Here is a 56,555-nt window from a genome sequence, read left to right as displayed (position 1 = left end):
TCCCGACGACGAGGCGGCTCGGGGCGTCTGCGGCGGACCGCGCCGCGGACCTCAACGCGGCCTTCGCCGACCCGGAGATCCGCGCGGTGCTCGCGACCGTCGGCGGGGACGACCAGATCACGGTGATCGGGCACCTCGACCCCGCGCTCGTGCGCGCCGACCCCAAGCCGTTCCTCGGCTACAGCGACAACACCAACCTGCTGGCGTGGCTCTGGAACCAGGGGGTCTCCGGCTTCTACGGCGGGTCCACCCAGGTGCACCTGGGCGCCGGACCTGAGGTGGACGACGTGCACCTGCGGTCCCTGCGCGCGGCGCTGCTCACCGGTGAGCGGCTCGAGATCACCGAGCCCGGCGAGTCGGAGGACTTCGGCAAGGACTGGAAGGACCCCGCCGCCCTCACCGAGCACGGTGAGCGCGAGGCGACCGAGCCGTGGACGTGGGCGGGGCCGTCCCGCGCCGTCACCGGCCGGACCTGGGGCGGGTGCGCGGAGGTCGTCCAGTGGATCCTCACCGCCGGGCGTTTCGCCACGGACCCCGCCGTCGTCGAGGGCGGCGTGCTGCTCCTCGAGACGTCTGAGGAGCTGATCCCCGCTCTGGAGCTGGGTCGCATCATCCGGTCCCTCGGGGAGCGTGGCGTGCTGGCCGCGGTCGACGCCGTCGTCGTCGCCCGACCGCCCACGACGAGCTTCGAGGTGAGCCGCACGGCCGCCGAGCGCGCGGCCAAGCGCGCTGAGCAGTGCGACGCCGCGATCGACATGGTGCAGCGGTACAACCCCGACGCCGTCATGGTGGTGGGCGTGCCGTTCGGGCACACTCGGCCGCAGTGGATCCTGCCCTACGGCGGGACGGTCACGGTCGACGGCGCCCGGCGGAAGGTGTGGGCCGACTACTCCTGAGCGGCCGCCAGGCCCACCACGGTCGCTCGCGGGGGGACACGACGGTTGAGGCGCTCGGACAGCAGGAGGCCGAGCCCGGCGAGCGCGCCGACGAACAGCGGGAAGAGCCACATCCCGGCCCAGGTCGCGAGCACCCCGAACAGCGGCGGCGCGAGGGTCGAGCCCGTGTAGGCCGCGGCCATCTGGATGCCGATGATCGCCTGCGAGTTCTGGCGCCCGAAGTTCGCGGGCGTGGAGTGGATGATCGCGGGGTAGATGGGCGCGGCGCCCAGCCCGGCGATCACGAGCCCGGCGAGGGCCAGCACGTCGGTCTCCAGCGGGAGCACGAGCATGACGGCGCCGACCGCGACGGCGACGAAGCCGCCGCGGATCAGCCGGCGGTCGCCGACGCGGTCGGCGAAGAACCCGGCGAGGAAGCGTCCGCCGGTCATGCCCAGCAGAAACAGCGAGGCGAACGCTGCTGCCGTGGCCGGGTCGACCCCGCGCTCGGTGACCAAGAACGTCGAGGCCCACAGGAACGAGGTGGTCTCGAGCGCGCAGTAGGCGAAGAAGGCCCCGAGGACGAGCTCGACGCCGGGGATCCGCAGCGCGCGGGCGATCGGGACGTGCGTGCTGCCCTGTCCTGACGGCGAGCCCTCAGCGTCGTCGGCCGCGTCGTCGGCGTCCTGCGCCGCTCGCCTGACGGGGTTGACCTTGCCCCACAGCGGCACGCTGACGAGCAGGACGAACGTGAGCACGACCTGGATCAGCCCGACGACGCGATAGGCGCTCGTCCACCCGAGGTCGGCGGTCAGGGCGTAGCTCATGATGAACGGGCTGATCGACGCACCGACGCCCCAGAAGCTGTGCAGCCAGTTCATGTGCCGGGCTGCGTAGTGCAGGGCGACGTAGTTGTTCAGGGCCGCGTCGACTGCGCCGGCGCCGAGGCCATAAGGGATGGCCCACAGGCACAGCATCCAGAAGGAGCCGGAGAACGAGAAGCCCACCATCGCGATCGCGGTCAGCGCGACGCTGACCGCGGTGACGGTGCCGACGCCGAACCGGCGGGTGATCCGCTCGGACGCGAGGCTCGAGGCGATCGTGCCGCTGGCGATGATCATCGTCACGATCCCGGCGAAGGCGACGGGGACGCCGAGGTCCTGGTGCATGACCGGCCATCCGGCGCCGACGAGGGCGTCGGGGAGCCCGAGGCTGACGAAGGCGACGTAGATGATCGCCAGGAGGAGCGAGTACACGGCGGGGAGGTCTCCGAGGTGGCAGGGGCACGTGGGTGAGGTCGACTCGATCATCGCCGACGACGCAGCGTCGTCCACATCTTCGCGCGCTGAACGGTCGTCCACCGATCCGGGCGGGCCGGCGCCATGGCGTGGCCCGATGGCGGCAGCGTGTGCGCACCAGCCCTCGTCCGAGGGTGCGACACGAAGGAGCCGACCATGACGACACGACTGATCCGGTCCGAACGAGCGCGGTCTGCGAGGCCGGGCGTGCCGGAGCTCCAGGGCGCCCCGGGAGCCCGCGGCGCCTGTGCCCGGCTGCACGCCTGGGCCGGAGCGCGAGCCGCTGCCGTCCGGGTCCGCGGCGACGCCGGCCTCGCCACCGCCGAGTACGCGATCGCGACCGTCGCCGCGTGCGGTTTCGCGGGGCTGCTGGTGGCGATCATGAAGAGCAGCGAGGTGCGCGGCATGCTGCTGTCCATCATCAAGAGCGCGCTCTCGCTCGGCTGAGGCGGCGGGTGATGAGACGGCTGCGGGGAGACCGCGGGGCTGTGACCGCCGAGATCGCGCTCGCGCTCCCCGCAGTCGTCCTCGTCCTGCTGGTGGTGCTCTCGGTCGGGGCGGCGGGGATCGCGCAGCTGCGCGCGACGGACGGGGCGCGCGTCGCGGCGCGGGCGGTCACAGCGGGGTACGACGACGCCGAGGCAGCCGCGCAGGCACGTGCGGTCGCGGGGGAGGGGGCGAGCGTCGCTGTCGTGCGCGACGGGGAGTGGGTGCGCGTGACCGTGCGGCGTCCGCTGGGAGCGAGCTGGACCCCGGCGGCGGGCCTGCGGGCGAGGGCCACGGCGGTGGCGCGGGTAGAGCCGTGAGGGATGGGGTGTCTCGCGCTGGCGATCGCGGCTCTGGCTCGGTGCTCGTGCTGGCCGTGATCGCGGTCGCGCTCGCCCTGGCGCTCGGGCTCGGCCTGGTCGCCCGCGCGCACGTCGCGCGGGTCGGTGCGGAGTCCGCGGCCGACCTCGCGGCGCTCGCGGCCGCGACCGCGCTGGCACGCGGCGGCGACGCGTGCGCGACGGCGCGGGACGTCGCCACGAGCAACGGTGCGGAGATCGTCCGCTGCGACACCGAGGGCACGGGTGCGGTGCAGGTCGAGGTCAGCCGCGACGTGCCGATGCTCGGCCGGGCGACCGCTCAGGCGCGCGCAGGCCCGTCCTGGCTGCGGGAGGACGGGTGAACAGCGCCCTCGCCAGCCGGCGCGAGCGCGAGCACGGCATCGAGCAACCGCACCGCGGCGTCCTTCTCGAGGGGGGAGTTCTGGGTGCCGCACTTGGGGGACTGGACGCACGCCGGGCAGCCGGCCGCGCACGGGCAGGAGGCGATCGCGTCCCGGGTCGCCCGCAGCCATGTCTCGGCCAGCTCGTAGCCGCGCTCAGCAAAGCCCGCGCCGCCCGGGTAGGCGTCGTAGACGAACACCGTCGCCGCGCCCGTGTCGATGTGCAGCGCCGTCGAGACCCCGCCGAGGTCCCAGCGGTCGCACGTCGCGAGCAGCGGGAGCAGGCCGATCGCGGCGTGCTCGGCCGCGTGCAGGGCGCCCGGCGCGAGGTCGCCGGTGACGCCCGCAGCCTCGAGCAGCGCAGCGTCGGCGGTCCACCACACGGCCGTCGTGGTCAACGAGCGCTCGGGCAGGTCGAGCTCGAACGAACCCAGCACCTCCATGCCCGGCAGCCGTCGCTTCTGATAGCTGACGACCTGCGTGGTCACGTCGACCTCACCCAGCCCCCACCCCACCTGGCCGCGACCGTCCGGCGTGGGGACGCCGTCGTCGGCTCCCCACGTGCGCTCCTGGGCGACGTGCTGCACGGCGATCGACGTGACGTCGTGCGACCACGTGCCGTAGTCGACGTCCTTGCGGTGCACGAGCGCGACGTGGTCGGCGAGGTCGAGCTCGTCCACGACGAAGCTCGCACCCTGGTGCACGTACACCGCCCCGGGGTGCACGGCGCCGTCGGCCCCGCCCGCGTCGACCGTCCCGAGCAGGCGGCCGGTCGCGCCCTCGACCACGCGCACCGGCTCGCCGCCGGAGCCGCGCAGGTCAGTCATGCCCGCGGCGTTGCCCGGATGGGTCCAGAACCAGCCCGCCGGCCGACGCCGCAGCGCGCCCTTGGCGACGAGCACGTCGAGGACCTCCGCGGCGCGCGGGCCGAAGCTCGTGACCTCGTCGGGCCGGATCGGCACCTCGGCGGCGGCCGCGCAGAGGTGCGGCGCGAGGACGTACGGGTTGCCTGGGTCGAAGACCGTCGCCTCGAGCGGGGCGTCGAACACGGCCTCGGGGTGGTGCACGAGATAGGTGTCGAGGGGGTCCTCGCGGGCGATGAGCGCGACGAGGCCGTCGGCGCCCGCGCGCCCGGCACGCCCGGCCTGCTGCCAGATCGACATGCGCGTGCCCGGCCACCCGACGATCAGCACCGCGTCGAGCCCGGAGATGTCGACGCCGAGCTCGAGCGCGTTCGTCGTCGCGAGCGCCCGCAGCGCACCGGTGCGGATGGCCTGCTCGAGCGCCCGGCGCTCCTCGGGGAGATACCCGCCGCGGTAGGCCGCTACGGCGTTCGCCAGCGCCGGGGTGTTGGCGGACAGGACGCGGCCGGCGTGCAGGGCGACGGACTCCGCCCCTCGCCTGGACCGCGTGAACGCGAGGGTCCGCGCCCCGGCGGCCGTGAGGTCGGCGAGCAGGTCCGCGGCCTCGGCGGTCGCGCTGCGGCGGGGACGCTCGACCACCTCGTCGGGCGGGGTCTCGACCCACCACTCGTCGGCGTCCCGGCCGGGCGCGGCGGCCACGAACCCGTCCATCCCGTCGACGTCGGGCAGGACCGGGGGCTCCCAGAGCGCGAACGTCTTGCGCCCGGCCGGGGAGGTGTCGCCGACGACGGCGCGCACCTTGCCCGGGGCGACGCCGATCAGGCGGGCGGCGCTGACATCCGGCTCGGCCGTGGTCGCCGACGCGACGACGAACACCGGATCCGGCGCGCCGTAGTACGCGGCCAGGCGCCGCAGCCGTCGCAGCACCAGGGCGACGTGCGCCCCGAACACCCCGCGGAACGCGTGCCCCTCGTCGACGACGACGTAGCGCAGCGACCGCAGGAACCGGACCCACCGGCCGTGGTTGCTCAGCAGCGAGAAGTGCAGGAAGTCGGGGTTGGTCAGCACGACGTCGGCGTGGTCCTGGACCCACACGCGCTCCGCGAAGGGAGTGTCTCCGTCGCACGTGGCGACCCGGACGTCCCGGGTGCCCGCTGCGTCGAGCAGGCGGGTCAGCGCGGCGGACTGGTCGGCCGCGAGCGCCTTGGTGGGGCACAGGTACAGGACGCTCGGGCGGCGTCGGACGTTCTCGATCCGGCCGTGGTCGCGCTGCTCGGCGCGCACGGCCGTGAGCGCGGGAAGCCAGAACGCCATCGACTTGCCGGACCCCGTGCTCGTGCCGAGGGCGACGTGCGAGCCGCACCATGCGGCGTCGGCGGCCTCCACCTGGTGCTGCCAGGGGCGCGTGACGCCGAGCGCGGTGTAGCCAGCGACGAGGTCGGGGTCGGCCCACTCGGGCCACGGCGCGGTCGTCCCCGCGCGCGCGGGCAGGTGCCGCAGGTGCGTGAGGCTCTCCGCCCGCCGGCCCCCGGCCAGCAGCACGTCGAGCAGATCCTCAGGCCCAGGCACGCCGCCCATCCTCCCACCCGTCCACGCGTGTCCGGGATTCGGACGCATGGTGCGAATCGTTGACACCTTCCCGCGCGGGCGCTTACGGTCGCGGCACGTCAACGATCAAGGAGCGCCCCATGCTGCACGCCACGAGGACACGCACCAACGCGTTCATCCCTCGCGCGGCGATGTGCATGCCCGCTCCTGCGATGTGCTGTATGTCCGCCGGCCTCACGTCCGGCTGTCAGCTCTGAGCCTCCTCCTCACCTGACTCTTCGCGGCGCTCCACGCGCCCCTCGACGGCTCTGACCGTCCTTCCGGCACCACGGCGCCACCCGGCGCCCGCGCACTGACGCGCACCTGTGCACAGGTCTCCCGCACCGGGGGACCGCGTCCGACGACGTCCGCCCAGGTCCCGGTCCCGGCTCACCCCCACGTGACGGCGCCCGAGCGCGCCCACCCCCGAGAGCGAGCACACCCGCATGTCGATCGACGCCCCCCTCAGCCCTGCCGCCCACGCCACCCGAACCCGTGCCGCCCGCACCGCTGGCGCCCGCAGCACCGCACCTCGCCCGTCCCGCAGCCGCACGGCGCGCTCCGACGCCGACGACGCCCAGGTCGCCCGCGAGCTGCTCGCCGCCCTGACGACCCCGGAGTCCGCCGTGCCCACCCCGGTCCACACGGGTGCGCCCGTCCGCATCGCCCTCGACCTCAGCGCCTCCGGTGCTCGGCGGTCGCCCACCCGTCCCGGCGGCGCGCGCGGCCTCGCCACCGAGCTCGACTCCGAGCGGCTCGTCGACGTCGTGCGCTCGGCGGTGCGCGGCGGCATCGACCTGGTCGCCTTCGACGACGACTTCCGCCTCCAGCACCAGACGGTCGGGGACGTCCGCGGCCGACTCGACGCCGCCGTCGTCGCCTCCCGCCTGGCCAAGGTGACCCAGGGCGTCGGCCTGGCGGCCACGATCTCGACGGCCACGACCGAGGTCGACCACGTGATCACCGCGCTCGAGACCATCGCGCGCACCTCCGGGGACCGTGCCGCCTGGCAGACGCGCCCCGTCGCCCCCGCGATCGCCGCCGCCGTGCGCGGCGCGACCGGCGTGACGATCGTTGTGCGCACCCGCACCGCCGAGGAGGCCGAGGAAGCCGCCACCTACGCCGACGTCGTCCGGGTCGCCGCGAAGGACATCGCCACAGCGGCCGACACCCGTCGTCGGGTGCGCGCCGCGGCCGAGGCTGCCGGGCGGGCGGGCGACGACGTCGTCGTGCTCGTGGACCTCTACGCCGTGACCGGGCCTGACCGGGCGAGCGCGGAGGCGCGCCTGAGCCTGCTCGACGACTTCGAGGGTGAGCCCGTCGTCGCCAAGCACGCGCACTCGATCACGCACGTCGGCACGCCCGTCGACCTCGCCCATCTCATCCGCACCTGGGTCGACGCGGGCGCGGCGGACGGCTTCGCGATCACGCCCAGCTCGCTGCTCGCGGACGTGACCGGGCTCGTCGACGGCGCCCTGCCGGTGCTGCGCGAGATTGGCGCCCTGCGCGGGGAGTACCGCGCGGACCTGCGTCGCACGCTGGGACTGCCGGCGGCCGTGCGGGCCTGAGGTCGAGGGGTCCGCAGCCGCCCGCTGGCCCCTGCTCGCGTTTGGTCAACCCGTTGACAACCTAGGTGTCAACGGGTTGACTCAACCCATGAGCTCTCGCCTGACCTACTCGATCAACCACCTCGCCACCGCCCTCAACGCGTACGCCGACGCGATCCTCACCGCGCGATGGGGCATCACGATCAGCCAGTTCACCTTCCTCGCCGTGCTCGAGGAGGGGCAGCCCATCGACATCACGGGTCTTGCCGAATGCCTCGGCGTGACGAAGGCCGCCGTCAGCAAACGGGTGCCCGGCCTCGAGGCGCGGGGGCTCATCCGGACCGCGGCGGACCCGGCGAACGCGCGCCGCGTCGTCCTCACGCTCACCGACGAAGGGCTGCGCCTCGCCCGCGAGGCAGGCGACCTGCTCGAGGCCGAGTTCGCCCAGATGTTCGTCGGCCGCCCCGACCTCGACCTCGAGCGCACGCACGCCGACGTGCAGGCGATGCTCGAGACCGTCCTCGCCAAGGAGGCCGCATCATGAGCTCGTCTCCGCGTCCCTCGATCCTGGTCGTCCTCGGTCACCCGCGCAGCGAAAGCCTGTGCGGCGCCCTCGCAGACGCCTATGCCGACGGAGCTCGAGACGCAGGTGCCGACGTCACCGTGCTGCGCCTCGGCGACGTCGGCTTCGACCTCGCCTCGCGCGAGCCCAGCCTGCAGAAGTGGCTCGGCCCGGACCAGGAGCCCGCCCGGGAGCCGGAGGTCGAGCAGATGATCGCTGCGGTCCATGCCGCCGACCACATCGTCCTCGTCTTCCCCCAGTGGTGGGGCACCTACCCGGCGCTGCTCAAGGGCTGGATCGACCGCGTGATCCTCGCCCGGTCCGCGTTCGCCTACCGCGCGGGCACGCCGCTGTGGGACAAGCTGCTCACGGGCCGCACCGCTCGCCTGATCATGACCATGGACAGCCCCGCGTGGTGGGACTCGCTGTATTTGCGCCGGACCGCCACGAGGTCGCTCACCCGCGCGACGCTCGGCTACTGCGGGGTGCGGACGATCGGGACGACGCGTCTGGCACGAGTGCGATTCGCCTCGGCCGAGACTCGCCAGCGCTGGTTGGCGAGGGCCGAGCGGCAGGGGCGCGCCGACGCCGCGCGCACGGATCGTCGCCGTGCCGGGACCAAGGTCCTCCCCAGAGAGGCGCCCCGCGGAGAAGGATCTACATCTAGTGACACCTTTGTAGTTTGACCACTAGATGTTGGGGAGATCGAGCAGATGACCGACGGGACGCAGAACCACGGCAAGAACCTGGTGGACGTGGGATCGACGATGCGCGAGTATCTCGACCGCACCGACTGGCGCGTCAACGCCAACGCCAACCAGGGCTACTCGCTCGGGGGTCTGATCCTCAACACGGCCGGCAAAGTCACCGCCAACTACTGGCTGTCGGAGATCTACCCGGCCGCCGTGGGAGAGGCCCACCGCTCGGGCGACATGCACATCCACGACCTCGACGTCTTCGGCGGCTACTGCGCCGGCTGGTCGCTGCGCATGCTCCTGACGCAGGGCTTCAACGGCGTCCCGGGCAAGGTCGAGTCCAACCCGCCCAAGCACCTCGGCTCCGCCGTCGGGCAGGTCGTCAACTTCCTCGGCACCATGCAGAACGAGTGGGCCGGCGCGCAGGCCTTCAGCTCGTTCGACACCTACATGGCACCGTTCGTCCGCAAGGACGCGATGAGCTACACGGACGTCAAGCAGTGCATCCAGGAGCTCATCTACAACCTCAACGTCCCCTCGCGCTGGGGCACGCAGACGCCGTTCACCAACCTCACGTTCGACTGGACGTGCCCCGACGACATCGCCGGCGACGTCCCGCTCATCGATGACACCCCGATGGACTTCACGTACGGCGACCTTCAGGTCGAGATGGACATGATCAACCGCGCGTACATCGAGGTCATGACGGAGGGCGACGCCTCGGGGCGGGTCTTCACGTTCCCGATCCCGACCTACAACATCACCGAGGACTTCCCGTGGGAGTCCGAGAACGCCATGCGTCTGTTCGAGATGACCGCGAAGTACGGGCTGCCGTACTTCCAGAACTTCCTGAACTCCGAGCTCGAGCCCGGCATGGTGCGCTCGATGTGCTGCCGCCTGCAGCTGGACCTGCGCGAGCTGCTCAAGCGCGGCAACGGCCTGTTCGGCTCCGCGGAGCAGACCGGCTCGATCGGTGTCGTCACTGTGAACTGCGCGCGCCTGGGCTACCTGTACCGCGGCGACGAGGCCGCTTTGCTCGGCCGCCTCGACGAGCTCATGGAGCTGGCCAAGCAGTCGCTCGAGATCAAGCGCGAGGTCGTCCAGCACTACATCGACGAGGGCCTGTTCCCCTACACGCGCCGCTACCTGGGCAACCTCGACAACCACTTCTCGACGATCGGCGTCAACGGCCTCAACGAGATGATCCGCAACTTCACCGCGGACCCGTGCGACGCGACGTGCGACCACGCCGAGCACGACATCACCTCCGAGGAGGGCCACGCGATGGCCGTGCGGGTGCTCGACCACGTGCGCGCCCGCATGGTCGAGTTCCAAGAGGAGACCGGGCACCTGTACAACCTCGAGGCCACGCCGGCCGAGGGCACGACGTACCGGTTCGCCAAGGAGGACCGCGCCCGCTACGCCGACATCATCCAGGCCGGCACGGACGACAACCCGTACTACACGAACTCCTCGCAGCTGCCCGTGGGCTTCACCGCCGACCCCTTCGAGGCGCTCGAGCGCCAGGAGGAGCTGCAGGGCAAGTACACCGGCGGGACCGTGCTGCACCTGTACATGAGCGAGAAGATGAGCTCCGCCGAGGCCTGCCGCGAGCTCGTGCGCCGGTCGCTGAGCAACTTCCGCCTCCCGTACATCACCGTGACGCCGACGTTCTCGATCTGCCCGCGCCACGGCTACCTGGCCGGCGAGCACCCCACGTGCCCCCGCTGCGCCGAGGCCCGGCCCGACGCCGAGCCGCAGGTGTGCGAGGTGTGGACCCGCGTCATGGGCTACCACCGCCCCGTGAGCTCGTTCAACATCGGCAAGAAGGGCGAGCACGCCGAGCGGCAGTTCTTCACGGAGAAGCAGACGCAGCGCCGCCTGCAGACGGCATGAGCCTCGCGGCCGGGGCGGACACGCTCACGGTCGCCGGTCTCGAGCCGTTCTCGTCGTGCGACTGGCCCGGCCATCTCGTGGCGACCGTGTTCCTGCAGGGTTGCCCGTGGCAGTGCGGGTACTGCCACAACGTGTCGATCATCGATCCTCGCGCGCCAGGGGAGATGAGCTGGGCGGAGGTCCGCGCCGTGCTGGAACGGCGGCGCGGGCTGCTCGACGGCGTCGTGTTCTCCGGCGGCGAGCCCACGCGGCAGGCGGGGCTCGCGGCCGCGATGCGCGAGGTCCGCGAGCTCGGGTACGGCGTCGCCCTGCACACGGGGGGCGCCTACCCGCGGCGCCTGGCCGAGGTGCTGCCGCTCGTCGACTGGGTGGGTCTCGACATCAAGGCGCCCGAGGCGAAGTTCGCGGCCGTCACAGGCGTCGCGAACAGTGCGAAACCGGCGTTCGAGTCGCTGCGGATCGTGCTCGATTCGGGCGTTCCGCTGCAGGTGCGCACGACCCTCGACCCGACGATCCTGGACGACGGCGACGTCCTGGCCCTGCGCGCGCAGCTCACCGAGGCGGGGGTCCGGGACTACGTCGTGCAGTCGGTGCGGACCGAGGGCGCGAGCGAGGAGTTCGCGGAGCGCCTGACGACCTACCGCCGCGAACAGGCCCTCGCCTGACCGGCGCGACTCACTTCACCGCACAGAGCACACTTTCGTCCGGGTTGCCCGGCCGGGAGTGTGCTCTGTGGATGGGTGCGGGGGCGGGCTCGCCGTCGTCCACAGGTTTCGGAGCGCTCCTGGCCGTGGGGTGCAGCGCGTCCGTAGCGTCCTGCGCATGCATCCCGAGAGCGACAAGTTCACTGGCCGAATCGTCCTCCGCCGCGACGACGGCCACATGGCCAGGCCGGCCGACCACGATTCCGGGGCCGTCGTCGCCGAGGAAGAGGACGCACATGCTCACGGCGCGCACGTCGACGATGACCGCGACCTCGGGCCGTACGAGATCGCCGGCGTCGTGCTGCACCTGTGCGGCATGACGCTGTTCCTTGCGGTGGGCTCAGCCATGGCCGGGGGTGGGGTGTCCTCGGTGCCAGCGTGGGTGGTGATCGCCGCGGTGCTCATGATCGGCACCGCGAGCGCGGGCTTGCCGGTGGTGCGCCGTGCGAACCGGTTCATGCGCGAGCGGCCCCGGTGGAGCGGCGTGATCGCCACCGCCCTCGTCTCGGCTGCCCTCGGCTTCGGCTACGGGGCGCAGGAGCTGTTCGGTCTTCCCGCGGTCTCGTTCGCGGCGGGGTGGTCCGCAGGGACCGGGCTGGTGGCGCTCGGGGTCGGCACCGCCCTCGTCCAGGTCGAGCGGCCGCTCGCGGAGGCGTTCCGCCCGTGGATCGGTGCCGTGGTGGCGATGGTGGCGGGCTTTCTGCGGTTGTGACCGGTGCGACGACCTGTCCGGTAGGTAGACAGGCTGACTAGATAGGCATACTGTCTAGTCATGACCAGCGACCCAGCACCGTGGCCCAGCGAGTGGCTGCGTGGCGTTCTCGACCTGTGCGTCCTGCGCGTGCTGGCCGACGGCGCCACGTACGGCTACGCCATCTCGGCGCGCCTGGTCGAGCACGGACTGGGCGTCGTCAAGGGCGGGACCCTGTACCCGCTGCTGGCTCGGCTCGAGGCGAGCGGCGACGTCGTCGTCGAGTGGCGCGCGGGCGACGGCGGGCCCGGACGCAAGTACTACGAGCTCACCGAGGCCGGGCGCGCGCAGCTGCGGGAGCGCAGCGAGCGCTGGACCACGTTCACCGAGACCACCGCCGGCCTGCTGGCGCACACCCCCGTGGAGGAAGCATGACCACCGACCCCACACGCCGTGGCACCGCCGCCCACGCACCCCACGTCGAGGAGGACTGGGCCGACGCGTTCGTCCTCGAGCTCCGGCTCCTCGACGTCCACGGCACCGTGATCGGCGACGCGCTCGCCGAGGTCGACAGCCACTGCGCCGACAGCGGCGAGGGCGCGCGCGAGACGTTCGGTGACCCCGTCGAGTACGCCCGCAGCCTCGACCTGCCACGTATGCCCGACACCGGGTGGCGTGGCATGGTCCCGGTGCTCGTCCCGGTCGGGGTGCAGCTTGCGGGGATGTTCGCGGTGAGCGCCTCGGCCGGGCCGCTGCGCCAAGGTGAGGCAGTCGCGGTCACGGGAGGCCAGGCCGTCGGTGCGCTCGTGCTCGCCCTGGCCCTGACGGCGCTCGCGGTGTGGGCGGAAGCGATCCTGCGGTTGTTCATCGAGCGCCCCGTGCTCGGCTTCCTCGGCTTCAGCGCCGTCATCGTCGCCGTCGTGCTGCCCGGCGCGGCTGTGGTGATGCCGAGCGCGATGGCCGGTCTCGCCGGCCCCTTCACGTCGGTGCCCGCCGTGGTCGCTCTGGGCGGCGGCGTCCTGCTGCTCGCCGTCGGCTGCTTCCTCGAGATCAGGCGCCGGGACGCCGACGCCGATCCTGTCGTCGACCCCCGCAGCGCGCCCGAGCCGGAGCCGACGGGGTGGGACCGGTGGCAGCGCTGGAGCGTCGCGATCATCCCGTTCTGGTCGGTGGTGCTGTTCGCGCTCGGATGGTTCCTGCCGGGTCGCTGACGAGCGGCGTCGGTCGGCGATGGACGGGCTCGGACACCCTGCCTCACCACCAGTAGGCTCGGCAGCGACGTAGCCGTCGACGAGAGGTCTCCTCATGCCTGACCAGTCAGCCCCGCGCCCGATCTCCGCCCTGAGCGCCGACGAGCTCGCCGCCGAGCACGAGCGCCTGCGCGCCGCCTACGCCGACCTCCAGGCCCGCGGCCTGAAGCTCGACCTCACGCGCGGCAAGCCCGCCCCGGAGCAGCTCGACCTCGCCAACGCGCTGCTGTCCCTCCCGGGCGGCGACGACGTCCGCGACGCGTCCGGCACGGACACCCGCAACTACGGCGGCACCCAGGGGCTGCCCGAGATTCGTGCGATCTTCTCAGAGCTCTTGAGCATCCCGGCGGAAAACTTGATCGCGGGGAACAACGCGAGCCTCGAGATCATGCACGACCTGATCGTGTTCGCGCTGCTGCACGGGACGCCGGACTCCGCGCGGCCGTGGGTGCGCGAGGAGACCATCAAGTTCCTCGCGCCGGTCCCGGGGTACGACCGCCACTTCGCGATCACCGAGTCCTACGGCATCGAGATGATCCCGGTCCCGCTGCACGACGACGGCCCGGACATGGACGTAGTCCGCGAGCTCGTCGCCGCGGACCCGACGATCAAGGGCATCTGGACGGTCCCGACGTACGCCAACCCCACCGGCGCGGTGTACAGCGAGGAGGTCACGCGCGCGCTGGTCTCCATGCCGACCGCCGCGCCCGACTTCCGGATCATCTGGGACAACGCCTACGCCGTGCACACGCTCGTGGAGGAGTGTGCGCCCGCGCTCGACGTCCTCGGCATGGCGGCCGAGGCCGGCAACCCCAACCGCGTGCTCACGGTCGCCTCGACGTCGAAGATCACCTTCGCGGGCGCCGGGGTGAGCTTCTTCGGCGCCTCGGCCGAGAACCTCGCCTGGTACTCCAAGCACTACGCCAAGAAGAGCATCGGGCCGGACAAGGTCAACCAGCTGCGCCACGTCCGGTTCTTCGGCGACGCCGACGGCGTCCGCGCCCACATGGCCCAGCACCGCGAGATCCTCGCGCCCAAGTTCGCCCGGGTCCTGGAGATCCTCGAGTCTCGGCTCGGTGGCCGCGACGTCGCGACCTGGACGCGTCCCGAGGGCGGTTACTTCGTCAGCCTCGACGTCGTGCCCGGGACCGCGCGGCGCGTGGTGGAGCTGGCCAAGGACGCCGGCATCGCCCTGACGGGCGCCGGCTCGGCCTTCCCGTACGGGAAGGACCCGCAGGACACGAACATCCGGCTCGCCCCCAGCTTCCCGTCGCTCGACGACGTCGCGACCTCCATGGACGGCGTGGCCACCTGCGTGCTGCTCGCCGCCGTCGAGGCGCGCCTGGGCTGAGCGCGCCCCGCCCGACGCGCCGCGCGATTCTGCGCGGATCGACAATGGAGCTGTCGATCCGCGCAGAATCGTCGGGCGCCGGACGACGAACGGCGGTGGTGCTTGCGCACCACCGCCGTTCGTGCCCCCGCAGCCCCCTGCGGTTGCCCCCTGCTACCCCCTGCAGCGCCCCCTGCTGCCCCCTGCTCCTGACAGGTCCCACCGGCCGTGGCCGGTACCCCCGGGACCTGTCAGTGGTTGATGGTCACCTCGCCGAGTCGCGCAACGGCGTGGTGCTTCTCGTTCACGGAGGTCGCGGAGCCGCTGGCGTTCTGCCGCTCCTTGACGTAGGTGTCCAGGTAGCCCCACACCTCGTAGGTTCCGGGGGGGAGCGCCTCGATTGCCGACCGGCCGCAGTGCACGGTCGTGGCCGTGACCTCCAGCTCGAAGCTCTCCCTTGGCGCGACCGAGAAGTCCTTCGCGTCGGCCTCGACGTAGGGCTCGATGCTCACGACGCGCCCGTCCTGGACGAGCACCGCGGGGACCGACGTCGAGCTGTTCCCCAGCAGGGTGTCGCGGGTCGTGTTCGTCACCATCCCGGCCGCCGTGATCCAGTCCGGCTTGGTGGGATCAGCGACCTTGACCCCGGGGATCTCGAGGACCGTCTCGATCCCGAAGGTGTCCTCGGCCTCGTCTGGCACGGCCGCCCCGCACATCGGGAACTCGGCATCCGGGTCGAGCTCCGGCAGCGCCGCGTTGCTCACGCCCTCGCCTGACGCGTCGCCGGCGATCGTGATCTCGTGCGGCCCGCTGATCGCCTGGGTCTGCGTCCCGGCGATCAACGTGGTCGCCGGGTCCGCGAACTCCGTGATGATGTACAGCGAGTAGTCACCCGGGGCGACCGGGTCGCCCGCGCAGTCCGCAGACGGCAGTCCCGGGAAGTGACCGTCGCCGTAGGCCTGGCCACCAGGGATCTCGACGACGTAGGGCATCACCGCGACCTCGGTCGAGGCCACGACCTTGCCGCCACGCACCAGGTACGTCTCGATCCCGTCGATCGCGAAGTTCGCCGGGGAGTCCGTGGCGTTGAACAGGTCGACGCGCAGCGCCCGGGAGTCACCAGCCACGGCCGGCCCCTGCGGCAGGGTCACGTCCAGGTGGATGGGGTCGACCCAGCGCGGGACCTCGGACACCTCGTCGTCGCACTGCAGCGCCATCATGCTGCCCGGGGTCTCGGAGGCGCCGACCTCGAGGAGCCACGGCCCGCCGACGACCTGGGTCGCTGCCGGCTCGCCGCCGGTCGCGCCGACCTGCGCGTCGAGGATCGCGTAGGCCTCGTACTGACCGTCCGCGATCGGCTCGCCGTCGCACGGGTCCGGCAGCGTCGCCGTCACGGGGACGGCCCCGCCGGGCTCGACTGTCGGCTCGGTGTACGGCTCGGGCGTCATGCCCGGACCGGCGACCACCACGCCGTCCTTGACTAGCACCACGGTCGCGTAACCGGTCGAGCCGACCGTGACCGTCTCCTCGCCGTCGTTGAGCACCATGAGCGGGATCAGCTCCGACAGGGTGACGTCCGTGGCGAACGGTGCGTCCCCGGGCCGCGATGCCGAGAGCATCATCCCGTCCTCGTCGAGGTGGGCCTGGCTGACGAGCCGCACGTCGCCGGCCGCCCAGTCGCCGGGGACGGCCGCGCCACAGAGCGGGAATGCGCCAGAGGTGGGCTCCGCCGTCGCGACGGAGGTCGTCGCCGGGGCGATCGCACCTCCGCCGGTCCCGACGTTCTGCGCGATGACCACACCGCCGACGCCGACAGCCGCCACGCAGACCGCCGCGACCATGCCCTGGCGGGCGTTGCGGCGTCGGCGCACGGCCGTCGCACGGCGCCGGACACCGATCAGGAACTCGTCGTCGGGCGCGGAGCCCGCCAGCCGCGACGCCGCAGCGTCGTCGGCGATGGCCCGCAGGATCTCGGGCAGGTCGTCGGGGCGTGAACCCCCGTGGTGCTGAGTCATCGCGAACCTCCGGTCATGAGCACATCAAGGTCTTCGAGGTGCGCTGCCGGCAGGGGGCCGAGGACCGCCTCGAGGCGGCTCACGGCGTCGTGCAGGTAGCGCTTGACGGTTCCTGTGCTCAGGGACAGGTGCTCCGCGATCTGCGGGATGGTCAGATCGTCGTAGAACCGCAGGATCACGCACGCCCGCTCCCGCGGGGCCAGGATCGACAGGGCACGCTGGGCGTCGACCCGTGCGGCGACATGGTCGGTCGTGGCCACGTCCGACACGGGCTGCTCCGGCGCGGTGGCCACCAGGTGGCGCACGGCCGCCCAGCGGTTCCGACGTCGGAACCCGTCGAGGTACGTGTTCAGGATCGCCTTGCGCACGTACGACTCACCGGCCATGACGTTCTCCAGGCGCCGACCCCGCGAGAACACGGCGACCAGCGCGTCCTGCACCAGGTCCTCGGCCTCCCGCAGGTCCTGGCACAGCAGGTACGCGTACGCGGTGAGCGCCCGTCTGCGTGTGCGGACCAGGTCGTCCAGCACCTGTTCCCATCCAGTCATCGCCCGTCCCCGTCCACGAATCCCCTGAGCTTTCAGTATTGCCGTCACCCACCAAGACGAACGGGGACGCGAAAAGGTTGGGGCCGGATCGTGACCCCCTGGCGCGTGGGGGAGGAATGGGTAGACTTCCGGCCAACCCGGACGACGACGGGGTCGACCGGGCCTCTCACGTCGCTGCCGCGTGTGCTCGCACACGTCCGGGGCCGGCGCACAGGGGACCGATGCGTCGAGGAGGACGTATGCAGGAGCTCGGAACCACCAGTCTCGTGATCGTCGGGGTCATCGCCGTCCTCGCGCTGGCCGCCCTGGGGGTGGCCGTGGTGCTGCGGCGCCAGGTGCTCGCCGCGGGCGACGGCACCGCGTCCATGCAGGGGATCGCGCAGGCGATCCAGGAGGGTGCCTCGGCGTACCTCAACCGCCAGTTCCGCACGCTCGCCCTGTTCGTCGTCATCGTCTTCGCCCTCCTCTTCCTGCTGCCCGGCGACGGTGGCGTGCGGATCGGGCGGTCCGTGGCGTTCGTGTTCGGCGCCGCGTTCTCCGCAGCCATCGGCTACCTCGGCATGTGGCTCGCCGTGCGCGCCAACCTCCGCGTCGCGGCAGCGGCCCAGGCCGCCGGCCCCGTGGACGCGCGCCGCACCGAGGGTGCGCGCATCGCCTTCCGCACCGGCGGCGTCGTCGGCATGAGCGTCGTCGGGCTCGGCCTGCTCGGCGCGACCCTCGTCGTCCTCGTCTACCGGGCCGAGGCGCCCGCGGTGCTCGAGGGCTTCGGGTTCGGCGCAGCGCTGCTGGCGATGTTCATGCGCGTGGGCGGCGGGATCTTCACCAAGGCCGCCGACGTCGGGGCGGACCTCGTGGGGAAGGTCGAGCAGGGCATCCCGGAGGACGACCCCCGCAACGCCGCGACCATCGCGGACAACGTCGGCGACAACGTCGGTGACTGCGCCGGCATGGCCGCGGACCTCTTCGAGTCCTACGCGGTGATGCTCGTCGCCGCGCTCATCCTCGGCAAGGCGGTGTTCGGCGAGCAGGGGTTGATCTTCCCGCTGATCGTCACGGCGATCGGCGCGCTCGTCGCGGTGCTCGGCGTGGCCATCACCAAGGTGCGCGCGGGCGAGAGCGGTCTGACCGCGATCTACCGCGGCTTCTACATCTCCGCGCTCGTCGGTGCCCTGCTCGCCGCCGCGGCCGCGTTCCTCTACCTGCCCAGCAGCTTCGCGGACATCGAGGGTGTCAGCGCCGAGCTGCGCGACGCCGCCGGCGACCCGCGCCTGGTGACGAGCGGCGCGGTCGTGATCGGTGTCGTCCTGGCCGGCGTGATCCTCGCGGTCACGGGCTACTTCACGGGCACGACGTCGAAGCCCACCCTGCACGTGGCGCGGACCTCCCAGACGGGGGCGGCCACCGTGGTGCTGTCGGGCATCGGTGTCGGCTTCGAGTCCGCCGTGTACACGGCCGGGATCATCGCGGCCGCGATCTGCGGCGCGTTCCTCCTCGCCGGCGGGTCCGTCTGGCTGTCGCTGTTCCTCGTGGCGCTCGCGGGCTGCGGGCTGCTGACCACCGTGGGCGTGATCGTCGCGATGGACACGTTCGGGCCCGTGAGCGACAACGCCCAGGGCATCGCGGAGATGAGCGGCGACGTGGATGCCGAGGGTGCGCAGATCCTCACCGAGCTCGACGCGGTGGGCAACACCACCAAGGCCATCACCAAGGGCATCGCGATCGCGACCGCCGTCCTGGCGGCCACCGCGCTGTTCGGGTCCTATGCCGACGCTGTGGGAACTGCGCTGGTCTCCGCGGGCACGGCCGGCACCGGCGGGATCGTCGACGCGTTGCTGAGCTTCCAGGTGATCTCGCCCGTGACCCTCGTCGGGATCATCCTCGGCGGCGCGACCGTCTTCCTGTTCTCCGGGCTGGCGATCGACGCCGTGACGCGCGCCGCCGGGGCGATCGTGTTCGAGGTCCGGCGCCAGTTCCGCGAGCACCCGGGCATCATGACCGGCGAGGTCCGGCCCGAGTACGGCCGCGTGGTGGACATCTGCACCAAGGACTCGCTGCGCGAGCTCGCCACCCCCGGGCTCCTCGCGGCCTTCGCGCCGATCGCCGTCGGGTTCGGGCTCGGCGTCGGCCCCCTGGCCGGGTTCCTCGCCGGCGCGATCGGCACCGGGGTCCTCATGGCCGTGTTCCTCGCCAACGCCGGCGGGGCGTGGGACAACGCGAAGAAGATCGTCGAGGACGGGGCGTACGGCGGCAAGGGATCGGCGGCCCACGAGGCCGTGGTCATCGGGGACACCGTGGGGGACCCGTTCAAGGACACGGCCGGCCCCGCGATCAACCCGCTGATCAAGGTGATGAACCTCGTGGCCGTGCTCATCGCCCCCGCGGTCGTCGCGATGAGCGTGCCCGAGGACGCGAACCACGTGCTGCGGATCGGCATCGCGCTCGCGGCGGCGGCCATCGCGTTCGGCGCCGTGATCCACTCGCGGCTGCGGGCCGCGCGCGTCGACCACGAGGCACGCCTGGAGCACGAGGTCGGCCTCGTGTGAGTCGCTCCGCGTCGCAGGCGCGGCGAGGCCCTCGCGCGACCGGCTGTGGATGCCGGTCGCGCGATTCGCCCGGTTGCGGGAGGATGCCAGCGTGATCAACCGAACCCAGCGCCCGCGGCGCGTCTTCACGTCCATCGTCCTGTCGACCGTCCTCGTCGGCGGCCTCGCCTCGTGCTCGAGCGACGCGAGCATCGAGAAGTTCTGCGAGGAGGGCTCGGCGCTGGGCGAGGGCCCCGACGTCGACGCCGGCTCCGACCCCGACGCCGTCATGGAGGCCACGCGGGCCGTCATCGACGACGCGAAGAAGGTCGAGGCGCCCGACGAGATCAAGGACGACTGGAAGGTCACCCTCGACGGCTTCTCCGAGTACGTGGGGGCGTTCGACGGCGTGGACCTGAGCGACGAGGAGGCGACCCTCAAGGCCTCGGAGACCGCGTTCGCGGCCCTCGAGGACCCCGAGTTCACCGCTGCGACGGAGCGCGTGTCGACGTTCGTCGACGAGAACTGCACCGAGGAGTCGGCGTCGCCCACCGAGTGAACCGGTAGGTTGACCCGCGTGCGCGAGGGGTTCGCGCACACCAGCAGCGACGCTCGACCGCCTCGGGCGGCGGGCACACGAACAAGGGGATGACGCATGGCCGCACGATTCAACCCGGCTCCTGGTTGGCCGGTCCCGCCCGAGGGCTGGGTCCCGCCTGAGGGATGGCAGCCCGACCCGACCTGGCCGCCCGCGCCCGAGGGCTGGCAGTTCTGGGTCGAGGACGGCGCCGGCGCAGCGGCCGGGCCGGCCACCGCGGCGATGCCCGCCGTCCCGCCGGCGCACGGCGGTGCCCAGCCTGGCGCGCAGCCCGGCGGCCCTGGCTCGGTCCCGCCCGCGCAGTACGCGACGTACCAGCAGTGGGGCGACGAGTCGAAGCCCAAGAAGAACAACCTGGTGTGGATCATCCCCGTCGCCGTGATCGTGCTGCTGGGCGTGGTGTTCGGGGCGCTCGCGCTGTCGGGCGTGTTCGGCGACGACGACGAGCCCACCGCGGCCACCACGCGCACGGCGACGCCGACGCCGTCGGCCGAGCCGACGACACCCGAGGCCTCGCCGACGCCGTCGACCGAGCCGTCCCCGTCCGTGGAAGCCTCCCCGGACGCGCCCTCGGACGCGCCGACGGTCTCCGACGACCCGTTGACCCCAGCGTTCTGCGAGGCCAACAACTCGGTCGCCATGGAGAACGGTGAGGCCATCATGGCCGCGACCGCGGGCGAGTACGTCGAGCACATGAGCAACGTGCTCGAGACCATGGAGACCATGGTTCCGCCGGCCGAGCTCGCGGACGCCTGGGCGTTCAACATGCAGTACACGCGAGACTCGATCGAGTACTTCCGCAGCATCGACCCGGCGACGAACAACTTCGAGGCCCAGGTCCAGTTCATGACCGAGAGCGGCGTGGACCAGCTCGAGCTGAACGAGCGCGCGTCGCAGATCCAGAGCTTCGTCATGACGAACTGCTTCTGACGAGCACTCCGCAGGGGGCGTCCGGCACACCGCCGGGCGCCCCCTCGCCGTCTCCCACCCCCGCAAGGAGCACCGTGAGCACCGCCGCACCCCTCGTCCTGGACCCGGCCCTGATCGCCCGGCTCGCCGCCGACCTGCGCGCGGCGCGCTACGACGTCGGCTCCGTCCAGGAGCTGCTCGGCCCGCTGGCCTTCGCCGCCCTGGACCGTGAGGAGTCGGTGCCGGCGCGTCGCGTCGTCGACGCCCTGGTCTCGGCCGAGCCGGACGGGTCGGCCGACGAGCGCCTGGCCGTCGTCGTCGCCGCGTTCCTCCTGGGGCACCAGGTGCCGTTCGCCGCGCTGGCGGCCGCCCTGCCGACGCTCGGCGTCGACGGCGCGGCGCACCTCGGCCTCGTCACGGTGGCGGGCAGCAGTGCCGATCCCGCGGTGGACCTGCGTCCCTACGCGGCCGACGACGCCTCGGGGCACGCGGACTGGTGGCTGGCGTCCGACCTCGGTGAGATGTCGACCGGCCGCGCCCTGCGCCCCGACCACGTGCTCGGTGCCGGCGGCGCGTCCCTGACCCTCGCGCAGGTGACCGTGCGCGGGGAGGCCGCGCGGGTGCTCGACCTGGGCACGGGGTGCGGCATCCAGGCGATGCACGCCTCGCGCCATGCGGGGCACGTCGTCGCGACGGACATCTCGGCGCGGGCGCTGGCGTTCGCCCGCTTCAACGCGGTCCTCAACGGCCTGACCGTGGAGGTCCGCGAGGGGTCGATGCTCGAACCCGTGGCGGGTGAGCAGTTCGACCTCGTCGTCTCCAACCCGCCGTTCGTGATCACGCCCCGGCGGCCGGACGTCGCGCTGTACGAGTACCGCGACGGGGGCCGCTCGGGCGACGACGTCGTGCGGGACCTCGTGCTCGGCGTCGGGCAGGTGCTTGCGCCCGGGGGCGTGGCCCAGATGCTCGGCAACTGGGAGCACCGGCGCGGGCAGGACTGGACCGAGCGCGTCGGCGCGTGGCTCGACGAGGCCGGCCTCGACGGCTGGGTGGTGCAGCGCGAGGTGCTGGACCCGGCGCAGTACGCCGAGACGTGGATCAGGGACGGCGGCACCACGCCCGACCGCGACCCGGACGGCTGGGCCGCGGCCTACGGCGCCTGGCTCGACGACCTCGCCTCGCGCGACGTCGAGGCGGTCGGCTTCGGCATCCTCACGCTGCGTCGCCCGGCGGACGGGCGCGTGAGCCTCCGGCGGCTCGAGGAGCACACCGGGTCGGTGCACCAGCCGCTCGGAGGCCACATCGCCCAGAGCCTCGCGGCCCATGACTGGCTCGAGGCCCGGTCCGACGCCGCGCTGCTCGCCGAGCGCCTCGTCGTCGCCCCCGACGTCACGGACGAGCGGTTCTTCACCCCCGGCACGGACGACCCGAACGTCATCATCCTGCGCCAGGGCGGCGGCTTCGGGCGCGCCGTGCACGCCTCGACGGCGCTCGCGGCGCTCGTGGGTGCGTGCGACGGGGAGCTCACGGTCGGGCAGATCGTCGACGCGATCGCCACGATCTTCGACGTGCCGGTGACCGACCTCGCCGCGGAGCTGGTGCCGGCAGTCCGCGGCCTCACGCGAGACCTCTTCCTCACCCCGGCACCCGGAGGGCCTGCCGCGGAGGTCGCCGGGTGAGGGTGCTCAGCTACAACGTCAAGGGCCTGCAGCTCGACCGTGACGCGATCGTCGCCGTGATCCGGTCCGCCGATCCGGACGTGCTGCTGCTCCAGGAAGCGCCGCGCGGGCCGTGGGGGCCGCGCCGCACGCGCCGGCTCGCCCGTGACGTCGGCCTGGTCGCCGTGGTCGCCGGCTGGCGGGGGCGCGGGGCCGCGATCGCCGTGCGCCCCGAGCTTGCCCCGCACGTCGCGCAGGCGCGGGGCGTGGTCATCGAGTCGCGCCTCGCGCGGTTCCGCCGCGGCTGGCCCACGCCGCGCGGCTACGCCGTCGTCCGCCTGCGTGCTCCCGGGCAGGAGCCGACGACGTTCGCGTCCGTGCATATGTCCGCGCTCCCCGCGCAGCGGGCGCGGCACCTGCCGGCCTACCGTCGCCTCGTCGGGACCGGGGCGGAGCGGCTCGTCCTCGGCGGGGACCTCAACGAGAACCCGGGCGGGCCGACGTGGGTCGCGCTGTGCCCGCCGCTGCGTGACGCCTCCCCGGACAACACCGACAAGACCATGCCCGCGCGCACCCCGCGGCACCGGCTCGACGCCTTCCTCGTCGGTCCCCAGATCGCACCCGGCCACGTCGCGGTGCTCGGCGGCGCGCTCGTCGAGCGGGCCAGCGATCACCGTCCCGTGCTCATGACGCTCACCGAACCACCACACACGTCCCCCCATCCCTGACTGCGCGGCGCAGGACGCTGCCCTACCGTGAGTGCGTGACCTACGAACCCGAGCCCCGCACGGAGCCGGTGCCGACCGCGCGCACGCCGATCGAGCCGCCGCGCACAGCGCCCCTGCCGGTGGTCCGGCCCGGCCAGCACGCCGCGCCCGCGGCCGACGGCATCGCACGCCGTGGGGAGGGTATCGGCGGCGTGATCGCCGACCCTCCAGCCCGGCACAGCGTGCGCGGGTGGCCGCGGCTGCTCGCGCTCGTCGTCGCGCTCGCCGGCGCCACCGGGCTCGTGGCGTGCTGGCGTCTGATCGTCGGCACGGCGCGCGGCCAGACGTGGGACGAGTCGGCGTACGCCGGGGCGCTCTACGGTCGCAACACGCTGTGGCGCCTCGCGGAGCCGGTGCTCGACGTCGTCTCGGTGGGTTTCGTCGTCGTCGTGCTGGGGGCGGCAGCGCTGATCGCCCTCGCGCGCCGACGCTGGGGCCTCGTGCTCCAGGTGGCCGTGCTCGTGGGTGGCGCCAATGTGACGACGCAGCTGCTCAAGCACCAGCTGCTGGAACGCCCCGAGCTGGGCGTGGCGACCGAGAACGTGCGCAACACCCTGCCGTCGGGCCACACCACGGTCGGCGCCTCGGTGTCCATCGCGCTGCTGCTGGTCGTCCCGCGGCGGCTGCGCCCGCTCGTCGCGCTGCTCGGCGCGACGTACACGGTGCTGACCGGCATCTCCACGTTGGTGGGGCAGTGGCACCGGCCCAGCGACGTGCTCGCGGCGCTGTTCGTCGTGCTCGCGTGGGCGGGCCTCGTGCTCGCGCTGACCCCGCGCAGCGGCCTCGACCGCGACGGCACCCACGGCACCGCGGGCACCGCCGTCGCGACCACCCTCCTGGTCGTCGCGTTCGCCGTCAGCGCGGCCCTGGCCTACGGCGCGCTCAGCGGCGCGCTCACCTGGGGCGCGGAGCCCGAGACCCGCGACTACCTGTCCGCCGGGGCGCTCGTGGCTGCCGTCACCGCGGCGGTGTTCGGGCTGGTGCTGCTCGTGCGCCAGGCGACGGCCCGGGGCGCCGCCCTGCACCGCTGACGTCCGCCGCGACGGGGCCCGGCTGTGGGCCGCGAGGGGCCGTCTCGACTCATCATCTACCCTGGCACGGACGGGCCTCGTCCGGCTCGTCCGTCAGAAGGAAGCAGGCAACGCATGTCCGCAGGTCGCAAGCTCGTCATCGTGGAGTCGCCCGCCAAGGCGCGCACGATCGCGTCGTATCTCGGCGCCGAGTACGAGGTCGAGGCGAGCGTTGGGCACATCCGTGACCTGCCTCAGCCCTCGGAGCTGCCGGCTGACATGAAGAAGGGACCCTTCGGGAAGTTCGCGGTCGACGTCGACAACGGCTTCACGCCGTACTACGAGGTCTACGGGGACAAGAAGAAGAAGGTCAGCGAGCTCAAGCGCCTGCTCAAGGACGCCGACGAGCTCTACCTCGCGACCGATGAGGACCGCGAGGGCGAGGCCATCGCGTGGCACCTGCTCGAGGCCCTCAAGCCCAAGGTCCCCGTCAAGCGCATGGTGTTCCACGAGATCACCCGCGAAGCCATCCAGCGCGCGCTGGAGAACACCCGCGACCTCGACGACCGCCTCGTCGACGCGCAGGAGACCCGCCGCATCCTCGACCGCCTCTACGGCTACGAGGTCTCGCCGGTGCTGTGGCGCAAGGTCCGCCAGGGCCTGAGCGCCGGGCGCGTGCAGTCGGTCGCCACCCGCCTCGTGGTGGAGCGCGAGCGCGAGCGCATGGCCTTCGTGACGGCTGAGTACTGGGACGTCACCGGGCAGTTCACCACCGCCGCGACGGCCACCGAGGCCGGCACGAGCTGGTTCTCCGCACGCCTGTCCCAGGTGGACGGCGCCCGCGTGGCCACGGGCCGCGACTTCGACGACGCCGGTCAGCTCAAGTCGAGCGGGATCACGCACCTCGACGAGGCCGCGGCGCGCGTCGTCGTCGCCGCGATCGAGGGACAGCAGGCCGAGGTCCGCAGCCTCGAGACCAAGCCGTACACCCGCCGCCCGGCCGCACCGTTCACGACGTCGACGCTCCAGCAGGAGGCGTCCCGCAAGCTCCGCATGAGCTCGCGCCAGACCATGCGCACGGCGCAGGGCCTGTACGAGAACGGCTACATCACCTACATGCGTACGGACTCGCCGGTCCTGTCGACCCAGGCGATCGACGCCGCGCGACGCCAGGCAGCCGAGCTGTACGGCTCGGAGTTCGTGCCGGAGAAGCCCCGCGTGTACGCCTCGAAGAGCAAGGGCGCCCAGGAGGCCCACGAGGCGATCCGTCCCGCGGGCGACTCGTTCCGCACGCCCGCGCAGGTCGCCGGCCAGCTCTCGGGCGACCAGTTCAAGCTGTACGAGCTCATCTGGAAGCGCACGGTCGCCTCCCAGATGGCCGACGCCCGCGGCTCGACCGCCTCGGTCAAGCTCGCCGTGGCGGGCACCCGCGCGGACGGCTCCGCGCTCGAGGCCCTGTTCTCGGCGTCGGGCACGGTCATCACGTTCCGCGGGTTCCTCGCGGCCTACGAGGAGGGCCGGGACACCGAGCGCTACTCGGAGGACGCCGCCGCGAAGGCCGAGGAGGCGCGCCTGCCGGAGATGGCGCAGGGCCAGGCCATGGCGGTGCGCGACCTGGAGGCGGACGGCCATGCGACGTCGGCGCCCCCGCGCTACACCGAGGCGAGCCTGGTCAAGGCGCTCGAAGAGCGCGGCATCGGCCGTCCCTCGACGTACGCCTCGACGATCTCCACCATCCAGGACCGCGGCTACGTGCTCAACCGCGGCCAGGCGCTCGTGCCGAGCTGGCTCGCGTTCGCCGTCGTGCGCCTGCTGGAGGAGCACTTCGACAAGCTGGTCGACTACGACTTCACGGCCGCGATGGAGGCCGACCTCGACCAGATCGCGGCCGGGACCCGGGACCGCACGGCGTGGCTGAGCCAGTTCTACTTCGGTGAGGGCAAGGCCGACGACGACGGGCTGCGCGGCCTGGTTGCGAACCTCGGCGACATCGACGCCCGGGAGATCAACTCGATCGACATCGGCGAGGGCATCCAGCTGCGCGTCGGACGCTACGGCCCGTACGTCGAGGACCTGCGCGCCGAGGTCGCCGAGGGCGAGAACCCGCCGCGCGCGTCGGTGCCGGACGAGGTCGCGCCGGACGAGCTGACGGTCGCCAAGGCGCGCGAGCTGCTCGCCACGCAGACCGACGGCGACCGCGAGCTCGGCGTCGACCCGGACAGCGGGCACATGATCGTCGCGAAGGCGGGGCGCTACGGCCCGTACGTCACGGAGATCCTGCCGGAGCCTGAGCTCGAGGAGGGCCTGAGCGCCGCGGCCAAGAAGCGCGCGCTCGCCGCCCTGCCGAAGCCCCGCACGGCGTCGTTGTTCAAGACGATGGACCCGGCGACCGTGACCCTCGAGGACGCGCTGCGGCTGCTGTCGCTCCCGCGCGTCGTGGGCGTGGACCCGGAGTCCGGCAACGAGATCACGGCGCAGAACGGCCGCTACGGCCCGTACCTGAAGAAGGGCACGGACTCGCGGACGATCGCGTCGGAGGAGGCGCTGTTCACGACGACGCTCGAGGAGGCGCTGGCGATCTACGCGCAGCCCAAGCGCGGCCGCGGGGCCACGGCGACGCCGCCGCTCAAGGAGCTCGGCGAGGACCCGACGTCGGGCAAGCCCATCGTCATCAAGGACGGGCGCTTCGGCCCGTACGTGACCGACGGCGTGACCAACCGGACGCTGCCGAAGGACGCCTCGATCGAGTCGGTGACCCGCGAGCAGGCGATCGACCTCCTGGCGGAGAAGCGCGCCAAGTCCCCAGCCAAGAAGAAGCCGGCCGCCAAGAAGGCAGCCCCCAAGAAGCCGGCCCCCGCCAAGAAGTAACCCCCACCCCACCCCCTCTTCCGCTGAGTGCGTGATTTTGGCGGTGTTTCCGACCGGAAACACCGCCAAAATCACGCACTCAGCGTTTGGGTGGGGGGAGAGGGGGGGGGGGGGTTACTCCGCGGCCAGGCCTTGCAGGACTGGCTGGCGGGTGGCGCGCCAGGCCGGCCAGAGGCTGGCGAACAGGCCGATGATCGCGGCGAGCACCACCATCCCGAGCAGGGTGCCCCACGGGATCACCAGGTCGGTGAGCCCGGAGTCCGCCAGCACGGCCGGGAGCGCTGTGGCGATCCCCACCCCCACGCCGACGCCGAGGATCGTGCCGAACACCGCGGTCAGGACCGACTCGATCGCGACCATCCCGGCGAGCTGCAGGCGCCCCAGGCCGACGGCTCGGAGCAGGGCGATCTCGCGCGTCCGCTCGATGATCGACAGCGCGAGCGTGTTCACGATCCCGAGCACCGCGATCACGACGGACAGCCCGAGCAGCGCGTAGATCACGGCGAGCATGCCGTTGATCTGCCCGGCCAGCCGGTCCACGAGGTCGTCGGCGTCGAGCACCGACAGCACGTAGTACGGCTTGACGACCTCGGCGAGGTCCGCCCGCAGCGCGTCCGGCGTGACGCCGTCGGCGGCCGTGACGAAGACCGCGGCGAGCTGCCCCTGCCCGGCCGGGATGACGTCGTCGAACAACGCCTGGGGGATGAAGACCTGGGCGAAGAGTGCCTGCACCGTGACGATGCCGCCGATCCGTACCTCGTCGCCGTCCGGGCCGAGCGGGATCGTGTCGCCCAGAACCCAGCCCTGGTCCTCGGCGAAGTCCCGGGTCACGAGCACCTCGCCGTCGGCGATCGACGCGACGTCGCCCTCGTGCACCTTCGCGGCGATCGACTCCGTGAACAGGGTGTCGCTCACGCCGACGACGGTGGTCGGGTCCTTGGCGTCGGGCAACGTCGTGATGCCGAACGAGATCGGGTCGACCAGGCGGGCGCTGTCGAGCTCCTCGATGCCCTCGAGCACCGGTCCGGGCAGCACGGCCGGTCCCTGGACCAGGAAGTCCGCCTTGAGGTCGGAGCTGATCATGGACTCGATCGACGTGGTCGCCGAGGCCGCCACGATGCTCGCCGCGCTCACCAGCGTCATGCCGATCATGAGGGCGCCCGCCGTGCTGGCCGTACGGCGCGGGTTGCGCACCACGTTCCCGCGCGCCAGGGCACCGAGCGGCTTGGCTCCCGCGACGACCGGAGCCGCCAGGGCCGTGACCGCCGGGCGAGCCAGCGACGGCGCGAGCACGAGGACACCGACGACCAGCAGCGCGGCCCCGATCCCGAGGAACGTCCCCGCACCGTCGACGGCGTCCCCCTCGACGGTCTTCGCGAGGCCCGCGTACGCCACGAGGGCGCCGCCGACCACGGCGAGGACGGCCCCGACGATGCCGCGCAGCCGCAGGCCGCGCTCGCTCGGAGCATCGCCGCGCATCGCCACGACCGGCGGCGTCAGGGCGGCGCGCCGGGCCGGGATGGCCGCCGCCACGACGCTGACGACGATGCCGATCAGCAGGGAGACGACGACGGTGTCCGTGGACAGCTCGACCGAGCCGGACAGCTCCATGCCGAAGTTTCCGAGGAGCGCGGCCAGGCCGGCGGCGAGCCCGAGCCCGGCGGCGATCCCGACGACGGACCCGAGCAGTCCGATGACGAGGGCCTGCACGAGGATCGAGACGAACACCTGACCCGGGGAGGCGCCGACGGCGCGGAGCATCGCGAACTCGCGCATCCGCTCCCGGACGCTCATCGCGAAGGTGTTGGTGATGAGGAACGCGCCGACGAACACGGACACGGCGGCGAAGGTCAGCAGGAAGACCTGGATGAACCCGAGCACCATGTCGATCTGCTCGCCGAACTCCTCGCGCAGCACCTCGCCGGTGATGACCTCGAGGCCGGGCGTGCCGGCGAGGCGCTCGGCGAGGGCGTCGCGGAGCTCGGTCTCGGAGACGCCGTCCTCGGCGAACACGGCGATCGTCGAGACGGTGCCCTCGGGGGCGTAGAGCTCGGCGGCGACCTCCGGGTCGAGCCCGACGAGGATCGCGCCTGCGGCCGAGGTACCGAAGTCGAGCTCGCCGGACACCGTGACCTGCTCGATCGCGTCGCGGATGACGACGGTGGTCTGGTCGCCGACCTGCAGCCCGGAGGCCTCGAGCGCACCGGTCTCGAGCGCGATCTCCCCGCGCTCGGGCAGCTCGCCGTCGATGAGGGTGAGGCTCGGGTCGTCCGGGAACAGGCCGATCCCCGCGGACGGGGCGCCCGAGGTGGACACCGCGGCGCCGTCCGCGCCGACGAGGACCAGCGCGCCGCTGTAGTCGGGGATGGCCGAGGCCACCCCGGGGACGTCCGCGACGTCGTCGGCCAGCGTGGCCGGGATGCGCTCGCGGGTCGAGGTGCCGCCGAACTCGTCCATGCTCGCGGTGCCGTCGTCGGTGCCGCGCAGGTACGCCTGCCCCGCCGCGGCACCGTCGACGATGCCGTCGAAGGTGCTCGCGAGGATCGCCCGGAGCGAGTAGGTGCCGGCCACGAACGCGACGCCCAGGGCGACGGCGAGCACGGCGAGCGCGAACCGCACGAAGTGGCTGCGGATCCCCCGCAGCGCGACGCGCAGCATCAGGCGTCCGGCGCGAGGCCGGCGAGCGCCTCGAGGATGGTCTCGTGCGTGGGGTCGGCGATGTCGCCGGCGATGCGCCCGTCGGCGAGGAACACGACCCGGTGGGCGTACGACGCCGAGCGGGGGTCGTGCGTGACCATCACGACGGTCTGACCGAGGTCCTCGACGGAGCGGCGCAGGAATGCCAGCACCTCGCCGGCGGAGTGGGAGTCGAGGTTGCCGGTGGGCTCGTCGGCGAACACGACCGCCGGGCGGGACACGAGCGCGCGGGCGCACGCGACGCGCTGCTGCTGGCCACCCGAGAGCTCGTCCGGCTTGTGCTTGAGTCGGTCGCCGAGGCCGACGGCGGCCACGACCTCGTCGAACCACGCTCGGTCCACGGGCCGCCGCGCGATGTCGAGGGGCAGCGTGATGTTCTCGGCGGCCGTCAGCGTGGGGATGAGGTTGAACGACTGGAAGATGAAGCCGAGGTCCGTGCGGCGCAGGCGCGTGAGCTCGCGCTGCTTCATCCGCCCGATCTCCTTGGCGCCCACCATGACGGTGCCGGAGGTGGCGGTGTCGAGGCCCGCCATGCAGTGCATGAGGGTGGACTTGCCCGAGCCCGAGGGGCCCATGATCGCGGTGAACTTCCCGGCGGCGAAGTCGATGTCGACCCCGTCGAGGGCGTGCACGGCGGTGGGGCCGGAGCCGTAGGTCTTCACCAGGGCGCGCGCCCAGGCGGCGGCCCCGGGCGCGTCAGCAGGAGCAGTGGTGGCAGGCAGCGACATCGTGTGTCCGTTCGCGATGAGGGGGAGAAGACGTGAGGTACGCCACGAGCGTGGCACGGTCGCCCGCCCAGGGGAATCAGGGTGGTCCCTGATCCGCACCCTGAACCGTCCCAGCCCAGGTGGGCGGGGGTGCGCTAGCGTGAGTTTCATGAGCGACGACGCCCTCTCCCAGCCGACGACCGCCCCCACCTTCGTCGGGACCGTGCCGGACCCCGCCTCGGCCCCCCCGATCCGCTGGGGCATCCTCGGTGCCGGGAACATCGCCGGCAGCTTCGCGAGCGCGGTGCAGGCCGCGACGCGCGCGCAGGTCGTCGCCGTCGGCTCCCGGGACCGGGTGCGCGGTGAGCGGTTCGCCAGCGCGCACGGGATCCCGACGACGCACATCGGCTACGAGGAGCTCGTCGCGGATCCCCAGCTCGACGCTCTCTACATCGCGACGCCGCACTCGCAGCACCGCGACCAGGCGCTGCTGGCGATCGCCGCTGGCAAGCACCTGCTGGTCGAGAAGTCGTTCACGCGCAATGCGGCGGAGGCCCGCGAGGTGTTCGACGCCGCCCGCGCCGCCGGCACGTTCGTCATGGAGGCCATGTGGACGCGCTTCCTGCCGCACGTCGCCGCGCTGCGTTCGGTGATCGCCTCGGGCGCGATCGGCGACGTCGTCAACGTCTCGGCCGACCACGGCCAGCTGTTCGACTACAACCCCACGAGCCGCCTGTTCGACCCGGCGCTCGCGGGCGGCGCGCTGCTGGACCTCGGCGTCTACCCGGTCTCGTTCGCCCACGACATCCTCGGCAAGCCCGACGCCGTCGCCGCGGTCGGGGCGCTCACGGACACGGGCGTCGACGGCCAGATCTCCATGGTCCTGTCCTACGGAGCGCGGACGCAGGCGACGCTCTCGACCACCCTCTGGTCACGCACCCCGACGGTCGCCCTGATCTCCGGGTCGGCGGGGCGCATCGAGGTGGCGGGCAGCTTCTACGGGCCCACCTCGTTCCGCGTCGTGCTGAACGACGGCGGCTCGTGGACCTACGACCGTCCTGCGGCCAAGGGGCTCCAGTACGAGGCCGCCGAGGTCGCGCGCTGCCTGGCCGAGGGGCGCACCGAGAGCGCGCGCATGCCGTGGCAGGACACCATCGACGTCCTGGAGACCATGGACGAGGTCCGCCGCCAGGTGGGGGTCGCATACCCGGGGGAGTGACGGCCCGGCGTGTGGGCGCCCGCCGTTAGGGTGGGCGCGTGACCTTCTCGACGACGCCGCGCGCGTCCTCCTCCGGCATCTTCGTGTCCTTCGAGGGCGGCGACGGCGCCGGCAAGTCGACGCAGATCAGCCTCCTCGCGGACTGGTTCACGCGCGCGGGGCACGAGGTCGTCGTCGGTCACGAGCCCGGCGGGACCGAGATGGGGCAGACGCTGCGCCAGCTGGTCCTGCACGGGGAGGACATGTCCCCGCGCACGGAGGCGCTGCTGTACGCCGCGGACCGCGCGCACCACGCGTCGACCGTGATCCGTCCCGCCCTGGAGCGCGGGGCGGTCATGATCACCGACCGCTACCTGGACTCGTCGGTCGCCTACCAGGGCGGTGGCCGTGACCTGTCGGCCGACGACGTCGAGGGCCTCTCCCTCTGGGCCACCCAGGGCCTGCTCCCGCACGTGACGATCCTGCTCGACCTCGACCCGGTGGTCGGCGTCGGTCGGGTGGGGCGGAGCCTGGACCGGCTCGAGAGCGCGGGCGCGGAGTTCCACGAGCGGACGCGGCAGGCGTACCTCGGGCGGGCGGCAGCGCACCCGGACCGGATCGTCGTCGTCGACGCCGCGGGGTCGGTCGAGGAGGTCCACGCCAAGGTCGTCGCGGCGGTCGCGGAGCGGCTCGCGCTGGACGTCCCGGCGTCGGTCGCCGTCGTGGACCCCGGCGCATGACGGACGTGTGGACCGACGTCGTCGGGCAGGAGTCCGCGGTCGACGTGCTGCGGGGTGCGGCGGCGAGCGACCACGCCATGACGCACGCCTGGCTGATCACGGGCCCGCCCGGGTCGGGGCGCACGAACGCGGCGCAGGCGTTCGCGGCCGCGCTGCAGTGCCGGGGTGAGGACGCGGCGGCCGACGCGCAGGCGGTGCGCTCGGTGCTCGCCGGTACGCACCCGGACGTCACGGTCGTCGCCACGGACAAGGTCGTCATCGCGATCGACGACGTGCGCGACCTCATCGGGGTCGCGCAGCGGGCGCCGTCGCAGGGCCGGTGGCGCGTGATCATCATCGAGGACGCGGACCGCATGGTGGAGCGCACCTCGAACGTGCTGCTCAAGGCGATCGAGGAGCCGCCGCCGCGCACCGTGTGGGTGCTGTGCGCCCCGAGCCCCCAGGACGTCGTCGTGACCATCCGCTCGCGCTGCCGCAAGGTCGCGCTGCGCGTCCCGCCGGTCGACGCGGTCGCGGACCTCCTCGCGCGCCGGGACGGGATCGACCGCGAGGTCGCGCTGACGGCGGCGCACGCGGCGCAGAGCCACATCGGGCTGGCGCGGCGGCTCGCGCGGGACGCCGGCGCGCGGGACCGTCGCAGCCGGGTGCTGCGCGTCGCGGGGGGCATCCGCTCGGTCCAGGACGCGGTGCTGGCCGCCGGGGAGCTGCTGGAGCTCGCGCAGGCGGAGTCGGCGTCGTCGACCGACGAGCGCAACGCGGCGGAGAAGGCGGAGCTGCTGCGCGGCCTCGGCGTCGACGACGGCCAGACGGTGCCGCCCAACCTGCGCGCGCAGGTGCGCCAGCTCGAGGAGGACCAGAAGCGTCGCGCCCGCCGGGCCGAGCGCGACGGCCTCGACCGGATGATGGTGGACCTGCTGTCGCTGTACCGCGACGTCCTCGTGCTCCAGCTCGGCTCGGACGTGGACCCGGTCAACGGCGGTGCCGCCGAGCTCGTGGCGTCCCTCGCCGAGGAGACGACCGCGGAGCAGACGCTGCGGCGCATGGACGCGATCGGCGAGGCCCGCACCCGGCTTGAGGGCAACGTCGCCCCGCTGCTGGCGGTCGAGGCGATGGCGATCGCCCTGCGCCCCCAGGGCTGAGCGTGGCGCTCGGCCGCCCGGTCCCGGCCCGCGTGCCAGCACACTCTGGCTCGGCTGACCCGAGCGGGAGTGTGCTCGCACGGCTCGTCGTCGGCGGGCGCGGACGACTGAGCCGCCGCGCGCACCATTGGATACCTTTGGATCGTGCTGATCCGCCGGTCGTCCTCCGTGTCCCTCTCCCGTCGACCCGGGCGGGGGGCAGCGCGTGCGTCCGCCGTCGGCCTCGCCCTCGTCCTGCTCGCGGGGTGCAGCGGTGACGACACCCCCGTGGTGACCCGCACGGGGACGGATGCCCCGACGTCGGACACCACCGAGCCGGGAACGCCGAACCCGGGGCCGCTGGTGCCCGACGGGATCGACGAGGCCCTGGTCCCGTTCTACTCCCAGCAGATCGCCTGGCAGGCCTGCGGTGACCGCGAGTGCGCGACGGTGGAGGCCCCGCTCGACTGGGCGGACGCCGGGGCGGGCAGCACGCGGCTCGCGCTCGAGCGCGCGGTCGCCGAGGGGGAGGCGCAGGGCTCGCTCCTGATCAATCCGGGCGGTCCCGGCAGCTCGGGCATCGACTTCCTCGACTACGGCGTGAGCCTGATCAGCCCGGAGGTCCGTGAGCAGTTCCACGTCGTCGGCTTCGATCCCCGGGGTGTCGCGGCGTCGGACGGCGTGGCGTGCCTGGACGACGCCGCCAAGGACGCGGCGCTGTCCAAGGACTACGACTACTCCTCGCCCGAGGACCTCGCCGAGCTCGAGGCCGACGCGACCGCGTACGGCGAGGCCTGCCTCGAGAAGACGGGCGAGCTCCTGGGCCACGTCGACACCCAGAGCGCCGCGAAGGACATGGACCTGATCCGCGCGCTCGTCGGAGACGAGAAGCTCAACTACCTCGGATACTCCTACGGCACCCAGCTCGGGGCCGCGTACGCGGGCCAGTTCCCGGACCGCGTCGGGCGGCTCGTGCTCGACGGCGCCGTGGACATCACGCTCGACGCCGACGAGTCCAGCCTGCAGCAGGCTCAGGGCTTCGAGCGGGCGCTGCGCGCGTACGTCACGGACTGCCAGGCGAACGAGGAGAACTGTCCCCTCACGGGCTCGGTCGACGACGGCCTCGCGCAGATCAAGGCGCTCGTCGACGCCGCGTACGAGAACCCGCTGCCCACCGACTCCGGCCGTGAGCTGACTCAGACGCTCGCCTTCTACGGCATCGCCGTGACCCTGTACAACGACTCCAGCTGGCCGATGCTCACGGACGCGCTGGCGGGGGCGATCGGTGAGGGTGACGGCACGTACCTGCTGTATCTCGCGGACGTCTACAACGACCGCCAGGCCGACGGCACCTTCGCGTCGAACTCGAGCGAGGCCTTCCGGGCGATCGGCTGCCTCGACGGTCGGGGCAACTCCGACCCGGCGCACATGGCCGCCGAGGCCGAGAAGATCCGCGAGGCTGCGCCGACGCTGGGCGAGTCGTTCGGGTACGGCGCGCTGCTGTGCAAGAACTGGCCCGTCCCCGCCGCCGAGGTCACCTATGACATCTCCGCGCCGGGTGCGGCGCCCATCGTCGTGATCGGCACGACCAACGACCCTGCGACGCCCTACGAGTGGTCGCAGGCGCTCGCCAAGACCCTCGAGTCCGCGGTCCTCGTGACGTGGGAGGGCGAGGGGCACACCGCCTATGGCCGCTCCAACGAGTGCATCACCGTGGCCGTCGACCAGTACCTGCTCGAGGGCACGGTCCCGCAGGACGGGCTGCAGTGCTGACGTTCCCGCGCTCGGTTTGGAACCCGGCCGATCGCTGGGTAGAGTAGGCGCGGCTCGTCAGGCTTTGCCCGGCGATACCAGCCGCCTTAGCTCAGTCGGTAGAGCGTCTCACTCGTAATGAGAAGGTCATCAGTTCGATTCTGATAGGCGGCTCGAACGGGATGCCCCCCTCGTGTGCGCTGCTCGCACGCGAGGGGGGCATACGCATTTTGCCGACCTGGACGTCGGCCCGATCGCGAGGAGCACCATGGATCGCCGCCTGATCACGACCTCTCTGGCCTGCGTCGTCGCCCTGGTGGGCCTGACCGGGTGCTCGGGCTCCGACCCGGCGGACGCTGCGGGGGAGACGAGCACCTCGACTGCCTCTCCGTCGGCGGAGCGCTCGACGGAGAGCGACGAGCCGACGGAGGACCCCACCACCGAGGCGCCGGCGAGCCCGTGCGAGGGCGCGGCGGCCTCGCTGGACGTCACGTACGGCGACCCAGTCGCCTACGCCGACATCTTCGCCGAGGGCAACGAGCGCACCTGGCGTCACGGTGTTCCGGTGACCGTGACGAACGCGTCCGAGGCGACGTGCCTGTTCGAGATCCGCGGGCAGCTCGTGGTGGACGGCGAGGAAGGCCCGAGGTTCTTGCGCGAGATCGCCATGCGGCCGGGGCAGGTGGCCAAGGTCGAGGACCTGCCGCTGCTCGAGGATCACGTCCCGTTCGCGCCGGAGGGCGAGGACGGCGTGCCGACGGCGGACTGGAGCGTCGAGATCCTGCGCGTCGAGGGACTGGACCTCGCTCCGGACTACTACGACTACGAGGTGCTGCGCACAGAGCCCAACCAGGTCGTGATGGCTGAGCACCGCGCGGGGATCGTCCCGATGCACAAGAGCTACCGCCTCGATGTCGAGATCGGGTTCAACGCGGCCAACCCCGACGGCAAGTACGAGGACGCCAAGACGTCGCTGCTCGGCGGGTCGGTGCACACCGTCCTGCACGTGAACGGGCTCGACGCCGCGGGGAACATCGTCGCGACGTGGCAGCTCACCCAGGGCCAGCACGAGACGGTGATGTTCAAGATTCCGTCCGTCGGCGGGGGCGAGCTGGGCTCAGGCCTGACCGCGCGGGGCGACGTGTTCTTCAACTCGCTCGACGCGGTCGAGTCGGTCGTCGAGTACGACGTGGTGACGGTGCAGCCGCTGGACATGCTGCTCGACGACTGACCAGACCCGCACGGACGACGCCCCGGTCCAGTCCGGGGCGTCGTCGTGCGTCAGGCCCGACGCCGCAGCGCCCAGATCGCCCCGGTCACCGACGCGGCGCACCACACGAGCAGCACGACCAGCGACCGCGTGGGCAGCGTGAACTCCTCGGAGACCAGCCCCGCGCGGACGAGCTGAGCCATGGGCTCGATCGGCAGCCACGCGTGGGTCGACTGCAACCACTCCGGCATCCGCTCGGCCGGGTAGGACACGGGCGAGAACAGCAGGACGACGAACACGAGCGCCTGCGTCATGAGGGACGCGAGTGCCGGGGCGAGCAACGACGCCATCGCGTACCCCACTGCCGCAGCCGTGAGCGAGACGAGCAGCGAACCCGGGACCAGCCACGGCGCGGGGGACAGGTCGATGTCGAAGCGCAGCACGCCGGCGACGACCCCGAGCACCATCCCAGGCAGTGCCAGGACGGTCCACACGAGCAGGTCGCTCGCGAGGAAGGCAGAGCGCGGCACGGGCAGCGTCCGCATCCAGTCGAGGCTGCCCTCGGTGCGGGACTGCGACAGCAGCTGGGGCGTGATGACGAGGCCGATCGTGATCAGCGTGACGGTCGGCGCCCCGGTGGCGAGGAACAGGGCGGTGGCGGGATCGGGGTCGCCGACGAGCAGCCCGTAGCCGATCACGGTGGCCACGGCCATGAAGACCTGCACCACGACCATGAGCGGCAGGAACGTCGCCTGGCGACGGAACTGCCACTGGGCGAGGAGCAGCACCTGGCCGACGGCGGTCATGCGGCCTCACCTGCCCCCGTGCCCGGCGTGGCGGCGTCGGCCGCGGCGTGCTGCCCGTCGCCGACGAGGGTGACGTACACGTCCTCGAGCGAGGCGGGCGTCAGCGCATAGCGCTCGAGCCGTCCGGCCTCGACCTCGTTCTGGGCCCATCCGACGACGTCGGCCGCATGCACGGCGCTGACGGTCCCGGTCGCGCGCCCGCGGGCGTTCGTGCCGGCGCGCACGGCCGGGTGCCAGGTGAGCGCCACGTCGGGAACCAGGTCGACCTCGACGGTCAGTGAGCCGTGCAGCGGCGCGGTCAGGCCGGCGGGCGTGTCGTCGGCCAGCACGACGCCGTGGTCCAGGATGGCGAGGCGGTCGACGACGCGCTCCGCCTCGCGGACGTTGTGCGTCACGAGGAGGACGCCGCGTCCGTCGTCGGCGAGGGCGCGAATCTGCTGCCACAGCAGCCGGCGGCGCACCGGGTCGACGTCGTTGGTGGGCTCGTCGAGCACGACGAGCCGTCCGGGGTGCACGACCGTCATCGCGAAGGCCGTGAGGCGTGCGATGCCGCCCGACACCTTCTCGGCCGGGGTGTCGGCCCACGGCCCCAGGTCGAGCGCGTCGATCAGCGTGCTCGCGCGCCGACGCACCAGGCCGGGGCTGCCGCCGCGGATCCGGCCGACCAGCTCGATGGCCCGGCGCGGCGTCAGCCCGGTGATGGGCACGTTGGCCTGGGCCTGGATGGATGCACGCTCGCGGGCGAGGTGCGGCTGGGCGATCGCGTCGGTCCCGTCGAGGTGGATCGTGCCCGCGTCCGGGAGTACGAGGCCGACGACCTGGTTGACGAGCGTCGTCTTGCCGGCGCCGTTGTGGCCGAGCAGCCCGACCACCTGGCCGGCGCTGACGTCGAGGTCGATCCCGTCGTTCGCCTGGACGCCGCCGCGCCCTAGGTAGCGCTTGCGCAGCCCGCGGACGGTGAGCACGTTGTCGGTTCGCATCATGTCCTCCTGGTTGAGATACCGAATGGTAGGTGCCGAAACGTATCAGCAGTCCAGCATGGAATACCAGTAGGTATGTGCCGAGCCGTCGGGGTCTACGATGGGGAGCATGACACGCCCCGAGCCCGAGCACCCCGAGTCGATCGGCGCCGCCGCGCGCGCGCTCGCCGACGCGACCGCCGCCCTCACCCGGCTGATCGGGAGCCAGGTCAACCACGTGGTCCCCGAGGTCAGCGACGCCGTCGCCGCGAGCCTGCGCGAGGCGTCGCGCGGCCTTGCCGACGCCTCGGAGAACGTCGCCAAGCGCGCAGGATCCGGCCGCGCGGAGGAGCGCCGTCGCGAGCGTGTCGACCGCACGCGCGCGGACCTCCTGGACGCCGCCGCGCGCGTCATCGCCGCCCAGGGCTACGAGGGCGCATCCGTGGGGGACATCGCGGCCGAGGCTGGCTACACCAAGGGGGCGCTGTACGCGCACTTCCGGTCCAAGAGCGAGGTGATGATGGCCCTCGCGCGCGAGCGGCTCGGCCTCGCGCTCGAGTCGCCCGAGCTCGACCTGCCCGGGCTGACGGACGATGGCGTGGACGAGGCCGCGCTCGCCGCCTGGCTCAAGGTCGCGCAGGACGACCCGCGCCTGCTGCTCCAGCTGGAGTTCCTCACCTACGGTCTGCGCCACCCCGAGGCGAGCGGCGAGCTGGCCGAGCTGCACGTGCGCTCGTTCGAGCTCGCCGCCGAGCAGGTTGCCCGGGTGCGCGTCGTCCGGGCGGCCGGTGGCCTGCCGGCCGACGCCGTCGTACCCACGCAGGAGGACCGCGACAGGGCGCTCGCGATGATCAGCGTGCTCAACGTCGCGACCCTCGAGGGCAAGCTCACGGGCTCACCGGACATGTCACCCGCGGCCGGAGCCCGGATCATCGCCCGGCTGCTCGCCGACTGAGCCCCTCGGGCCTACGGCCGGTAGTACACCGCGAGCGGGTGCCCGGGCCCGTCGACCACGGTCACCGGCGTCGCGAACAGGTCGGTGAGGGTCTCGGTGGTGATGACCTCGGCCGGCGTCCCGACGTAGCGGATCTGCCCCTCGGTCATCGCGATGATCCGGTCCGCGTACGCGGCGGCGAAGTTGATGTCGTGTACGACGACGACGACGGTCTTGCCGAGCTCGTCGGCGGCGCGCCGCAGCCGGGCCATCATCGACACGGCGTGCTGCATGTCCAGGTTGTTGAGCGGCTCGTCGAGCAGCACGTACTCGGTGTCCTGGGCGAGGACCATCGCGACGTACGCCCGCTGGCGCTGCCCGCCGGACAGCTCGTCGAGGAACCGGCGCTGCAGGTCCACCAGGTCGAGGAACTCGAGCGCGGTGTCGATCGCGGCCTCGTCGGCACGGGTGATCCGGCCCTGGGAGTGCGGGAACCGGCCGAGCGCCACGAGCTGGCGCACGGTGAGGCGCGCGACGAAGTGGTTCTCCTGCCGCAGGATCGCCAGCCGCTGGGCGAGGTCGCGCGGCCGGGACGTGACGACGTCGAGCCCGCCCACGGTGACCCGCCCGGAGTCGGCGGACAGCAGGCGCCCGACGATCGTGAGCATCGTGGACTTGCCGGCGCCGTTGGGGCCGACGAGCGCGGTGAGCCCCCCGGTGGGGATCTCGAGGTCGACGGGCCCGAGGGCGTGCACGTCGCCGTACGTCTTGGCGACGTCGTGGAGGGTGATCACCGCAGGCCCTTTCGGAGCAGGTAGACGAGGAAGATCAGGCCGCCGCAGAACTCGATGATCACCGAGATCAGGCCGGCGGCGTAGAACACGTGCCGCAGCACGAAGTACGCGAGGAGCAGGGTCGCGGCCGCGACGGCCACGACCATGGGCAGGGTGCGCGAGTGCGCGCTGGTGCCGACCACCTGGTACGTCAGCATCGCGACGACGAACCCGAAGAACGTCATGGGCCCGACCAGCGAGGTCGAGACCGACACGAGGACCGCGACGAGGACGAGCGTGAGCATGACCTCGCGCTGGTGCCGCACCCCGAGGCTGGTGGCGGTCTCCCGGCCGAGCGCGACGACGTCGAGCACGTACCGTCGGCGCCAGACGACGGCGCCGACGGCGACGCACACGAGCGCGCCCCAGGGCAGGTAGGACGAGTCCGACGCGCTGATGTTGCCGAACAGCCGCGCGGTGAGGATGTCGAACTCGCTGGGCGTGAGCAGGCGCTGCATGAACGTCGACAGGGAGCCGAAGCCCATGCCCAGCACGACGCCGACGAGCAGCAGCAGGTGCAGGCTCGCCCTCGTGCCGGTGAACAGCCAGCCGTACAGCAAGGACGCGAACGCGATCATGATCAGGCTCTGCAGCGCGACCTTGCCGAGCCCGTCGGTCGCGGCCAGCGTGCCCGCGCCGAAGAAGAACACCAGCGCGGTCTGGATCACCCGGTACAGGGCATCGAACCCGAGGATCGACGGCGTGAGGATCCTGTTGTTCGTGACCGTGTGGAAGATGACGGTCGCGATGCCGTGGCAGAACGCGACCACGAGGATCGTGCCGACCGAGGCGAAGCGGCTCTCCACGATGATCCAGAACCCGCGGGTGCCGGGCTCGGCGGGGTTGCCGTAGACGAGGATGCCGATCGCGGCGGCCACGGCGACGGCGCTCACGGCGCTCAGGCGGAAGGCGTACGACCCGGTGACCGCGCGCCAGCGCGAGCCGGCGGCCAGCGGCGTCGGTGACGGCGGCGGGCCCGTGACGGGGGCGGCCACCGCGACCTCAGCCACGGCGGTGAACCCGCAGCACGAGGCCGATGAACATGACCGCGCCCACGATCCCGAGGATCATCGCGACCGGCACTTCGAACGGCCAGCGCACGAGGCGGCCGAGGATGTCGCACACGGTCACGGTCGCGATCCCGCCGAGGAACACCCAGGGCAGGTTGGACCGCAGGTCGTCGCCGCGCAGGAGGGAGACCGCGTTGGGCACGATGAGCCCCAGGAAGGGCAGGAAGCCGACGACGACGGTCGTCACCCCGGAGGCGACGGCCACGAGGGCGGTGCCGAGCAGGATCAGCCGGTCGTAGCTGAGCCCGAGGTTGGTGGCCACGTCCTTGCCGAGGCCCGCGACCGTGAGGCGGTCGGCCAGCACGACGACGGCCAGGCAGACCACGACGACCACCCACAGCACCTCGTACTGGCCGCGCACCACGCTGGTGAAGCTGCCCATGAACCAGGTGCCGATGAGCTGCAGGTAGTTGGTCGAGATCGCGATCAGCGTGGTCAGCGCGCTGACGACCGCACCGAGCATGATGCCCACGACCGGCACCACGAGGGTCGTGCGGACCTCGATGCGGCGCAGGATCGCCATGAAGATCATGGTCCCGGCGAAGGCCGACAGGCTCGCGATGACCATGCGGGTGCTGAGGCTCGCGGTGGGCACGAGCAGGACCGACAGGAGCAGGCCGAGCGCGGCCCACTCGCTGGTGCCGCTCGTCGTCGGCTCCACGAACCGGTTCTGCGTGAGCTGCTGCAGCACGAGGCCGCTCACGGCCATGGCGCTGCCCGCGAGGACGAGCGCGAGGGTCCGCGGCAGGCGGGTGATGAGGAACATCTCGCCGCCGCCCTCGGCGCGCAGGTCGTACACCCCGACGAAGAGCGAGACGACGACGAGGCCGAGCGTGACGAGGGCGGCGCCGAGCAGGCCGGGCGACCGCAGCCGCGAGGATCTCGCGGCTGCGGCCAGCCCGGCCTGTGCGGTGCCCGTGGTGGGCGTGAGCGTCATGAGCTCAGGGTCAGCCGGCGGCGGAGAACGCGTCGGCGATCTGCTCGTAGAGCGCGGTGTAGGACTGGATGTCCTCGGTGAGGTAGAAGCTCGGGTCCAGGTAGATGATCTGGCCCTTCTCGACTGCGGTCACCGACGCGAGCGCCTCCGAGCCGCCGATGAGCTCCTTGGCCGGCTGGTACTCGCCCTCGCCGACGCCCGCGCCGTCGCGGTCGAGCACGATGATCCAGTCGGGGTCGGCCGCGGCGATGGCCTCGACGCTGATGTCGTCGCCGTGCGAGGTGTCCTCGGCGGCCTGCTCGATGGCGGGCTTCAGGCCGAGGGTCGGGAACAGCATGCCGATGCTGCGGCCCGTGACGGGCGCGCTGTAAGCGATCTCGCCGCCCGAGGTGATGAGCCCGACGACGGTGCTCTCCCCGTCGTACGCCGCGGTCGCGTCCGCGATGGCCTGCTCGTAGGCCTCGACGATCGTCGCGGCGTCGGCCTCGCGGCCGAAGATCGTGCCGAGCGTCTCGACCTGGCGGACGATCTCGGCGGAGAGGTCCTCGCCCTCGCGCGGGCTGAGCTCGACCACGGCGGCGTCGGGGTTCTGGGCCACCAGGTCGCCGTAGTGGTCCGCGAACCGCATGCCGCCGATGATGAGGTCGGGCTCGGCCGCGACAACCGACTCGAGGTTGGGCTCGCGGTGCGTCCCGACGTCGAGCACGCCCTCGTCGTCCACGTACTCGGGCCACAAACCCTGGCCCATGAGGCCCTTGGGCGCCGCGACGAGCGGGACGTCCCAGGAGCTGAGCGTCTCGAAGACGCGGTTGTCGAGCGCGACGACGCGCTGCGGGTCCGCGGGCACCTCGACGGTGCCGTGGTTGTCCTCGATCGAGATGGCCGTCGCGGCCCCGGCGCCGGTGCCCGCGGCGGTCACCGTCTCCTCGCTCGAACAGGCCACGAGGGCCAGGGCGAGCGGTGCGGCGGTCAGGACGGCGGCGACGCGAGTCAGGCGCGAGGTCATCGATCAGGCTCCAGAGCGTGAGGGAGTGCACAGGAGGTGCACTGGTTGAGGTGAGGCTACCCTTACCCTTGACGCGGATGTCAATTCCCGCCCGCGCCGTCCGACAGGTGGCTGGTCCGCCTGAGCGGCCGACGTCGCGGCGGGTCTTGTCGCGCCCGGAATCATGCGTGCGTAAACGTTGGAATGGGGCTATAAAGGACAGGTCATCCCGTTCAACGACGATCGGCGGACCCTCTCATGCGCACGACCTTCCCCCTGCGGGCCCTGGCCCTTGCCTCCTCGCTCGCCGTCGGGCTGAGCCTCACGGTGCCCGCGTCCGGCACGACGCCGGACGCGTCCCCCGGCCGCGGCTCGCCCGCCCAGACCTACCGGAACGCCGTGAGCGACACCTTCGCGGACACGTTCGCCGACCCCGCGGTCATCCGCGGCAAGGACGGCTACTGGTACGCCTACGGCACGACCGACCCGCTCCGGGAGGGCGAGGGCACGCGGCATCTCCTGCCCGTGTCCCGGTCGACCGACCTCGTCACGTGGGAGTACGTCGGCGACGCGTTCACCGAGGACACCCTGCCCGCCTGGGCGGACACGACACGCGGCGCGGCGCTGTGGGCGCCCGACATCCGCTACGTCGACGGCCAGTACCGGCTCTACTACGTCATCACCGAGACCACGGTGACCGACGAGCCCAACGACAACGCGATCGGCGTCGCGACCGCGCCCACACCCACCGGGCCCTGGACGGACTCGGGCGGCCCCGTCGTCGGCCCGCGCCCGGGCGCCGGGGGAGCGGGCGACTACCTGTGGACGTTCGACCCCTCGCACGTCGTCGACCCGGACGGCACCGAGCACCTGTTCTACGGCTCGTACTACGGCGGCATCTACGTGACCGAGCTGTCCGACGACGGCACGCGCGCCGTCGGTGACCCCACCCGGGTGGCGGTCGACAACAAGTACGAGGGCGCCTACGTCGTCCAGCGCGACGGCTGGTGGTACCTGTTCGCGTCGTCGGCCAACTGCTGCGCCGGTCCGACGACCGGGTACAGCGTGCACGTGGGCCGCTCGCGCGACCTCGCCGGGCCGTACGTCGACCGCGAGGGCGTGCCCCTCGACCAGTCGCGGGCCGGTGGCACTCCCGTGCTCGCCCCCAACGGCAACGAGTGGGTCGGCACCGGGCACAACGCGGTCGTGACCGACCTCGCCGGGCAGGACTGGATCGTCTACCACGCGATCGACCGCGCGGACCCGTACCTCGACGGCACGGACGGCATCAACGAGCGACCCATGCTGATCGACCGCCTCGACTGGATCGACGGCTGGCCCACGACCCGCGGGGGCGCGTGGGCGTCCGACGGGCGGGAGAAGGCGCCGGTCGCCTCGGGGCGGACGGTGACCGACTTCTCCGACGGAATCCCGCGGACGTGGCGGACCGACGGACGCTGGACGCTCGCCGACGACGACGCCGGGGACGCCGGGCAGCACGCCGTCGGGACAGTGCGCCGCGGGCAGGACGCGACGCTCACGACGTCGGCGCCCTCGAGCAGGCGGGGCGTCCGGGTCGAGGCCGACCTCCGCTCCGACGGCGGGGTCTACGGCCTCGTCGTGGGGGACGCCGGCGCGAAGACTCGCACGGGCAGGACGACGAAGGGCAAGGCCTACGGGCATCGCGGGACGTCGCTGCGGGCGGTCGTCGACGACGGTGCGCTGCGGCTCGAGCTGGTCACGCGCGGCCGCTCGTCGACCCTCGCGACCTCGGCCCTGCCCGACGACTTCGACGCGACGACCTGGCACGCGGTCGCCCTGACCGTGCGCGGCTCCGAGGTCACCGCGGAGGTCTCGCACGCGCGGCTGGGTGACCCGGTCGCCCTCGCGACCGCCGAGCTCCCGCGCCGCACGGTCCTCACCGGGCGAGCCGGCGCCGTCGTCGCCGAGGGCGCGGCCGACGTCGACAACCTGAGCGTGCTCGCCGCGGCGCGGCCGTCGACGAAGGTCGTCCCGACGCCCCGGCCCGGACGCCTGGTGAGCTCGGACGAGTTCCGTGGCGACGCGCTCGGTGCCGGGTGGACGGTGCTGCGCGATCCCGAGGTGACGGTGGCCGACGGCGCGCTCCGCTGGCCCACGGAGGCGGCGGACCTGTCGGGTTCCGGCAACGACGCGGGAGTCCTGCTGCGCGACGTGCCGCGGGGTGACTGGGTGGCGGAGACCAAGCTGACGATCGACCTCGGCACGGACGAGATCCGCAACTACCAGCAGGGCGGTCTGATCGCCTATGTCGACGACGACCGGTTCGCCAGGCTCTCGCACGTCGCGATCTGGAACACGCGGCAGACCGAGTTCGGCACCGAGATGCCGTACGCGGGCAGGCTCGCGTACGGCGGGACGATCGTCGGCCCGCCGGCCGAGACCACGTGGCTGCGCCTCGTGCACCGCACCGACCGTCGCGGCGAGCGCGAGGTCCAGGCGTTCACCAGCACCGACGGCCGGACGTGGATCGCCGGCGGCGTGTGGACCTTCCCGCAGGGTTCGGACGTCAAGGTGGGCCTGATCTCGCACGGCGGCGCGGGAGCGACGTCGGAGTTCGACTACCTGAGGATCAGCCGCCTGGCGCGCTGAGCTCCTCTCGCCCGGCGCCCCGCGCCCCGCCGCGCCCGCCAGAGCACACTCCCGCTCGGCACACCCGAGCAGGAGTGTGCTCTGGTGGGCGAGCGCTGCGGAGCGCTAGGTTCGGGGCGCCGGCGAGAGGGGGATCATGCGCAGATCGGGATGGTGGATCTCGGTCGGGCTGGTGCTCGGCCTGGTCGCCTGCAGCTCCGATCCGCGGTCGCTGCCGCCTGACGCGCCGCTCGCTGACCTCGTCGAGGGCTTCTCCGGGTGCGGGAACGCCGCGATCGACCGGCCAGATCCCGCTGGCTACCTCGCCACCGTCGACGCGTGGATCGAGGTCGCGAGCATCGAGCCGTGGGCGGGCACGCCGGAGTTCGGCCCTGAGCACTGGGAGCACTACACCGTCGTCGCCGCCGACGGCCGGACGCATGCGGACCTGGGGATGGGGAACGCTGATGTGCCCGCCGTCGAGTGGTCGCTGACCCACAGCTTCCCCGCATGGCTCGCGGTGGACCGCGACCGGGAGGGTGTCGACGGCACCGGGACGTACGTCGCCTACACGCTCTCCCTGGCCGAGTCCGGAGCCTTCTTCCCCGGCTTCTGCATGGACGCCTACCTCCGGAGCGCCGTCGCCGCGGTCACCGACGACGTCGACGCCACGCTGCGCTCCCTCCCGTCGCTGAGCGGCCCCGAGATCGAGGCGCTCGTGCTCCCGGGAGACCCCGGCTAGAGCACAGTCCTGATCGGCTGACCCGAGCAGCAGTGTGCTCTGTCGTGCGGTCGCGGGATGCGGCCCCGGCTCAGAGGCTGGCGTTCGCCAGGGCTCGGGCGATCTGGCCGTCCGGGTACGGCCCTGTGCGGCTCGTGCCGTAGAAGTGCCAGACGAAGTCGTTCATGAGCGCAGCGACCGGGGCGTACCGGCGGAGCATCGCCGCCAGCGCGGACGGGGCGCCGGTGGGCTCGGTGCCTGAGGCACACGCGCGGACGAACGCGTTGCGCCGCTGGGTGGGGGCGTCGGGCGGGCCGACGATGCCGCACACGTGCGTCACGATCCAGTTCACCAGGCGCATCAGGCCGTAGGCGTGGTCGTGGTGCCGGCTACGCCCGAGCAGATCTCGCTCCTGCGGGGACAGGTCGAACGACGTCGCACTCGCGAGGCCGAAGTCGGCCAGATACAGCCGGCGGCCGTCGGTGAGGACGTTGCCGAAGTGCCCGTCGAAGTGCACCAGCCCGTGGTCGGCCAGGGCGCGCACGTCGGTGAGCAGCCACGACTCGACCATCTCGCATGCCGCGACCACCGCCTCGGTCCCGATGGCGAGCTGCACCGCCAACCAGTCGGCGAGCGTGTGCGGCACGAGCTCCTCGAACAGCACGACGCTGGTGGTCGCCTCGGCCAGCGCGCGCAGCCGGTCCCGGACGGCGCTCGACCCGTCCCAGTACCGGACGGCCGCTTCGATGTCGGCGTGCTCCGCAGCCGGAGGCGCGGCCCCGGGCAGGACCCTCCAGTGGTGGAGCAGCGGGAACGACGTGATGCTCCCCGCCAGGGCCCACCCGTTGGCGAGCTCGTGCGCTGCGACCTCGCGCCACGCTCCGAACCCCGGCGAGCCGTACTGCGCGACGCCGTACTGGCAGAACGCCGGGACCCCGAAGAGGTTCGCGGTTGAGCGCTTGTACTCCGGCCGTCGCTCGAGGTCGGTCAGGGGGACGCGTTTGACGAAGACGGGCGCGCCGTCGACGTCGGCCACCGCGGCGCTCCCGCCGATGCCCGTCCCGAGCGGACGCGCCCCGACCACGAGGGCGGCGAGTTCGTCGTCCGAGGCACGCCCCAGCGCGGCGGAGACCACCCGGTGCCGTTCGAGCCGCTCTCCGTCGATGACCACGCGCCACCCGACCACGCGCCCGCCGGACGCGTCAACCGCCCACCCCGCAGCCGAGCCGGCTCCACAGAGCACACTCTCGTCCGCCTAGCCCGGTCAGGAGTGTGCTCCACGAGCTGCCCCGGGAGCGCCAAGCCCGCGGTGCGGTCGCGAGGCCCGGTGCCGCGTCCTAGCCTCGGCCGCATGGCAGGCGTGGCGCGGGTCGGAATCTCCGGGTGGCGGTACGCCCCGTGGCGGGGCGACTTCTACCCGAAAGGTCTCGCGCAGCGACGCGAGCTCGAGTACGCCTCGCGCCAGCTGGGCTCGATCGAGCTGAACGGTTCCTTCTACTCGCTGCAGCGCCCGGAGAGCTACGCCGCCTGGCGGGACGAGACGCCGTCGGACTTCACGTTCGCGGTGAAGGGCGGGCGGTTCATCACGCACATGCTCCGCCTGCGAGGCATCGAGGTGGCGCTCGCGAACTTCTTCGCCTCAGGGGTGCTCGCGCTCGGGCCCAAGCTCGGCCCGTTCCTGTGGCAGCTGCCCGAGCGGGTGCCCTTCGACGCCGAGGTGCTCGACGCGTTCCTCGCCCAGCTCCCGCGCACCACGACCGAGGCAGCCGCGCTCGCGGCTCGGCACGACGCCCGCGTCGAGGGGCGCACCTGGCTGACGACCGACGAGGACCGCCCGCTGCGCCACGCCCTCGAGGTCCGCAGCCCGACGTTCGACGACCCCGCCTACTTCGCGCTGCTCGAGCGGCACGGTGTGGCCTCGGCGGTCGCCGACACGGCGGGCCGCTGGCCCTTCTTCACGGCTGTCACGGCGGACTTCGCGTACGTACGTCTACACGGCGACACCGAGCTCTACGCGAGCGGGTACGACGACGTCGCCCTCGATCGCTGGGCGGCGACGGTCCAGGGCTGGCTCGACGCGGGCCGGGACGCTTACGTCTACTTCGACAACGACATGAAGGTCCGCGCGCCCTACGACGCGAGGGCGCTCGCGGCCCGCCTCGGCGTCGGACCGATCGCCGTCGAGACGAACCCCTAGCCGGGAAGAGATCGGGCGCGTCCGTCGAAAGGTAGGTTGCCCGTGCACACCACGGCAGCGCTCATCGCCTCCGCTCTCCTCGCGGCACTCGCCGTCTTCCAGCTCGCGCTGGCGCTGGGGGCCCCCTGGGGGCGCTTCGCCTGGGGCGGCCAGCACGAGCGCCGGCTTCCGAGAGGGCTCCGGATCGGTAGCGCGGTCTCGATCGTCCTGTACGCGCTGTTCGCCGCGGTCCTGCTCGACCGCGCCGGCCTGGTGGATGCGGTGCCCGACGCCGTCGCACGCGTCGGTGCGTGGGTGCTGCTCGCCTACTTCGCGCTGGGCGTGCTCATGAACGGCATCTCCCGCAGCCGGCCCGAGCGGCTCGTGATGACACCAGTGGTCCTCGTGCTGGCCGTGTGCACCGGGATCATCGCCCTGCACTGACCGCCCCTTGCCCAAACAGGTGAAGCGTGCTTCACTTGTTCGCACAGGGAGGGGAGTATCCCGCCAACGTCTCGTCGTCAATCCGGCCTCGGCCCGGCGAGCGGGTCCGTCGGGGCCGGGAGAGACCTCCGATCATCACGATCGGAAGGGTCTTGTCATGGATGTCCCCGTCTGGGTGTGGGCTGCGGTCCTGCTCGTCATCGTCGCGATGCTCGCGATCGATCTGTTCGCCCACCGCCGCGCCCACGTCATCGGCGTACGTGAAGCGGCCGTGTGGTCCGGCGTCTGGGTGGCCTTCGGCGTCGCGTTCGGCGTCGTCGTCTGGCAGGTCTGGGGCGCGGACTACGCGCAGCAGTACTTCGCCGGCTACCTGATCGAGAAGTCGCTCGCCGTCGACAACGTGTTCGTGTGGGCGATCATCTTCAGCTACTTCGCGGTACCCCGGGAGTTCCAGCACCGGGTGCTGTTCCTCGGCGTCGTCGGCGCGCTCGTGTTCCGGGGCGTGTTCATCGCCGCGGGCGCGGTGCTGATCGAGAACTTCTCCTGGGTGCTGTACGTCTTCGCCGCGTTCCTGCTCTGGACCGGCTACCGCATGATCCGCCAGCGCAACGAGCACCTGGACCCCGAGCGCTCGGCCGTGCTCCGGGCGTTCCGCCGGTTCGTCCCCATGACCGAGGCGTACCACGGGCAGCGGCTCGTCGTCCGGCGCCGCGGTGTGCTGCTCGCGACGCCGCTGCTCGCCGTGCTCGTCCTGATCGAGGTGACCGACGTCGTCTTCGCCGTCGACTCGATCCCGGCGATCTTCGCGGTCACCGACGAGGTGTTCCTCGTATTCACCGCAAACGCGTTCGCGATCCTGGGCCTGCGTGCGATGTACTTCCTCCTGGCGGACCTGATCCACCGGTTCGTCTACCTCAAGATCGGCCTCGCGCTCGTGCTGATCTGGGTCGGCGTCAAGATGCTCCTCAAGATCGACGTCTTCTACATCCCGACGACGATCTCCCTGGCCGTCGTCGTCACGATCCTCACGACGTCGATCCTGCTCAGCCTCCGCGCCACCCGTGGCGAAGGCCGGCGAGCGCTGCCGACCCTGACCGAGCCGCCGTTCCGCGTGGCCACGGCCGACGAGGACGCGCAGCTCGAGCCCGTCTGGGGCAACCGACCCACCGAGAAGGCCCGAGGACACTGACACCATGGTTGACGAGCACAGTGCCGAGGACCGCCCCGGCTGGACGTTCCTGACGAACCACGGGCACGTGCTCCTCGCCGTGGCGGGCGACCCCGACGCGCGCGTCGCCGACATCGCCGCGCGCGTCGGGATCAGCGCGCGGGCGACGCTGGCGATCCTCAAGGACCTCGAGTCGGCCGGCTACCTGCGGCGCAGCAAGGTCGGCCGGCGCAGCCACTACACGGTGGACTCCCACCAGCACTTCCGGCACCCGACGACGGCCACGCAGGAGATCGGCGAGCTGCTCGCGATCTTCGACCGCCCTACCCCTCGCCCGTGACCAGGCGGCGCAGGGTCTCGATCGGGAGCTTGGGGGAGCGGTCGGCGTGCAGCAGTCCGTTGGTCTCCTGGCCGGTGTCCGTCAGCTGCGTCCAGCAGAACCCGACCAGGGGCGCGCAGTCGCGCACGGCATCGAGCAGCTCGCCGACGCGCGCCTCGAAGTCCTCGGCGTCGCGCGCGGTCGAGTAGCCCCAGGCGTCGGGGCGGTCGGCCGCGTAGCTCACCCCGCCGAACTCGGTGAGCATCACCGGCTGGCCTCGGTCGACGTCGGCGCGCACGTCGGTCAGGCGCATGCGCCGCCCGGCCGGGCCGACGCCGTCGAGCAGGCGCGCGACCGCCTCCGGAGTTCCGTACCGCGCGCGCAGCGTCTCGCCGCGCTCGGCGTAGTCGTGCACGGTCCAGAGGTCGGAGTCCGTGTGCTCCCAGCCGTCGTTCGAGATCACGGGCCGCGACGGGTCCAGCGCGCGGGTCAGGTGCGCGAGGCCGAGGCCGTAGTGCTGCTGCGCGACGTCGTGCGACCCGTGCTGCACGCCCCAGCTCTCGTTGAGCGGCACCCACGCGATGATGCTTGGGTGCGAGACGTCGCGCTGCACGAGCTCGAGCCACTCGCGCGTGAGCAGCTCGACGGACCGCGGCGAGAACGCGTAGGCGTTGGCCGTCTCCGCCCACAGCGTCAGGCCGAGCGTGTCCGCCCAGAACAGGAAGCGCGGGTCCTCGGCCTTCTGGTGCACGCGCGCCGAGTTGAAGCCCAAGTCCTTGATCAGCTGGACCTCCGCGCGCAGCGCGTCCGCGCTCGGCGCCGCCAGGTGCGTCTGCGGCCAGAAGCCCTGCTCGAGCACGGAGCGGAGGTAGAACGGCCGGTCGTTCAGCCACAGGTGGCCGTCGCCCGTCGCGACGTTCCGCAGGCCCAGGTAGGAGCCGACGACGTCGTCCGCCTCGCCCGGGACGGCGACGGTCACCGTCGCGTCCAGGAGGGTCGGGCGGTCCGGGCTCCACAACAGCTCCTCGTACTGCTGGCCGTTCGTCTGTCGGGCGAGCTCGAGGCGCGCGCGCAGCTCCTGGTCGAGCATCCGGGTGCGCTGCTCGGCGAGCACCTCGCCGTCGTGCTCGATCCGCACGACGAGCTCGGTGCCGGGAGCGGGTCGCTGCGAGAGCCGCACCGCGACGTCGACCGCCGCGCCCGGCACGTCGGCGTGCCAGGCGAGCCGCGCGAGGTGGGTGCGCGGCACGGCCTCGAGCCAGACGGGCTGCCAGATGCCGGTGGTGCGGTCGTACCAGATCGAGTGCGGCTCGCGGTGCCAGTCCTGCTTGCCGCGGGGCATCGCGGCGTCGTGCGGGTCGTCCTGGGCGCGCACGACGAGCGTGAGGTCACCGGTCGCCGCCCGCACCTGCGCGGTGACGTCGCACCAGAACGGCGTCTGCCCGCCCTCGTGGCGCCCGACGTGCTGGCCGTCGAGCCACACGTCGGCCGTGTGGTCGACGGCGCCGAAGTGCAGCAGCACCCGGTCGCCCTGGGTGTGCAGCCCGGCGGCTGCGAGGTCCGCGGGCGTCACCTGGCGCCGGTACCAGACGACCGGTTCGAAGCCGGTCGCACCGATCCCGGACGCGGGGGACTCGGGCGGGAAGGGCACCTGGATGGTCGCGTCGAAGCCGCTGGCGCCCGGGGTGTACCAGGCGTCGTCCATCCCGACGTCCGCGGCGTCCGCCGCGAAGGACCAGGGGCCGCAGAGGTCGGCCCACCGGGCGCGCAGCAGCTGGGGCCGGGGGTAGGTGCCGTCCTGGGCGGTGGCCCGCGGGCGGGCAGGGGACGTGGTCATGGCAGTCCTCCGGTGCCCGCGGTGCTCTCGCGCACCACGAGCTCGTAGTCGACAAGGATGGTGCGCGGCTCGTGGCCGGGCTCGGAGCGGTTCTCGAGCAGGAGCGTGAGCGCCGTCTCGGCGATCGCCCGCTTGTCGGGCGCGATGGTCGTGAGGCTGGGCGAGCTGAACCGCCCCTCCTCGATGTCGTCGATCCCGATGACCGCGACGTCGTCCGGGGCCTGCAGGCCGTGGTCGCGCAGGGCGCGCAGGGCGCCGAGGGCGAGCAGGTCGTTGAAGCAGAAGACGGCGTCGGGCGGCTCGGGCAGGGAGAGCAGGGCGTGCATGGCGTCGGCGCCGTCGGCGCGGTGGAACTCGCGCACGGTCTGGACGAGGGTCGGGTCCCACGGCAGGCCGGCGTCCTCGAGCGCCCGGCGGTAGCCCTCGAGGCGCAGCTCGGCGGTCTCCTGGGGCAGCGCGTTGTCCGGACCGGCGGGGAGCTTGGCGCCGATCGCCGCGATCCGGCGGCGGCCGAGCGACGCGAGGTGCGCCGTGGCGGCGGCGGCCGCGGCCCGGTTGTCCATCGCGACGTGCGGGAACGGAGAGTCGTCACCGACGTGCTCGCCGAGCAGGACGAGCGGGGCAGCGTCGGTGCGGTGGCGCAGGTCAGCGGCGGTGAGCGCGAGGGGGCTCATGATCAGGCCGTCCATGAGCGGCATGTCGATGCCGTCGCTGATCGCGCGCTCGCTCTCCGCCTCGCCGCCGGTCTGGTTGAGCAGCACGGTGATCTGCTTGGCCTGGGCGGCGCGGACGAGCTCGGACGCGATCTCGGCGAAGTAGGGCTGGGTCAGCTCGGGGAGCGCGACGGCGATCATCCCGCTCTGTCCGCGGCGCAGGTGGCGCGCGGCGATGTTCGGCCGGTAGCCGAGGTGGGCCACGGCCTCCTCGACGCGCAGCCGGGTCTCGGGCGTGATCGAACCCTTGCCGTTGACGACGTTCGACACCGTCTTGATCGAGACGCCCGCGCGCTCGGCCACGTCCTGCAGCCGGATCCTGGCCACGTCCCGCCTCCTTGGGTTCGTCCGTCGTCGTTGACCTCGGGCCCCGTCGAGGGACGTGGCCCGGTCGCCCTGCACCGACCTTAGTGTGACGATAACGATCAGTACAAGGTTTACCGTCCGCTCTGTACAAGGTTTACCTCCATGGGGTAGGAAAGTCACTACAGGTACTTCGAGACCGTTACGTGGCTTATGTCCCGCGGGCGGACCGACCGACCAAGGAGCTCAACGATGAGAACCACGACAACCCTGCGTACCCGCCGCAGGCTCGCGCTCAGCGCGGCCGCGCTCTCGGCGGCCCTCGCCCTCACCGCCTGCGGCGGCGGCAGCACCCCGGAGGACATCGCCTCCAGCGCCAACAACCCGGGCGGCAGCGGCGAGTTCGACGGCACCTACGACGGGCCGGCCGTCGAGCTGGCCTACTGGAACGGCTTCACCGGCGGTGACGGTCCGTTCATGACCGAGCTGGTCGAGAAGTTCAACGCCGAGCACGAGAACATCACGGTCGTCCCGAACACCATCCAGTGGGCCGACTTCTACCAGCGCGTCCCCGCCGCGGTGAACGCGGGCGAGGGGCCCGACGTCGGCGTCATGCACTTCGACCAGCTGTCCACCAACGCCGCCCGCAACGTGATCGTCCCGCTCGACGACGTCGCGGAGACCCTCGACCTCAGCGCCGATGACTTCACCGAGGAGGTCTGGAACGCGGGCATCTACCAGGACCAGCGGTACGGCATCCCGCTCGACGTCCACTCGCTCGCGATGTACTACAACGTCGACCACTTCGAGGAGGCGGGCATCACCGAGGCCCCCACCGACCTCGAGTCCTTCACCGCGGCGCTCGACGCGCTGCAGGAGGCGGGGCACGAGACCCCCTTCTGGATGCCGACCCTGTGGCCAGCGCACCTGATGTTCCTGTCCCTCACCTGGCAGAACGGCGGAGAGCCCTATGCCGCTGACGGTGCGTCTGCGTCCTTCGGCTCGCCCGAGGCCGTCGAGGCGCTCGCCTGGCAGCGCTCGATCGTCGAGGACGGCTACAGCCCGGCCAACATCGCCATCGACTCGCAGTACGTCGCGTTCAAGAACGGCGAGAACTCGATCACCTGGGACGGGATCTGGCAGATCAACGACCTCGAGGCGACCGACATGAACTGGGGCATGGCGCCGATCCCGACGATCTTCGACGAGCAGCGGGTGTGGGCGAGCTCGCACCAGTTCTTCATGACCAAGCAGGCCACGGGTGACCCGAACAAGTTCGAGGCCGCTCAGGTGTTCCTCGCGTGGATGAGCGAGCAGTCGGGTGACTGGGCCGGCGCCGGCATGATCCCGGCGCGCCAGTCGGTGCGCGACTCCGGAGCCATGGACGGCATGCCCCAGGAGTCGATCGCGGCCCTGATCGAGGACATGCGGTTCGTGCCCAACTTCCCCGGGCTCGGCACCGTGACGTCCGAGGCCATGGAGCCCGCGGTGTCCGAGGTCATCCTGGGCAACGCCGAGGCCGAGGCCGCGCTGGGATCCGCGCAGGAGAAGGCCACCGAGCTGATGAAGAACAACCTCGAGCAGTTCGGCGGCTGACATGACGACGACTCCCGCCGCGACGGTCGCTCCGGCCGCGACGCACACCAGCGGCCGAGCGCGACCGTCGCGGCGCGGGGTCGCCAAGCACGGGCGCGCGACGCCGTGGCTGTTCCTCGCGCCCTACCTCGTCCTGTTCGGCGTCTTCGTGATCCTGCCGATCGTGCTGGGCGCGTGGATCAGCCTGCACCAGTGGGACTTCCTGCTGCCGGGCAAGCCGTTCGTCGGCCTGGACAACTACCGGGACCTGTTCGACTCCGAGTCGATCATCTTCTCCACCTTCTGGTCCTCGATGAAGGCCACCGGCATCTTCACGGTCGCGAGCGTCCCGCTCCTGCTCGTGATCCCGCTGCTGGTGGCGCTCGTGATGAACCAACGGTTCGTGGGACGGAACCTGTTCCGCGCCGTGTTCTTCGCCCCGTACGTGCTGGGCGTCGCCGTCGTCGCCGTGCTGTGGCGGTACCTGCTCGACAACAACATCGGCCTCATCAACTACTACCTGGGCAAGCTCGGGTTGCCGGACGACACCGCGTGGACCACCTCGATGCCCGCGGCATGGATCGCCCTGGTGGGCGTCACCGTCTGGTGGACGCTCGGCTACAACTCGGTGATCTACCTCGCCGCGCTGCAGGACATCCCGCGTGAGCTCTACGAGGCCGCTCGGGTGGACGGCGCCAATCGCTGGCAGCAGTTCCGCCACGTGACGCTGCCCGGCCTGCGGCCGGTGCTGGCCTTCATCACCATGATCACGATCCTGGCCTCGGCCAACATGTTCGGACAGTCCTACCTGATCACGCAGGGCGGGCCGGGCCGCGAGACCCGCACCGCGATCTACCAGATCGCCGAGACCGGCCTGCGCAACTACCAGATGGGCAGCGCTGCGGCGATGAGCTACATCCTCACGGGCTTCCTGATGCTCCTGAGCGTCGTCGTCTTCTGGCTGTTCCGCGAGCGGAGGGCACGATGAGCACCGTCCAGCAGCCGCGGTGGCGCCCCGCCGTCCGCTACACGCTCCTGATCGTCCTGGGCCTGCTGTTCGTCAGCCCGCTGATCTTCATGGTCGTCACGTCGTTCAAGACCCGGGCGGAGGCTGGCGGCATCCCGCCCGCCTGGATCCCCGACCCGTTCACCACGCAGGCCTACGAGTCGATCCTCAACGCGTCGGGCACCCCGGTGCTGCGCTGGTTCGGCAACAGCCTCGTGGCGGCGCTCGCCAACGCGGCGATCGTCGTCGTGACCGCGGCGCTCGCGGCGTACGCACTGGCCCGCATGCAGTTCCGGGGCCGCAACCTGGTGTTCGGGGCGATCATCGCGACCCTGTT

50 protein-coding genes and 1 tRNA gene (2 of these 51 cut by a window edge) are annotated in these 56,555 nt (G+C 72.3%); 36 read left to right on the top strand and 15 right to left on the bottom strand.

Translation table 11 applies throughout. The features are described 5' to 3' along the window. A protein-coding gene (locus BMZ30_RS10245; RefSeq protein ID WP_093378618.1) for a S66 family peptidase crosses the window boundary here: on the top strand, positions 1–896 show its 3' portion. 154 nt of this gene lie to the left of the window's left edge; 896 of the gene's 1,050 nt are visible here — the last part of the coding sequence; its start codon lies beyond the left edge, outside the window; it ends in the stop codon at positions 894–896. On the opposite strand, the gene BMZ30_RS10240 is transcribed toward BMZ30_RS10245, so the two are convergent. Next, entirely contained in the window at positions 887–2,185 is a 1,299-nt protein-coding gene (locus BMZ30_RS10240; protein ID WP_093378615.1) for an MFS transporter, read from the bottom strand. The genes BMZ30_RS10245 and BMZ30_RS10240 overlap by 10 nt on opposite strands. 144 nt (positions 2,186–2,329) lie before the next feature. Here BMZ30_RS10240 and BMZ30_RS10235 point away from each other — a divergent pair, with 144 nt between their 5' ends. From BMZ30_RS10235 to BMZ30_RS10225, 3 genes are read left to right on the top strand one after another with little or no spacing between them, the layout of a single operon-like run. Then, positions 2,330–2,620 carry a DUF4244 domain-containing protein gene (locus BMZ30_RS10235; RefSeq protein WP_229828713.1) on the top strand — a complete coding sequence of 97 codons (291 nt, stop codon included), beginning with the start codon at positions 2,330–2,332 and terminating at the stop codon, positions 2,618–2,620. A 41-nt stretch (positions 2,621–2,661) separates the two neighbouring features. After that, the gene (locus BMZ30_RS10230) at positions 2,662–2,979 is read left to right on the top strand and encodes a TadE family type IV pilus minor pilin (protein WP_229828716.1); all 318 of its coding nucleotides are present in this window, start codon (positions 2,662–2,664) and stop codon (positions 2,977–2,979) included. 8 nt (positions 2,980–2,987) lie between these two features. Then, entirely contained in the window at positions 2,988–3,341 is a 354-nt protein-coding gene (locus tag BMZ30_RS10225) for an Rv3654c family TadE-like protein (protein ID WP_219810213.1), read from the top strand. On the opposite strand, the gene BMZ30_RS10220 is transcribed toward BMZ30_RS10225, so the two are convergent. Beyond that, complete coding sequence (locus BMZ30_RS10220; protein WP_177191346.1) at positions 3,299–5,821, bottom strand: DEAD/DEAH box helicase; 2,523 nt, start codon at positions 5,819–5,821, stop codon at positions 3,299–3,301. The two genes, BMZ30_RS10225 and BMZ30_RS10220, sit on opposite strands and share 43 nt — an antisense overlap. A gap of 455 nt (positions 5,822–6,276) precedes the next feature. Here BMZ30_RS10220 and BMZ30_RS13775 point away from each other — a divergent pair, with 455 nt between their 5' ends. The 9 genes from BMZ30_RS13775 (at position 6,277) to BMZ30_RS10175 (ending at position 14,526) form a co-directional block, all read left to right on the top strand. Beyond that, positions 6,277–7,398, top strand: a complete 1,122-nt coding sequence (locus BMZ30_RS13775; protein WP_093378211.1) for an LLM class oxidoreductase — start codon at positions 6,277–6,279, stop codon at positions 7,396–7,398. An 88-nt stretch (positions 7,399–7,486) separates the two neighbouring features. Beyond that, on the top strand, positions 7,487–7,921 hold the full coding sequence (locus BMZ30_RS10210) for a MarR family winged helix-turn-helix transcriptional regulator (protein WP_093378209.1): 435 nt from the start codon (positions 7,487–7,489) through the stop codon (positions 7,919–7,921). Next, a complete protein-coding gene (locus BMZ30_RS10205; protein WP_093378206.1) occupies positions 7,918–8,625 on the top strand; it encodes an NAD(P)H-dependent oxidoreductase in 708 nt (235 codons plus the stop codon). The genes BMZ30_RS10210 and BMZ30_RS10205 overlap by 4 nt, the downstream gene beginning before the upstream one ends. Positions 8,626–8,652: 27 nt before the next feature. Then, the gene (locus BMZ30_RS10200) at positions 8,653–10,530 is read left to right on the top strand and encodes a ribonucleoside triphosphate reductase (protein WP_093378204.1); all 1,878 of its coding nucleotides are present in this window, start codon (positions 8,653–8,655) and stop codon (positions 10,528–10,530) included. Continuing rightward, positions 10,527–11,195, top strand: a complete 669-nt coding sequence (locus BMZ30_RS10195; protein WP_093378201.1) for an anaerobic ribonucleoside-triphosphate reductase activating protein — start codon at positions 10,527–10,529, stop codon at positions 11,193–11,195. The genes BMZ30_RS10200 and BMZ30_RS10195 overlap by 4 nt, the downstream gene beginning before the upstream one ends. A 157-nt stretch (positions 11,196–11,352) precedes the next feature. Next, the gene (locus tag BMZ30_RS10190) at positions 11,353–11,946 is read left to right on the top strand and encodes a hypothetical protein (protein WP_143073177.1); all 594 of its coding nucleotides are present in this window, start codon (positions 11,353–11,355) and stop codon (positions 11,944–11,946) included. 60 nt (positions 11,947–12,006) lie between these two features. After that, positions 12,007–12,360 carry a PadR family transcriptional regulator gene (locus BMZ30_RS10185; RefSeq protein ID WP_093378196.1) on the top strand — a complete coding sequence of 118 codons (354 nt, stop codon included), beginning with the start codon at positions 12,007–12,009 and terminating at the stop codon, positions 12,358–12,360. Continuing rightward, a complete protein-coding gene (locus tag BMZ30_RS13770; RefSeq protein ID WP_093378194.1) occupies positions 12,357–13,136 on the top strand; it encodes a hypothetical protein in 780 nt (259 codons plus the stop codon). Before BMZ30_RS10185 ends, BMZ30_RS13770 begins: the two co-directional genes overlap by 4 nt. Positions 13,137–13,230: 94 nt before the next feature. After that, positions 13,231–14,526 carry an aspartate aminotransferase type Ic gene (locus BMZ30_RS10175; RefSeq protein ID WP_093378191.1) on the top strand — a complete coding sequence of 432 codons (1,296 nt, stop codon included), beginning with the start codon at positions 13,231–13,233 and terminating at the stop codon, positions 14,524–14,526. A 230-nt stretch (positions 14,527–14,756) separates the two neighbouring features. On the opposite strand, the gene BMZ30_RS10170 is transcribed toward BMZ30_RS10175, so the two are convergent. Next, positions 14,757–16,520, bottom strand: a complete 1,764-nt coding sequence (locus BMZ30_RS10170) for a hypothetical protein (protein WP_093378189.1) — start codon at positions 16,518–16,520, stop codon at positions 14,757–14,759. Then, positions 16,517–17,068 carry an RNA polymerase sigma factor gene (locus BMZ30_RS10165; RefSeq protein ID WP_093378186.1) on the bottom strand — a complete coding sequence of 184 codons (552 nt, stop codon included), beginning with the start codon at positions 17,066–17,068 and terminating at the stop codon, positions 16,517–16,519. Before BMZ30_RS10165 ends, BMZ30_RS10170 begins: the two co-directional genes overlap by 4 nt. A gap of 239 nt (positions 17,069–17,307) precedes the next feature. Between BMZ30_RS10165 and BMZ30_RS10160 the strand changes: the two genes are divergently transcribed. The 7 genes from BMZ30_RS10160 (at position 17,308) to topA (ending at position 27,400) form a co-directional block, all read left to right on the top strand. After that, the gene (locus BMZ30_RS10160) at positions 17,308–19,611 is read left to right on the top strand and encodes a sodium-translocating pyrophosphatase (RefSeq protein ID WP_093378184.1); all 2,304 of its coding nucleotides are present in this window, start codon (positions 17,308–17,310) and stop codon (positions 19,609–19,611) included. A gap of 91 nt (positions 19,612–19,702) precedes the next feature. Further along, a complete protein-coding gene (locus tag BMZ30_RS10155) occupies positions 19,703–20,149 on the top strand; it encodes a hypothetical protein (protein ID WP_093378181.1) in 447 nt (148 codons plus the stop codon). A 96-nt stretch (positions 20,150–20,245) separates the two neighbouring features. After that, complete coding sequence (locus BMZ30_RS10150) at positions 20,246–21,118, top strand: hypothetical protein (protein ID WP_093378178.1); 873 nt, start codon at positions 20,246–20,248, stop codon at positions 21,116–21,118. A 74-nt stretch (positions 21,119–21,192) separates the two neighbouring features. After that, complete coding sequence (locus tag BMZ30_RS10145; RefSeq protein ID WP_093378176.1) at positions 21,193–22,776, top strand: DUF7059 domain-containing protein; 1,584 nt, start codon at positions 21,193–21,195, stop codon at positions 22,774–22,776. Further along, positions 22,773–23,483: an endonuclease/exonuclease/phosphatase family protein gene (locus tag BMZ30_RS10140; protein ID WP_093378173.1), complete on the top strand. Its 711-nt coding sequence runs from the start codon at positions 22,773–22,775 to the stop codon at positions 23,481–23,483. Before BMZ30_RS10145 ends, BMZ30_RS10140 begins: the two co-directional genes overlap by 4 nt. A 35-nt stretch (positions 23,484–23,518) precedes the next feature. After that, the gene (locus BMZ30_RS10135; RefSeq protein ID WP_229828719.1) at positions 23,519–24,553 is read left to right on the top strand and encodes a phosphatase PAP2 family protein; all 1,035 of its coding nucleotides are present in this window, start codon (positions 23,519–23,521) and stop codon (positions 24,551–24,553) included. Positions 24,554–24,667: 114 nt separating this feature from the next. After that, positions 24,668–27,400, top strand: coding sequence for a type I DNA topoisomerase (gene topA / locus BMZ30_RS10130; RefSeq protein ID WP_093378171.1), 2,733 nt, complete (start codon positions 24,668–24,670; stop codon positions 27,398–27,400). Between the two features lie 114 nt (positions 27,401–27,514). Here topA and BMZ30_RS10125 read toward each other — a convergent pair whose 3' ends face one another. Both BMZ30_RS10125 and BMZ30_RS10120 read right to left on the bottom strand, forming a co-directional pair. Then, positions 27,515–30,058, bottom strand: a complete 2,544-nt coding sequence (locus BMZ30_RS10125; protein ID WP_093378168.1) for an ABC transporter permease — start codon at positions 30,056–30,058, stop codon at positions 27,515–27,517. Continuing rightward, the gene (locus BMZ30_RS10120; protein WP_093378166.1) at positions 30,058–30,825 is read right to left on the bottom strand and encodes an ABC transporter ATP-binding protein; all 768 of its coding nucleotides are present in this window, start codon (positions 30,823–30,825) and stop codon (positions 30,058–30,060) included. Before BMZ30_RS10120 ends, BMZ30_RS10125 begins: the two co-directional genes overlap by 1 nt. 148 nt (positions 30,826–30,973) lie before the next feature. Between BMZ30_RS10120 and BMZ30_RS10115 the strand changes: the two genes are divergently transcribed. The 6 genes from BMZ30_RS10115 to BMZ30_RS10090 all read left to right on the top strand — a co-directional run bounded on the left by BMZ30_RS10115 (position 30,974) and on the right by BMZ30_RS10090 (position 36,843). After that, positions 30,974–32,023: a Gfo/Idh/MocA family protein gene (locus BMZ30_RS10115; protein ID WP_093378163.1), complete on the top strand. Its 1,050-nt coding sequence runs from the start codon at positions 30,974–30,976 to the stop codon at positions 32,021–32,023. Positions 32,024–32,061: 38 nt separating this feature from the next. Beyond that, positions 32,062–32,742, top strand: coding sequence for a dTMP kinase (gene tmk / locus BMZ30_RS10110; protein WP_093378161.1), 681 nt, complete (start codon positions 32,062–32,064; stop codon positions 32,740–32,742). Continuing rightward, positions 32,739–33,881: a DNA polymerase III subunit delta' gene (locus BMZ30_RS10105; RefSeq protein WP_093378159.1), complete on the top strand. Its 1,143-nt coding sequence runs from the start codon at positions 32,739–32,741 to the stop codon at positions 33,879–33,881. The genes tmk and BMZ30_RS10105 overlap by 4 nt, the downstream gene beginning before the upstream one ends. Positions 33,882–34,025: 144 nt before the next feature. Next, on the top strand, positions 34,026–35,633 hold the full coding sequence (locus BMZ30_RS10100) for an alpha/beta hydrolase (protein WP_229828721.1): 1,608 nt from the start codon (positions 34,026–34,028) through the stop codon (positions 35,631–35,633). 80 nt (positions 35,634–35,713) lie between these two features. Continuing rightward, positions 35,714–35,786 (top strand) — tRNA-Thr (locus BMZ30_RS10095). A gap of 94 nt (positions 35,787–35,880) precedes the next feature. After that, entirely contained in the window at positions 35,881–36,843 is a 963-nt protein-coding gene (locus BMZ30_RS10090; protein ID WP_093378156.1) for a hypothetical protein, read from the top strand. A 50-nt stretch (positions 36,844–36,893) separates the two neighbouring features. Here the strand turns inward: BMZ30_RS10090 and BMZ30_RS10085 are convergent, their stop codons facing one another. Both BMZ30_RS10085 and BMZ30_RS10080 read right to left on the bottom strand, forming a co-directional pair. Beyond that, positions 36,894–37,628 carry an ABC transporter permease gene (locus BMZ30_RS10085; RefSeq protein WP_093378154.1) on the bottom strand — a complete coding sequence of 245 codons (735 nt, stop codon included), beginning with the start codon at positions 37,626–37,628 and terminating at the stop codon, positions 36,894–36,896. Beyond that, positions 37,625–38,608, bottom strand: a complete 984-nt coding sequence (locus BMZ30_RS10080) for an ABC transporter ATP-binding protein (RefSeq protein WP_177191345.1) — start codon at positions 38,606–38,608, stop codon at positions 37,625–37,627. The genes BMZ30_RS10085 and BMZ30_RS10080 overlap by 4 nt, the downstream gene beginning before the upstream one ends. A 109-nt stretch (positions 38,609–38,717) precedes the next feature. Here BMZ30_RS10080 and BMZ30_RS10075 point away from each other — a divergent pair, with 109 nt between their 5' ends. Continuing rightward, positions 38,718–39,542 carry a TetR/AcrR family transcriptional regulator gene (locus tag BMZ30_RS10075; protein ID WP_177191344.1) on the top strand — a complete coding sequence of 275 codons (825 nt, stop codon included), beginning with the start codon at positions 38,718–38,720 and terminating at the stop codon, positions 39,540–39,542. Between the two features lie 11 nt (positions 39,543–39,553). Here the strand turns inward: BMZ30_RS10075 and BMZ30_RS10070 are convergent, their stop codons facing one another. Genes BMZ30_RS10070 through BMZ30_RS10055 form a run of 4 tightly spaced genes read right to left on the bottom strand, consistent with a single transcriptional unit; the run spans position 39,554 to position 43,367 of the window. Next, entirely contained in the window at positions 39,554–40,315 is a 762-nt protein-coding gene (locus BMZ30_RS10070) for an iron ABC transporter ATP-binding protein (protein ID WP_093378146.1), read from the bottom strand. After that, positions 40,312–41,364, bottom strand: coding sequence for an iron chelate uptake ABC transporter family permease subunit (locus BMZ30_RS10065; RefSeq protein ID WP_229828724.1), 1,053 nt, complete (start codon positions 41,362–41,364; stop codon positions 40,312–40,314). The genes BMZ30_RS10070 and BMZ30_RS10065 overlap by 4 nt, the downstream gene beginning before the upstream one ends. After that, positions 41,357–42,361, bottom strand: a complete 1,005-nt coding sequence (locus tag BMZ30_RS10060; RefSeq protein ID WP_093378144.1) for an ABC transporter permease — start codon at positions 42,359–42,361, stop codon at positions 41,357–41,359. Before BMZ30_RS10060 ends, BMZ30_RS10065 begins: the two co-directional genes overlap by 8 nt. 10 nt (positions 42,362–42,371) lie before the next feature. Then, positions 42,372–43,367, bottom strand: a complete 996-nt coding sequence (locus BMZ30_RS10055; RefSeq protein ID WP_093378141.1) for a siderophore ABC transporter substrate-binding protein — start codon at positions 43,365–43,367, stop codon at positions 42,372–42,374. 237 nt (positions 43,368–43,604) lie between these two features. Between BMZ30_RS10055 and BMZ30_RS10050 the strand changes: the two genes are divergently transcribed. Together BMZ30_RS10050 and BMZ30_RS10045 are read left to right on the top strand one after the other, a co-directional pair. Then, the gene (locus BMZ30_RS10050; RefSeq protein WP_093378139.1) at positions 43,605–45,977 is read left to right on the top strand and encodes a glycoside hydrolase family 43 protein; all 2,373 of its coding nucleotides are present in this window, start codon (positions 43,605–43,607) and stop codon (positions 45,975–45,977) included. A gap of 136 nt (positions 45,978–46,113) precedes the next feature. Continuing rightward, entirely contained in the window at positions 46,114–46,698 is a 585-nt protein-coding gene (locus tag BMZ30_RS10045; RefSeq protein ID WP_093378135.1) for a hypothetical protein, read from the top strand. A 70-nt stretch (positions 46,699–46,768) separates the two neighbouring features. On the opposite strand, the gene BMZ30_RS10040 is transcribed toward BMZ30_RS10045, so the two are convergent. Beyond that, complete coding sequence (locus BMZ30_RS10040; protein WP_093378603.1) at positions 46,769–47,848, bottom strand: BUD32 family EKC/KEOPS complex subunit; 1,080 nt, start codon at positions 47,846–47,848, stop codon at positions 46,769–46,771. Between the two features lie 180 nt (positions 47,849–48,028). Here BMZ30_RS10040 and BMZ30_RS10035 point away from each other — a divergent pair, with 180 nt between their 5' ends. From BMZ30_RS10035 to BMZ30_RS10020, 4 genes are all read left to right on the top strand, one after another. After that, positions 48,029–48,874, top strand: coding sequence for a DUF72 domain-containing protein (locus BMZ30_RS10035; RefSeq protein WP_093378132.1), 846 nt, complete (start codon positions 48,029–48,031; stop codon positions 48,872–48,874). A 42-nt stretch (positions 48,875–48,916) separates the two neighbouring features. Further along, entirely contained in the window at positions 48,917–49,297 is a 381-nt protein-coding gene (locus BMZ30_RS10030) for a hypothetical protein (protein WP_093378128.1), read from the top strand. 157 nt (positions 49,298–49,454) lie between these two features. After that, positions 49,455–50,486, top strand: a complete 1,032-nt coding sequence (locus tag BMZ30_RS10025; protein ID WP_093378125.1) for a TerC family protein — start codon at positions 49,455–49,457, stop codon at positions 50,484–50,486. Positions 50,487–50,490: 4 nt separating this feature from the next. Continuing rightward, a complete protein-coding gene (locus BMZ30_RS10020; protein WP_093378123.1) occupies positions 50,491–50,805 on the top strand; it encodes a helix-turn-helix transcriptional regulator in 315 nt (104 codons plus the stop codon). On the opposite strand, the gene BMZ30_RS10015 is transcribed toward BMZ30_RS10020, so the two are convergent. Together BMZ30_RS10015 and BMZ30_RS10010 are read right to left on the bottom strand one after the other, a co-directional pair. Continuing rightward, positions 50,789–52,621 (bottom strand): glycoside hydrolase family 2 protein, encoded by a 1,833-nt coding sequence (locus BMZ30_RS10015; RefSeq protein ID WP_093378120.1) that lies wholly within the window; start codon positions 52,619–52,621, stop codon positions 50,789–50,791. The two genes, BMZ30_RS10020 and BMZ30_RS10015, sit on opposite strands and share 17 nt — an antisense overlap. After that, positions 52,618–53,661: a LacI family DNA-binding transcriptional regulator gene (locus BMZ30_RS10010; protein WP_093378117.1), complete on the bottom strand. Its 1,044-nt coding sequence runs from the start codon at positions 53,659–53,661 to the stop codon at positions 52,618–52,620. The genes BMZ30_RS10015 and BMZ30_RS10010 overlap by 4 nt, the downstream gene beginning before the upstream one ends. A gap of 228 nt (positions 53,662–53,889) precedes the next feature. Here BMZ30_RS10010 and BMZ30_RS10005 point away from each other — a divergent pair, with 228 nt between their 5' ends. The 3 genes in view from BMZ30_RS10005 to BMZ30_RS09995 are tightly spaced (at most 1 nt apart) and all read left to right on the top strand, a layout consistent with a single transcriptional unit that may run on beyond the window. Beyond that, positions 53,890–55,233, top strand: a complete 1,344-nt coding sequence (locus BMZ30_RS10005) for an ABC transporter substrate-binding protein (protein WP_143073176.1) — start codon at positions 53,890–53,892, stop codon at positions 55,231–55,233. 1 nt (position 55,234) lies between these two features. Then, positions 55,235–56,200: a carbohydrate ABC transporter permease gene (locus BMZ30_RS10000; protein ID WP_093378112.1), complete on the top strand. Its 966-nt coding sequence runs from the start codon at positions 55,235–55,237 to the stop codon at positions 56,198–56,200. Continuing rightward, positions 56,197–56,555, top strand: partial view of a carbohydrate ABC transporter permease gene (locus BMZ30_RS09995; protein WP_093378110.1) — the 5' portion only. 481 nt of this gene lie beyond the right edge of the window; the window shows 359 of its 840 coding nt (coding positions 1–359); the start codon lies at positions 56,197–56,199; its stop codon lies off the right edge, out of view. Before BMZ30_RS10000 ends, BMZ30_RS09995 begins: the two co-directional genes overlap by 4 nt.

Source organism: Flavimobilis marinus (genome assembly GCF_900113055.1).
GTDB lineage: Bacteria > Actinomycetota > Actinomycetes > Actinomycetales > Cellulomonadaceae > Flavimobilis > Flavimobilis marinus.
This window is presented reverse-complemented; position numbering and strand designations above follow the sequence as displayed.

Excerpts from the sequence above, each read along its gene's own strand:
- BMZ30_RS10240 (WP_093378615.1), bottom strand. The coding sequence starts at position 2,185 with ATGATCGAGTCGACCTCACCCACGTGCCCCTGCCACCTCGGAGACCTC.
- BMZ30_RS10235 (WP_229828713.1), top strand. The coding sequence starts at position 2,330 with ATGACGACACGACTGATCCGGTCCGAACGAGCGCGGTCTGCGAGGCCG.
- BMZ30_RS10220 (WP_177191346.1), bottom strand. The coding sequence starts at position 5,821 with ATGGGCGGCGTGCCTGGGCCTGAGGATCTGCTCGACGTGCTGCTGGCC.
- BMZ30_RS13775 (WP_093378211.1), top strand. The coding sequence starts at position 6,277 with ATGTCGATCGACGCCCCCCTCAGCCCTGCCGCCCACGCCACCCGAACC.
- BMZ30_RS10210 (WP_093378209.1), top strand. The coding sequence starts at position 7,487 with ATGAGCTCTCGCCTGACCTACTCGATCAACCACCTCGCCACCGCCCTC.
- BMZ30_RS10205 (WP_093378206.1), top strand. The coding sequence starts at position 7,918 with ATGAGCTCGTCTCCGCGTCCCTCGATCCTGGTCGTCCTCGGTCACCCG.
- BMZ30_RS10200 (WP_093378204.1), top strand. The coding sequence starts at position 8,653 with ATGACCGACGGGACGCAGAACCACGGCAAGAACCTGGTGGACGTGGGA.
- BMZ30_RS10195 (WP_093378201.1), top strand. The coding sequence starts at position 10,527 with ATGAGCCTCGCGGCCGGGGCGGACACGCTCACGGTCGCCGGTCTCGAG.
- BMZ30_RS10190 (WP_143073177.1), top strand. The coding sequence starts at position 11,353 with ATGCATCCCGAGAGCGACAAGTTCACTGGCCGAATCGTCCTCCGCCGC.
- BMZ30_RS10185 (WP_093378196.1), top strand. The coding sequence starts at position 12,007 with ATGACCAGCGACCCAGCACCGTGGCCCAGCGAGTGGCTGCGTGGCGTT.
- BMZ30_RS13770 (WP_093378194.1), top strand. The coding sequence starts at position 12,357 with ATGACCACCGACCCCACACGCCGTGGCACCGCCGCCCACGCACCCCAC.
- BMZ30_RS10175 (WP_093378191.1), top strand. The coding sequence starts at position 13,231 with ATGCCTGACCAGTCAGCCCCGCGCCCGATCTCCGCCCTGAGCGCCGAC.
- BMZ30_RS10170 (WP_093378189.1), bottom strand. The coding sequence starts at position 16,520 with ATGACTCAGCACCACGGGGGTTCACGCCCCGACGACCTGCCCGAGATC.
- BMZ30_RS10165 (WP_093378186.1), bottom strand. The coding sequence starts at position 17,068 with ATGACTGGATGGGAACAGGTGCTGGACGACCTGGTCCGCACACGCAGA.
- BMZ30_RS10160 (WP_093378184.1), top strand. The coding sequence starts at position 17,308 with ATGCAGGAGCTCGGAACCACCAGTCTCGTGATCGTCGGGGTCATCGCC.
- BMZ30_RS10150 (WP_093378178.1), top strand. The coding sequence starts at position 20,246 with ATGGCCGCACGATTCAACCCGGCTCCTGGTTGGCCGGTCCCGCCCGAG.
- topA (WP_093378171.1), top strand. The coding sequence starts at position 24,668 with ATGTCCGCAGGTCGCAAGCTCGTCATCGTGGAGTCGCCCGCCAAGGCG.
- BMZ30_RS10125 (WP_093378168.1), bottom strand. The coding sequence starts at position 30,058 with ATGCTGCGCGTCGCGCTGCGGGGGATCCGCAGCCACTTCGTGCGGTTC.
- BMZ30_RS10120 (WP_093378166.1), bottom strand. The coding sequence starts at position 30,825 with ATGTCGCTGCCTGCCACCACTGCTCCTGCTGACGCGCCCGGGGCCGCC.
- BMZ30_RS10115 (WP_093378163.1), top strand. The coding sequence starts at position 30,974 with ATGAGCGACGACGCCCTCTCCCAGCCGACGACCGCCCCCACCTTCGTC.
- BMZ30_RS10105 (WP_093378159.1), top strand. The coding sequence starts at position 32,739 with ATGACGGACGTGTGGACCGACGTCGTCGGGCAGGAGTCCGCGGTCGAC.
- BMZ30_RS10090 (WP_093378156.1), top strand. The coding sequence starts at position 35,881 with ATGGATCGCCGCCTGATCACGACCTCTCTGGCCTGCGTCGTCGCCCTG.
- BMZ30_RS10085 (WP_093378154.1), bottom strand. The coding sequence starts at position 37,628 with ATGACCGCCGTCGGCCAGGTGCTGCTCCTCGCCCAGTGGCAGTTCCGT.
- BMZ30_RS10080 (WP_177191345.1), bottom strand. The coding sequence starts at position 38,608 with ATGCGAACCGACAACGTGCTCACCGTCCGCGGGCTGCGCAAGCGCTAC.
- BMZ30_RS10075 (WP_177191344.1), top strand. The coding sequence starts at position 38,718 with ATGACACGCCCCGAGCCCGAGCACCCCGAGTCGATCGGCGCCGCCGCG.
- BMZ30_RS10060 (WP_093378144.1), bottom strand. The coding sequence starts at position 42,361 with ATGACGCTCACGCCCACCACGGGCACCGCACAGGCCGGGCTGGCCGCA.
- BMZ30_RS10055 (WP_093378141.1), bottom strand. The coding sequence starts at position 43,367 with ATGACCTCGCGCCTGACTCGCGTCGCCGCCGTCCTGACCGCCGCACCG.
- BMZ30_RS10050 (WP_093378139.1), top strand. The coding sequence starts at position 43,605 with ATGCGCACGACCTTCCCCCTGCGGGCCCTGGCCCTTGCCTCCTCGCTC.
- BMZ30_RS10045 (WP_093378135.1), top strand. The coding sequence starts at position 46,114 with ATGCGCAGATCGGGATGGTGGATCTCGGTCGGGCTGGTGCTCGGCCTG.
- BMZ30_RS10035 (WP_093378132.1), top strand. The coding sequence starts at position 48,029 with ATGGCAGGCGTGGCGCGGGTCGGAATCTCCGGGTGGCGGTACGCCCCG.
- BMZ30_RS10025 (WP_093378125.1), top strand. The coding sequence starts at position 49,455 with ATGGATGTCCCCGTCTGGGTGTGGGCTGCGGTCCTGCTCGTCATCGTC.
- BMZ30_RS10020 (WP_093378123.1), top strand. The coding sequence starts at position 50,491 with ATGGTTGACGAGCACAGTGCCGAGGACCGCCCCGGCTGGACGTTCCTG.
- BMZ30_RS10015 (WP_093378120.1), bottom strand. The coding sequence starts at position 52,621 with ATGACCACGTCCCCTGCCCGCCCGCGGGCCACCGCCCAGGACGGCACC.
- BMZ30_RS10005 (WP_143073176.1), top strand. The coding sequence starts at position 53,890 with ATGAGAACCACGACAACCCTGCGTACCCGCCGCAGGCTCGCGCTCAGC.
- BMZ30_RS10000 (WP_093378112.1), top strand. The coding sequence starts at position 55,235 with ATGACGACGACTCCCGCCGCGACGGTCGCTCCGGCCGCGACGCACACC.